This is a genomic window from Haloquadratum walsbyi J07HQW2, from assembly GCF_000415985.1.
Classification (GTDB): Archaea; Halobacteriota; Halobacteria; order Halobacteriales; family Haloferacaceae; genus Haloquadratum; species Haloquadratum walsbyi_B.
The window spans coordinates 2,729,411-2,776,386 of record NZ_KE356561.1 but is presented as its reverse complement, the minus strand read 5'-3'; the positions used below and the strand labels follow the sequence as shown (position 1 = coordinate 2,776,386).

Here is a 46,976-nt window from a genome sequence, read left to right as displayed (position 1 = left end):
GCGAGATGTCGCGCGGCGACAAGACCAGCAAGTCCAGCACCGACGACTACGACGGAGTCTGTGCTCATATTTGTGACTCGTGGATGGATACATAAAGAGAGTGTCGAGACTGGCTTTCCTCAGGGGGGTAAGCCGGTAAGCGTCTCTAATGCTGCGTGTTTTATGATATCGCTCCCTGGGGAAAAGATCGATTTTCAAACATTGAATCTGGGTACATCAGATGGTCCAAAATATGCGATATAATACGATATTGATTTGTTAATTAGAATAATGTAGTCTGCTATGAACACCTGTGAGTCATTTCGCAGATTATATAACACTGCGAGTGACGACCGACGTGACATCCTCGCCCGCCGTAAACGGCGTGGCTTCCCGCACTGCGGGAACCCCAACCCGAACCCGAACCCGTTGTCAGGTGAGGTGAGGTTTCAGGGCACTGCACTGCACTGCAGCGCTCAGAGTCTCGGACGGCAGGTTCCCTGCCTTGACCCTGAGCGCAGTGCCCTGTGGTTGTGGTGCTATCACCGGCACTCCCATCCACCAGCATGTCATTGCCGTCCGGTCCGGTTTCAGCGGTCGGCTCTCACCCCGGCGGTCGTCCGGCGGGGAGCCGAGCCGGACGAGCATAGTTCGCTAACGCAGGCACAGCCCACGTTACTAGTCAGTACGGCCTGAAACAGAAAAAATACCACGGTCAGGGGGTTCGTGTCAGCTCAGCTATCGCAGGCGGTTAGATAAGTCGCATGTCACATTCCTGCCCGCCGTGAACGGCGGGATTTCCTGCTTGGTGAAAGATGACCTGACAACAACAGGTCCAACCGATGTCGGTGGTCGATTGGAGCCAACGTATGATACAGACAGCGTCAAGTGGAAAATGAATACCGAGGCTCTTGGTCAAACATGTGATTCTACTGAACTCAATATCACGACATCCTCAATGTGGCGATATAATGAGTTCCTTCCATTTAGGAATCCAGTCACCGCCGGTGAAGCCGATGCGTGACTCGTCGCAGCATCATAAATTGCCGCACAAGTAGGTGTTGAAACACTCGCAATTAAAGATGAGAGCCGAAATCCAACTAGAACGATACTTGACCGCGGACTCTCATCGACTGTAACCGCTGCCCATGAGACGGAGGCTGAGTTGCTCGCGCTTATAACACCCGGAAATGCTGGACAGTTGGCGGCTGCATATGCCGGAATAGCTAGAATTCGGTCGTATGTCTTTGCTCCCTCGCGAACCCGTTTTCAAATAAAGCGACGGTGAATGTCCATCGAAGTGAGATGCGAGTTGCTAGTTGCTGGCGGACGATATCCAGATACGGAGAATGCACTTGCTGAGCAGGTTCAATCAGATTGGGATACGCTACAAGAGTTCGACAACCCATATCGACATGACGGCATCAAAGCGGTTGCATTTGAACTCGCAGAAGCGCATGGATGGGATATACCTGATGCCGTTGTTGTCCCGGCTGGGACTGGAGAAATTGTTGTGGGCATCCCAAAGGGATTTGGTGAACTTACCGATGCAGGTATACTCAGTGCAATGCCGAAATTGCACGCTGCACAGTCGTCTGGATGTGCACCAATTGCTAATGCTGCAGCCAAGGGCACTGAAGCAGTTGGGCCATGGGATAATCCAGATACGATCGTTGGTGAATTAGAAATCCCGAACCCAAACAGTGGAGCCACAGCGGTTGAAGCTATCGATGCGTGTAATGGAGAAGTTATTATTGTTGATGATGCAATTTTAGAAGTAGCAGTTGTCGCCGCTCAGCGCGCTGGGCTCGAGGTCGGAGCTGTTGGAGGCTGCTGTCGTTGCCGTCAATAAACTTGCTGCTCGCGATGTATTTGACCCATCGGATACCATTATTGCTGTCAACACTGAATCGGGGACAAGAACTGCCGATGTGTTGCGAAGTCATCCGACGGGTAAAGGTATATAAAATGTATATATCAGTATATCAATATTATTTAATTTATGTCAGTCACAACTATTGATTTTTGCCGTCACAGTTTTATTTTTGATCTGTCTAAATCACTTATGTTGAGTGATGCGATGGAAGATTACCTGAAGAGTATCTATCGGCTTCAGGCTCAGAGTGGCACACCAGTGTCGACATCAGCAGTTGCAACCACTCTTGAAAAAACACCAGCAACTGTGACGAGTATGTTTGAAACGCTCACAGATCGTGGGCTATTGGTTTATGAGAAATATAAGGGGGTAGAATTGACGACAGAAGGCGAAACTGTAGCATTAGCGGTTATCCGACGACATCGATTACTAGAATCATATCTTGCTGATCAACTTGGTTATGAGTGGAGTGAGGTACATGGAGAGGCAGATGCGTTAGAGCATCATATTAGTGAGATATTCGAACGCCGTGTCGCAGAGGCACTTGATGACCCACAGGTTGACCCACATGGTGATCCGATTCCGACCGCTGATCTGACACCGCTCAGTGATACGGCAAGTGGTCCATTATCTGCCTGCGAAGAGGGTGCGAATGTTGTCGTCGTTCGCGTCCGAGACCGTGATCCTGCAGAATTAGAGTATCTGGATCGCGCTGGCATCAGACCTGGAACCGAACTCACAGTTGTAGATGTGGCTCCATTTGGGATGATAACTGTCGCAATTGGCGGAGATAATGTGGGATCAGATGAAATAGACCGTGGAAACCCGTCAGTACAAGTCGTATCAGAGTCCAATGTGTCTACGGCTACTCACTCAGCAGGCACTGAAACATCGTCCACAGACCAACACACAGCATCGGATGGTGACGCTGATTCGTTGACATCAACTGTTGTTTCTCAGTCAGATTACAGAGCAAACAATACGACAGAATCATCGACACAGAGTCTCCCAGATGATGTCGCCGAGTCAGTTCGTATTCGTCCTCTTGACAGTACAGCGGAGACCACCACGATGCACCCACAGACAGAGACGCATGATCAAGGAGATAATATTGACGCTGATGAGGTGAGTGACGCATGAGCACGTATCTTGAGATTCTTGTCGTTGCCCTCATTGCACAGCTTGCTGTGCTTCCCGGTGAGAAGGTACAGTTCATCATCGCTGGGTTATCTACCAGATACGACCCGATTGTTGTTGTTGCCGCTGCTGGGTCGGCATTCGCGGGATGGACAGCGCTTGAGATCCTTTTTGGACGGGCATTGCAGGCGGTTCTTCCGCCGATTGCGCTGAATGCCGTCACCGCGTCATTATTCTTGATATTTGCGATATTGCTGTATCGATCAGCCCCATCAGGTGAAAGTAGTAAAGATACCCCGAACGCAGCGACAGCCGAGACAGACGGGGGACTTGCGGCACTTGAGATGGTTAGCCTGCCTGGACCGCTTGATCGTGTGAGTGGCTCATTCGGAGGGTTTTTTCCAATATTTATTTTGATGGTAACTGGTGAATTTGGGGATAAGACACAACTGGTGACAATTGGGTTAGCGGTTCAATACGGGGCGACATCTGCAATTTGGATTGGTGAGATGCTCGCGATCATTCCAATTAGTCTTGCGAACGCGTATTTGTTTCATTCATTCTCGGGACGTCTCAATATGCGAACAGCCTATCTTGGATCAGCACTGCTATTTGCCTTCTTTGGAATTGACTCTATGATGGCGATTCTGTTTGATTTCTCTGTTTGGGAGATAATAATCGGTGAGATAACAACAATTGTCACTGCAGCCATCTAGCGTTAATCGGCGTTCTGAGCATTTTATATATATATGACTCATACACTGGACACTACTGTATTATAATTAAGATTAATCGTATCCAATAAACTAAATCAGATATTGAGTATGTGGGTTCTTGTTCAGTCTTTGAATTGAGGTTATGTACTCATCCAATAGTTGATGTACTGATCTGTTATCTGAGGATTAGTTTTTCGCATTTCCACTCTAATAATATGATAATGGTTGCAGTTGGAATAACAGCGCTGGCTGGTGTTGTGTTTGGACTTGCGCTTGCGGCACCACCGGGACCCATGAATGCGATCATTGCCGAGGAAAGTGTTGTTCGTGGATGGACCGCAGGATTTCTTGCTGGATTGGGGGCAATGACAGCTGATATTATTTTTCTCGTGCTTGCAGCATTCGGTGTCATCAGTATCGTTGAGCGTGCACCGCTTCTACGTGCCGGAATGACTACTCTTGGCGGCGTCTTGATGCTATATTTCGCGTATGGGGCAGCCGCAGAGACCCATTCAATGTTCGGTGTTGATGATACGGATATAGCTGCTCATGTACAAGGAGATAGTGATGAACCCAAAAGCGAGAATGAACATAAGGATGAAGATGAAAACAAAAACAAAAACAAAGCAAAACATGGAACTAAAACTGGAGCTGCAAATACATCTGTTGGAACTGGATTCCGCAAGGCGTTCATTCTCGCACTCACGAATCCGTATCAAATCTTATTCTGGCTCACGATTGGGGTTGGACTTCTACAGTCAGGCACACTCGATATTCTTGCACAGACACCATACATTGGGTCATTGCTTACCGGCTTAGTTATTATCGAAACGGGATCTCCGGCACTTATTATCGGATTCTTTATTGGGATTACAGTGTGGATCACCGGATTCCCAGCCACGCTTATCAAGATAGGACAACGAATCAATACGTTGGTTCCTGTCGTTGCTGTTGGGAGTGCAATTGTCCTCGCAGGCTTTGGGGTCGTCTTTATTCTGAGAGGCGCGCGAAAGGCGTTCATTATATTATGATCTGTCACTCAAGCTAAGAGACCATGCTGAGCCCATTCAATTCGATTAATTACAATCATGTATCTCGTTCGTCAATTATTATCGACTCAGTTACGGAGGGTTCTATCATCAGTTTGTGTCTCCAACTTCGGTTGTATATGATCCACAATCCACACTTACTGCGTATTTTTCGGTAAGTAATCGGGAAAGTCTTTGAGGTGCCCCCTACAGGAATAAATATGTTCAAGAAGACGACGTGGATTAAACTTCCTCGAAATGTCCTCGTCGGTCATGATGTAATTAGTGACCTTGCCGCAGCAACTGAGGAGTTGTATCTTGATGGGCGCCCGCTTATTATCACAAGCCCGACTCCAAACCAACTCATTGGTGATCGTGTTCGCGCACAGTTTGCAGATCCACAGACAATATTAGTCGATCATGCGAGTTTTGACGCCGTTGAGGATGTTATTGAGACTGCTGAGGCTGCAGATGTCGGATATCTTATTGGACTTGGCGGGGGTAAGCCGATTGACATCGCCAAAATGGCTTCAGATAGACTTGGGTGTGCATTTGTCTCTGTACCGACAGCGGCAAGTCACGATGGAATTGTCTCTGGACGGTCATCAATTCCAGAGGGAGATACTCGCCATTCTGTCGCCGCAGATCCACCACTAGCAGTCATTGCTGATACCGCCGTTCTCGTCGAGGCACCATGGGAACTCACAACAGCTGGGTGTGCTGATATCATCTCAAATTATACCGCCGTTCAAGACTGGCAACTTGCACATCGACTTCAAGATGTTGAATATAGTGAGTATGCTGGTGCGTTGTCACAGATGACAGCAGAGATGCTCGTTGATAACTCGGATGCTATAAAACAAGGCTTTGAAGATCTGCATGGCTCGTTGCGAAGGCGCTTGTTTCCTCTGGCGTTGCTATGTCAATTGCCGGATCCTCACGGCCGGCATCCGGCGCTGAGCATCTTATTTCACATCAACTTGATCGGCTTGTCCCTGATGCAGCATTACATGGTCATCAAGTCGGAGTCGCATCCATCATTACAGCATATCTTCACACTGGTGAAGACGGTGAGTGGAAAGATATCCGCGATGCGCTCGCGGATGTCGGTGCACCAACAACAGCAGCAGAACTTGATATTGCTGCAGACGTATTTATTCAGGCAGTAACAAGCGCACACGCTATTCGAGACCGACATACGATCCTTGGAAACGGAATCAGTGAAGCAGCCGCTCACGAAGCAGCAATATTTACTGGGGTGTGTTAATTACGACATGGATGAAACACCACGCTTGATTATTTTTACTAACTGACATGATACACGAGATATCCTGTCGAGAACTGTTGAAATGGAAATCTATCATCACTGTAGTTAATAATTAATGACAATAGCGAATAGTGCCCACATTAGTTAACCGCGAATCCGAAGAGGGAATATCCCCCCAATGTAATAATTGATATGGCTACTGCGAGCGCTGATATATCACTGAAGCGCCACCCGCTTGCGGCCACTATTATCCTCTCAGTTGTTGGATATGCAGTCGTTATTGGTACATTTATTGGAATCGTCCCTGCACAGATTTATCCTGATCTCTCACTGCCAGAGGTGAATCTCATTTCTGATGCGATTGCAGTTGTGAATGCAGTGAATGTGCTCGTGATTCTCGCAGGCTGGCGGTGGATTCGTCGTAATGAGGTTAGAAAGCATGCAGCAGCGATGCTCACATCGTTTGGATTGATTCTTGTTTTTTTAGTCCTATATCTCACAAAAATCGGTGGTGGTGGTACGAAAGAATTTGTCGGACCGGCAATGGTATATTATCCGTACCTTGGAATGTTGGCGATTCATATCACACTCTCCATCATTTCTGTGCCCGTTGTGCTTTATGCAATTGTGCTTGGTATCACACATACACCACAAGAACTCCGTGAACAGACACCACATCGTCGTGTTGGGCGTATCGCCGCCAGTGCATGGGCGCTTTCGCTAACACTCGGTGTCGTTGCATATGTGCTTCTTAATCACGCATTCGGATGGGAATACATCGAATCAGGAGCTGCAATGTTAGTAAACGCTCTGTAGATGATGGAGAGCTATCGATGACGATCCGCTATTGGTGGTTTATTACTCTTCGATATCGTAATCGCCGCCGTATTTGAGAAAGAAAAATCCAAGTCCAAGAGTTGCAACCATTGCAAAAGTGGTAGCAACACCAAGTGTTTTTGCCGAATCTGGAACGGTTGGAACATTTGACGATACAGGTGTTGAGATACTCTCAACAACATCAATGCTTGCGCCCATCCCTGCGGTTTTGTGCGGTTGACAGAAGTATTCGTAGGTGCCAAGCGTTTCAAATGTATGTGTGTAACTGAATCCGGCGTTTTCGAGCGTGTCATGTCCTTCCCAGTTTTCTCCATCAGGCTGGCTCTCAACGACAATATTGTGATTATCAGAATCCCACACAAACTCAACGGTTGTCCCCGGGGTAATCTCTAATGCCTCATTCGTTCCTGGTTCAAACACGAATGAACCACCTGGACCGACGGTCACCGTTGTGCTGTTCCCACCCTCCTGAGCAGTTGCAGTCCCAATTGCCCCTCCAGCAGTCGCGCTACCAACCGCTGTTGTGAGCAGCGTCCGTCGGGATAGTTCCGTACTCTCTTCACTCATACTGCCCTCTTGGCAATCGGGTGTAGTGAATACTTTGATTCGTCTTGTTCAAACTCATCCGTTCATCATTTCGGAACCCTTTTTTCGATTGTCTCATACTTCTGGCTATGACAGAGACTGAGAGTGAACTTCGACAGCAGTTTCATGATGCATTCAGTGATGCTGAGTTTCCTGTCGACAGTCAAATGGACCTTGTCCCGGCGCTCCCGGATGGACCAAGAACGAAGTTCCATGCTGGTGAGGTAACGCTCACCGCAATTGAGATGGCAGCTAAACTTGGCACACATCAGGACTTTCCGTACACGAACGTCGATTCACTCGTTGATGATATTATTGAGGGACTCAAAACTGAAGAAATGATATAAATAACATGCGGTTCATATCTGAATATGTTCTTATCTCCTCCGATTTTCTATACACATACGATTTCTGACTGAGCTAGGAATCGGGAGTCACACGGTTAAATATCGCTGGTGACGAATAGTCATACATGCGAGTTCGATCAGCACTGAGTGCACTTGCTGCAGGTGTCGGAGGACTCTCTGGAATAAATGCTGTCCTCAATCGACGCGTTGATCAAATTGATCCAGCCTTGAGTGGTGATCACGACAGCATGACTTGGAATGAAATTGAAGTTTCATACACTGAAGCAGGTGACCCGACAGACCACACGCTTGTATTACTTCATGGGATCAATGCTGCGGGGTCAAGTGGTGAATTTCGAAAGATATTCACGGAACTTTCAGATTCATATCATGTTGTTGCCCCGGACCTCCCGGGATTTGGGACATCAGATCGTCCTTCACTCCGATACTCAGCCGCATTTTATGAAGAATTTATACAGGCGTTTCTCACTGAGGACCGTTTTGAGTCGGTATCAGTCATCGCGTCCTCACTTACAGGAGCATATCTCGCCAGTGTGGCTGATGATATGACGACTGATATCGAGAGCATGGTGTTTATTTGCCCGACTGAGCGCGGTGGTCCAAACCGTATCGTCGCACTTCGAGAGTTACTTCGAGCACCAGTTATTGGAACAGCGCTATTCAATCTGCTCACTTCGAAACCATCAATCCGTTATTTCAATGCTGATCATGGATACTACAATATTGAGAATATCTCCGAAACGTGGATGGAGTATGAATGGCAGACCGCTCATCAACCGAACGCTCGATACGCTCCAGCATCATTCATCAGCGGCTTTCTCAATAAGTCAGAAGAATTGGAGACAACCCTTTCAGACATTGATGTTCCAGTGACATTATTGTGGGGACGTGAAGCTGATATAACACCACTACAGCGAGGGCGCAAGCTTGCAAAGAATGCGGGCTGTCGGTTAGTTGTCGTTGATGATGCCAAGCTGCTACCACATGTCGAATTCCCGGATCAGTGCATTAAGACGATTCAGTCAGCCGTCAATCGAAGGTAAACTGAACTAGGGATCGATCATCCGTCTGTTCTTTATCATTAATATACGACAGAAATAAACAATGACACAGTATCAATCGGGCGGAATGACTCAACTGTGGTATTTTATACGCGTTATCCGGATGGAAATCGCTGATGTTACTACAGCGTGACTATACAATTGAATTCCATACGGGTTCAATGACAAAGAAAACGCTCTGATATGCTGCATAAAGAAACATAAACGCGGATGCGCCAACAGCCGCAATCGGGCGACCGAGCTGTTTACTCTTTGACCGGGCTTCGACAAGTCGAGATTCATACTCAAAGAAATCTGTGAAGAGAACCCCGAGTGCAAGCACCGACATTACCATTCCAGCGTGAGGATGTGGAATCATGTATAAGAATGACACAAGAACAAGTCCGAGTGTCGTTGCTGTATGTGGGAGCCATCGGTCAAGTCCTTCATCGTCATCACTTACTTTTGCTTGTTTGAGATGAAATCTGTGCTGGACAATTCGTGTCAAGAGATTAATAACAGCAAGCCCCAGTATAATATATGTAAGAACCGGGGCCACCGCTGCTAACGCATCAAGAGGGACGGCGAACTGGAGCAGATGCATATTGAGAGCGTATGTGGAGGGGGATTTAGAGTTTTTCTAATTGACACAGTCACGCCATCATTAAGCACTCATACATCAAATGCGACTTTCGTAGTCTCGTCATCTCTACTCGTCATGAAGTCAAAAGCTAGCAAAAGCACACGGTGAGAATTTGATTAAGATAAATCCAGGGTCAATCTGAGAGGATATATCCCAAATCAAACAGCGTTGATTGCCACGAGTATACAAATAATAATACTAGACTTTTTGTTCAAACGATGCTATTTCCATGTTTTTGAGAACATTACCTTCCATCTTCAATCACCTCACGTGTTTGTCTGATGACCGGGATAATCACCCAGAAAGCCAATGCACCGATAATTGTAAACCAAAAAAGTGTATCCATCAACAGCACGCCCATCGTATCAAACATTGTCGCTGAATCGCTAAGTGATACAGGTGCAACAAGTTGTTGGCTACTCTCAAAGCTCTCAGTTCGGTACCATCCTGCGAGTACCATCCAGCCGAGTCCACCCGCAGTGAATATTCCAAGCCCTTTGATGAACTCATCAGCCATTTGTATCCGAAAATTCGCTGGCGTCCTCTTGAGACTTTCCCATTCCCTGAGCGCGAAATCGAGTTCCAATTACATATACGCCTGCGCCCAATCCAATACTCGATAGCCCAATTACTGCAAAAAGACTACTGAGCAGGGACTCCGGGACAGATAAATTGAGCCCAGCAAGCACTAATCGGACGATGTCACCAACAAGACTGACGTTCAATGTTGCCGCGTCCAAGAATAAAAATCCAATAACAACGCTCACCACTGCAAGCAGTGTCGAAAACACTGTCACGGTCTTATATAGTCGCATTGGAACAACGATATCACGCCCTCCGGTGGCTGATTCTGTGGTAGTGTTATCGGAGTTATCAGGTTCTGTGCGTGCTGTCCCAGGGTCACTGTCTGTCATTGTATCCTCATCATTTTCATCAAAAAGACGCTTGATCCTGTCGCAGACAGCATAACTTCAGCATACCTATACTATCCAGAGTGGTTATCCTGCGAGGGATTCCGTGACTATCTGTGCAATTGTCAACGTGTCGCATTGAATTTATGTTGTGATATTGTTTCTTTTCCCACCGCGGGTCATCTATCATCACCTAATTGATTGGGTAGTGAGATAAATTATTTCGGCGGACGAAGGCGGTAGTAGCGTCGATTGAGGTCATATGAGTAGCCTTCGCGCATCGTCTTCAATACAGCCCATGTCACGAATCCAGCCACAACCGGAAGAAGGAACGTGAGGTCAAACAGTAGATGAACATTCATCGGAATAAGATTCTTTGCAGAATAAACGCTGATAGTGAATGCAAAAATAACGCCACCAACCCCAACAGCAGCCCAGAACGGCTGTTCAACAGGACGGCGAGCACTTCCCTTATTCAAGAAGGGAACAATTGCAACAACACCAACGACAACGACATTAGCTAATACGCCGTATGTTCGGTCGCTCATCAGCTTTTCCCCACCTAGAATTGCAAGATCAGGATTCAGTGGTCCGAGCTTAAGTAATCCAAATGACCAATAAAGGTACCAGTCAGGGAGAATAATTGCTGGGGTACTCGATGGATTTGCTGGAGATCCAATGTGAGGTGGGAGAGTCGCCGACAGGAATAGGATCATCCCAGTAAAGAAACTTGCTATGGCAAGGTTACGAATAATCTCATGGGGCCACGTTGGAAATGCGAGTACATCACGTTCGACATAGTCGGATTCCTGGCGTAGGTCTTGATCCTCGCGGCGAGCGCGTTCAAAGTATTCGTAAGTGAGTCGAGATAATCCTGTGCTACGCTTTTTTCGCTCACTCCATGTTGGTGTTTCATCATCCGGCGCAACAATGCCGGTTCCATCCGTTCGAATATCTTTCTGCGTTGCACTTGTATTTGTGTCTGTGTCTGTGTCTGTGCTTGTATTCGTGTCTGATGTGGTAGTGTTATCACTCATTATTTTAGTGTGGTTCCGCGATGCCTTGCACCCAGACAATACCAATATGAATAGCTATCAACGTGGTTACCACGAATGGGAGTAAGAATACGTGGATAATATACATCCGCTGGAGGGTCGCTTGACCTAGCGAAAATCCACCGAATAGTAACTGTGCGATCCACTCGCCCGCTAATGGGATTGACAATGACATTTCAACGCCAATTTGTCCTGCCCAGTATGCAAGTTGATCCCACGGAAGTAGATACCCAGTGTATCCAAACACCATTGTGAGACTGATTAGCACAATTCCAATGAGCCAATTTAGTTCACGGGGCTCTTTGTATGCACCAGTGAAATATACCCGCAGCATGTGGAGAAATACAGCCGCAACCATAACCTGCGCAGACCAGCGATGTATCGATCGGAGCATGAACCCGAACTGAAGATCCTGCATGATTATTGCGACACTCTGATACGCAACAGTTCCGGCTGCCTCACCACCAGCAGCCGCAGATGGGCTATAGTAGAACCCCAATAATGCACCCGAGATGGCAGCAACAACATATGCAAGTGTTGAAAAGAATCCTAACGTATACAGTGGGTACCAATACCAGAATTTGTTATCAAGATTATACTGCTCAGTATGGCTCTTTGGCATCTGGAGATTAACCCGGTAATAGAGTGTCTCCATCAGCTCAAGATAATCGACGATGCGAAGTCGTTTGTCAAGCCAGATGAGACTCATCAGAAAGACTGACTCAATTGGAGTCAGATCCTTCTTTTTCATCCAGCTTTTGTGGTCGTATTCGTCTTTTTTTTCTAAACTCATTGGTTATCGCTTATAATATGGGTAAATAGCGCGTTTGACTTGGTCCCACGCACCGTCGGCGAAGGCTGTTCCATCGACATCGTCTTCACGAATATAGAGGTCTTCCCATTTTCGACGTCGCTTTTTTACAATGACAACGTCCGGAAGGAATTCTTTTCGATATAATGCAAGGATGAATGCAAGATCAATAAATATGACAGCAAGAACCGTACCAAGGAACATATTTCCGGTATCTGTTAATCCCCATCCAGAGACGAGACCATATGTAAATAAGAATACGAAAATAACTTCAACAACAGTTAACAGAACAATTGCGATTGCTGATGCGGTACTCTCACGCGCTGGCTCATATCGGTGGATATCACCGTATGTACTCCCACTTGATGACATTGTTAATTCCTCCCAGTGCCCGTATGTGCGGACTCACCATACTTCAATACATAGAATGTAAAGATGACTGTTACGACAATTCCTAAGATCGTTGCTGCACCGACCCAGTGTGCTTGGATTGGAACACCAAGTGAGTGAAGCTCTTTTTCGCCACCGCCACCGCCACCGCCACCACCGCCAGCATTTGGATTTTCGACGACTTCGATACTGGCAACCATTCCCGTCGTCTGGTGAGGTTGACAAAAGTACTCATATTCGCCAAGAGTCTCGAATGTATGGCTGTAGGTAAATCCGGCATTTTCGAGAGTCTCATGCCCTTCCCAGTTTGCACCGTCAGGTTGGCTCTCAGGGATAATATTATGATTATTAGAGTCCCAGACAAACTCAACAGTCGTACCGGGTGCAATCTTCAATGCACTATTCGTCCCCGGTTCATAGACGAATGAACCGCCTGGACCAACGGTTACTGTCTTTGTTGGACCACCTTCTGCGGCGCTTTCATCTGTATTCTCAGTTCCTCAGTTCCCGTTCCCGTTCCCGTTCCCATATCTGTTCCAGTCCCTGACGTACTAGCAGTGCCTGTGCCTGTGCCTGTGCCGCTCGGTGTCTCGGTCGTTGTGCCCGTTTCTTGGGCTGACCCAACTCCAGCAGTTGCGGAGGCTGTCGCAGCAGCAGGGACACTCGCTGCTCGCATAAAATCCCGCCTCTTCATACATTCCGGGGGTCGGGGAGGGGTCCGCTTAAAACCACCGAATCGACGGTTTCCAGCGGTTATTCATTATAGTTCACGCACTCATGTTGAGTCCGTGCGTTCATCGCCATTACTTGAGTTTATCCCAATAGTGGCGTCAGTAGCGTCGGTCGTATCGGAACTCGTTGATGCATCTGTATCCTCATTACCCATCTCCATATTAGATTCAGCATAATTCGCATCTACTGCTGTAGTCTCATCTGATGGCATTTCAGGCTCAGGTGTTGTCTCAAGTGCTTGCAGCCGATTGCGATATTCCTCCACGCGGAATCGATCCGAAAGTCGGGCATTCGCGACAACGATAAACAAAAAAAAGCCAATCAGCACAAAGATAACCGCTGTGACTGGTGCTGCAATTGTTTCTAATGTCGAAACAAAAATCCACGCGCCAAGCAACCCGATGCCAACAAGCATCTGTGCAGCTGCAACAATCTGTAACATTAAATTACCGAACTCACCGCTTCCCTTGACTACCTCTCGAGGTTCCGGTAATGATGCATCTGCTGGTGGATTCATTGTTTCATAACTATCCATTGAACAGAGGGCGACTGTCGGTTCAACGTCACGACGAATTGTTCCGTCTCCCTCGACAGACCCATCAGCGTACACCGTTGCGTATCCCTGATCAGAATATGCAACAACACGATCTTGTCCACCCTCGTCAGTCCGCTCAATGATTCCAAATATTTCTCGGATCGCAACACGAGCTTTAAGTTCGGTCTCAACCCTATCTAGTAGTTCCTCACCAACAATCCATGTGCCTGGGTCAAATGCTGCTTCCCATTCGTCAAGTGACATTTCAGCCATATCTTCCGGACCAAAATTCTCAAAATCATATGTCTCCTCAACCTGTGCACGGAGTTCTGCAAGCGCTTCGTCATCGTCATCACCGTCACCATCGTCGCTATCGCTATTGTTTTTAGTCGTTTTTTGATTAGCAACGTCTGTCCGATCAGGATGGCTATTATCAGCATCAGCACCAGTGTCCTCGTCCCCTGTAGTTACCGTATCAACGCTCGAATCAGCCGATATATCGGTATCATCACCGGTTACTGTTTCATCGTTCGAGGACTCCGTCATTATTTCGTTGTAGAATAGCCCCCGTGGTTAGCGTGACGATTCACATACAATCTACGATGTGATATTACGAACAAATTCTCAATGTATCATCAGTCGTCGATAGCATATACCATGGATACGAGCAAAGTCGGTTATTTTAGGCACTCTGCGCTCATTGAATAGTGCATACAATGCTATCAGAGTCGACCATCGCACTCATTGCTGCATCGATGGTCACTGCAAGTCTTCCCTTTTATTTGTATGGGGCATGGATTATGATCGATGCTGAGACCGTTACCTGGAGTGTTCTCACATATCATCTGAAATTTATTATTCCAGGTCTTACACTCAACACAATCCCTGTTGTGACGTGGATGATTCCACGTTTGCTGCAACAGCTCGGGGGTGCTGTGGCACTTCATGCAGTGTTGGGACTGCAAGCATATGCATTATTAGCCTTTGCACTTACCGGGATTGTCCGTATTCTCCAAGTCAAACGAGAGGTTGGATTCTACGACGACCCTGATCAAGAAGTTGGGCTGAATGAACTCCATCCAAATATGAGTGCCTGGCGTGGACGCCTCCGAGTTGGAGTATTCGGCTACGTCGGATTATGGTTTATCGCATGGTCGCTTGGTGTTTATCTCTATTTGACAAAATATGTACTCTGAAGATTTCAGCGAGAGTTCCACGGGTCACCCGACCCGTGGTCGTTTACTCCTAAGTGATGTGGTTAATTATGATATCGTGAGTCTACTGGATTGCGTTTTTTCTAAATGAGATATCTAAGCTCACTCCCATGGTGTATTTGAGGCGAGATCAATATCGTGATCGCGTTTTGATGATGGGCAGATATCTTCAAGAGTGCAATCTGTACAGGTAGGGTTCTGCGCTGTACAGGTTTCTCGTCCATGGCTAATAAATAGATGTGTAAATTGCTGCCATTCAGACTCCGGAACGTATTCCATGAGGTCGGTTTCAATCTGTTTAGGCGTTTGTTCCTCAGTGAGTCCGAGTCGACGAGTGATCCGCTGGACGTGTGTGTCAACAACAATCCCTTCGACAACATCATGCCCATGCTGTAAGACTACATTTGCTGTCTTCCGTCCGACACCTGATAACTCGGTAAGTTCGTCCATGGTATCAGGAACATCACCATCATGCTCGGCGGCAAGCGTCTCACCAAGCGACTTGAGATAACCTGCTTTGTTATTATGAAATGTAATGCCATAGATATCCTCAGCAAGCTCATCAGTGTCAGCAGCAGCATAGTCAGCGGCTGTTTCGTATTTTTCAAAAAGATCAGAGGTAATACTATTAACGCGCTCGTCAGTACATTGCGCTGAAAGAACAACGGCAACAAGAAGTTCCAATCGATTTGAAAACTGAAGTGAGATGGTTGAATCAGGATATCTCTCTTCAAGTCGGTGAAGGACAATATCTGTCTGTTTCGTGCGATCAGTACGCGGAGTTCCCATTGATAATCCGGTTATTATGCAAAGGCGCGTGCAGTGTCGCCATCAGCATTTGATTCAGACTGGATTTTCTCCCACGCCTGAATGAAGTCACCCATTGCAATCTCTGTTCGATCCTCGCGGATTGCAAACATTCCGGCTTCCGTGCAGATTGCCTTGATGTCCGCTCCAGAAGCATTATCAGCCATTTCTGCTAATTGTTCGAACTCAACATCTTCGGCAACGCTCATATCGCGGGTGTGGATCTGGAAAATAAGTTTCCGACCCTCGGTACCAGGCTTTGGAACTTCAATAAGTCGATCAAATCGACCTGGACGGAGAATCGCCTCATCAAGCATATCAAATCGATTCGTCGCCGCAATAATACGAACATCACCTCGTTCGTCAAATCCGTCCATTTCCGAGAGTAACTGCATCATTGTCCGCTGAACTTCGGCGTCTCCGGAGGTTTTTGAGTCCGTTCGCTTTGATGCAATAGCGTCAATTTCATCGATAAAGATGACTGCTGGCTCACTTTCACGAGCCACTTCAAAGAGGTCACGGACGAGTTTCGCCCCTTCACCAATGAATTTATGAACTAACTCCGAACCAGCCATCTTGATGAAACTAGCATCTGTCTGGTTCGCAACAGCCTTTGCGAGCATTGTCTTTCCGGTTCCTGGTGGTCCGTGCAAGAGGACTCCGGATGGTGGCTGAATGCCAACCGTCTCAAACATTTCTGGTGATTTGAGCGGCATCTCGACAGTTTCACGAACTTCTTGCATTTGCGTTTCTAGTCCACCAATGTCATCATATCTGACAGATGGGCTATGTTGAACCTGCATTACACGTGCACGAACATCGGTTTCGTCATCAAGCCGTTTCACAACCGAAAGGGAGTTGTTCACCGCAACACGGGTATCCGGTTCTAATTCCGTTCGCATCTCATCGGTAACTTCGGTAAGAGCCTCTTGATTATTGCCGTGTTGTTTGATTACAACACCATTGCTGGTGATCTCTTGCACTGTTGCAACAAACAATGGTGATTGCTTGAGTTTCTTATTTTCGTGGGTCAACCGTTCCAGCTTCTGTTGATATTTATTATTCTCTGCATTTGCGTCCAGCAGTTTATCCCGCATCTCCTCATTTTGCGACTCGAGGATGTCGAGGCGCTCACGGAGCGCCTGGATCTTTTCCTGCTGCGACGCCGTCTCCTCATCATATGGGAGGTCGACGTCGTTCACAGTGTCACTCATTGTATTATATACGGTGGGACCTCATAAGAGGCTTCGGGTCGATGCTGATGCACCTGTTATCTATACCCCGGTTTTCAGACGTCTCAACCCTATTACCGATGGTCAATGAATATATGCCATCGCCTGCATATGGTTGCAGAGCACGTGCATTGAGTTGACCGATAATGAATACTGACGAGGGATATCCGTGGGTAGTGATTGATTCGGATAGGTCCAATTTGGTGTATGGCTCTGATCACTCGTTGTGAACGGACGTGGGAGTTTGATGCGAAATCAAAATATTGCATTTAGTATTCATACTGGAGAAGATGCGCTCAGGTAGAGTCTAAAGTCAACTACCCCACCCCACTTCGCTCACCCGTGAACGGGTTCGCTCGGTGAGGCTGGGGTGGGGCTTGTCAGTGGTCTCTCCCCCTGCCTCTAACCTGAGACAGGTGAGAGCTGTATGCTCTAGCTCGGTGTCTTTGACCTCGAGTCTGACTTCAGAGCATATTGACTGATGCTCCTCCTACGAGACGGCTGATGGCCCCGTAAGAGATACACTTCTGCGATATTCTTCGCTGCGTTGTAATCGGCATGATTCTGGTTCCCGCATCGTTGGCACTCAAACTCATCATGGTGACGATTAGCGTCTCGAACACTTCCACAGTTGTTACACCGCTTCGAAGTATTCTTCGGGTTTACAGTATTCACGAACACGTCTCTCTCTTCGGTCTTGTATTCGACACACTGCTTGAGTTTGCGAAACGCCCATTTTGAGTGCCAGTCAGCGTACTGGAGTCGGTCTCGAATCCCGTCGAGGTCTTCGAACACAATGCCGTCGCATTCATATGCAACGGCTTCTTCGACAATCCCGCTTGCCACCGAGTGTAACACGTGCTTCACGTACTCATCTTCTCGACCACCGACCTGTACCTGGTGGAGTGTTCGATGAGCTGATTGCGTTCCACGTTCTTGGAGGTCGCCACGAGTGTTCTCAAACTCTCTTCGAGCGTGGTTGAGTTGAGCTTGCCTGCACTGACAAAGCGTGCCGTGCTGGTGACAGCAATCTGGTTGACGCCGAGGTCAACACACAGAACCGTTCCGTTCTGCGTCGTTGCCTCTTCGTCGGACTTCTCCTTGCGATACCCAAGATGCAAGTACCACTCGCCGTCTCGGTAGTGCAGTGTGCTTTCCGTGTATTCCCACTCTTTGTCGTTCAAGTACTGGTATTGGTATCCGTCTTCATCACTTGGCAGTGCGAGGTCTGCTCGCACCCTTGAGTGGTCGCCAAGCACGGTGAGCGACACCTGCTCTTTGTTTGGGAACACGCTCAGTGTGCGCCTGTCGTATGTGATGGACTTCGAGGTGAAGTTTGGTTGTGTTGCTTTCTTGCCCTTCTGTCGCTTCTTGATACAGGATTGGATGCTGCCTGCAACTTCGTGGCAAGCGAGAATCGAGTGCTGACTCCCCAATTTTGTTCCTGCTTCTACCCCGTCCCGTCTTTGGCTATGTTTCTGACACCAGACTGAGTATGCTCATTCTCCCACGCAAGGTTGGATGCAATGTTGCACCCGTCGAGCCACTCTTCGACAGTCGCTTGGAGTAGCTCATGATCTTGCGTGGAAAGCCCGTCGAGCCGTGTGATAACAGTCCGACGGTAGTACTCGTCACCTGGTGCCATCGTAATTTCATAATACTATTGTTGCTCGTTAAATTGTGGTTTTTATTGAGTTGTCGGTTTCCTCCCCTCCCTACTCACTCGCTTCGCTCGTTCCTTGGGGAAGGGGACTCCACCTCAAATATGTTGAAGCTGATATTTGACTCAGCTTGTCGTTGCATTATTAAAGAAATGCCATGGTGAGATCGATTAGTTTGACATATTGAGCGTGGACAATTAGGGAGTCGATGACTCACTCGTTGAATGGCGTGATATGCGTCGCTCGACTAGGATTGACGAATAATATTGTCTCTGAAATAATTTTTGCTAGTAATATATTGATACAGTAAATATTATTACGCTACATCTTTAATCGAATATACGATGAGTACAACAGAGGCGCTCGCGGGTGAGGAGACATCAGGTGATCGCTGGGATCCCGTTCGTGAGATGCCCCCGAGTGCAAAGTTGGTTGCAAAGGTGCTTGATTATAACGAGCGGCTGACACAAAGTCAGCTAGCCGAAGAGACACTACTGCCACCGCGGACGGTTCGCTATGCATTATCGCGGCTTGAGGATGCAGATGTCGTTGAAGCACGGATCTCATTCACCGACGCCCGAAAGCGATTGTACACACTCGCAATCTAAAGAGTAACGCCATATAAGACGGCAGAACAACCACGTCGATCCTTCTTTTATGTTTGTGCATCAACTGTGAACAACAGCGATAGCTATTAATTGTAAAGTCGATAATAATGTGTATATTATGCAAGATTCATCATCGAATATATGGCGGACGGGTTTTCTCATGCTGGTTATTATTGTGTCAGCATTTGTTGCTGGTTCAGGCGGTGTCGCCGCCGAGCAGTACAATGATTTCTCCGAACCAGAGCTCACACCAACAATTCAGCAGCAGAATGTCGTTGCTGCAGGTGAAATGAAGACCTTCGATTTAACGATACAAAACCGACATACTGGCATCACTAGCATGGACCGCCAGATTGGCGATATTGCACAGGTTGTTCAAACACACCGGATTCAAGTCGGGTCTGCAACAGCGATCACAGCAAGTGTTGATGCCGGTGATGCACCGCTTGACATTCGAACAGCACAGCAAAGTCTCGGAACGATTGCTGCCGGTGACACTCGAGAAATGGGGTTAACAGTTGAAGTAGATCAGGATGCACAACCTGGGGTGTATCAAATACCAGTCGATATCAGTTATGGTTATATAAATAGTATTAATGTTGATAAAAATGATTATTTTATCAATCGGAATACACAGACAGTTAGAAAACACATCACTGTCCGTATTGAGAAGTCCGTTCGTCTTGATGTGCGTGATGTAACTGGGGCAGATTTATACAAAGATGCTGATGGGACAATGACCGTCAGCGTACAGAACACAGGGAGTGAGGTGGCTCAAAATGCTAAACTCTCCATTGTGCAATCAGAGTATTTTAGTGCAAAAAGTAACGCCATATCTGTTGGTCAATTGGAGCCCGATGAAACCACGACAGCAGAATTCCAAATTGGTGTAGAAAATATTGATGCTGCTGGGACATACAGCGTAGGATTCCAGTTAGCATACGAGAATGAAAATGGGAATCCCGAACAGTCGCTTATCCGAACCGGCAGTGTGGCGATCTCAAATGGACCACAATATGAACTTTCAACTGAGGCAACGGCGATGTATGTCGATTCAATCGGCTCTGTAGCTGTGACAGTAACAAATACCGGTGAACGAACAGCGCCAAACGCACGAGCCGAGTTAAGTCCAATCGAACCGTTCACTCTTGTGTCGACCAGTGCGAGTCTTGGGACACTTGCCCCCGGTGAGTCAGCAACTGCAGAATTCAAACTTGAGGTCTCAGATCGTGCGATTCCACAGGACTATCCATTGACGCTTACGGTCGTCCATGATGACTCGTATGGAAACGATGTGCGGAGTGATCCACTTTCAGTTGATGTGCCTGTTAGTCCCGAGAAATCTTTCACAGTCATGAACACCGCAGCAGTGACAGCAGGACAAACAGAAACGGTACAATTCACAATTAAAAATACTGGTGACGGACAGTTCCAGGATGCTGTTATTCGTCTTAATGCTAATTCACCATTTGAGACCGATGATGACACGGCATATGTCGGAACACTCGAATCTGGTGAAACAACAACCGTCATGTACACGATCAGTGCTGATGGGTCTGCCGCAGTCAAGACGTACTCGCTTGATGCTAGTATTAAATATGATAATACGTTCGGCGATACGGTTGTAAGTGATATCCAGTCTGCACCAATCACGATTGCTGCGGGTGATGGAGGGCTTCCAGTTCCGGGCGCAATCATTGCAGGCGTCGTTATCCCGATTGCGCTTGTTGCTGGCATAGTGTACCAAACTAAACCATTATCACGGTTCCGATAATCCCGATGAAAATAGGCTTTGGTGAACGGGTCCGCGATGGACTCGAAACGACAGGACGGTATGCCGCCAGAAATCAGCGACAAGTGTTTGCTATTGTTGCTGTTACTGCAATACTATCACTTGGCGTTGGACTCAGTGCCGTGCAGATGAGCATGGGGATGACCCTGTATATTAATGATGACTCTCAGACGGCAGATAACTGGGAGTCACTGAAAGATAGGTACAATACAGGAAACAATATCTTCGTGATTGTCAACTCAGATCAGCTATATGATCCTGAGACAATCAGGGCAATCGATAGACTTGATCGGCGATATGAATCAAATGTAGACTCGATTCAGAGCGTTACTTCGCTCGCAGATATTGTCAAACAAGGCGCTGAGGGTGAAATACCTGAAACAGAAGCGGGTGTTCGTGCTGCTATTGAGCGAGTTGAACAGCGCGGACCAACAGCCGATGACGTAGTCAGTCGAGTTATCCCGGAGTCAGGAACAACAGTTATTCTTGCGAGTTACGGTGACGTCGACCGATACGACCGTGGAGCGTTTTTACCGGAACGTGGTGCTGACGTCGTATACTCATCAGTCAAATCGGAGACAACATTTGCAGCGACCCCACCAGGTATGTCAACAACGATTACAGGGCAACCTGTCTTTGAGAATGCTGCGTTTGGATTGATGCTCCCAGAGATGATTGCGCTCTTTGCAGGTGCATTCACGCTTATATTCATTGTTGTATATCTCGTGATGCGTGAGACAATTGAAAAAGGATGGCATGTCATTCTTCCGCTTGGGACGGCGGTGACTGCGCTACTGTATATGATGGGGGCAATGGGCATATTAGGATATCAGTTTAACGCGATCATGCTCGGTGTGATGCCGATTGCACTTGGATTGGGGATTGATTACAGTCTCCAGATTCATTCGCGATATGTTGAGGAACGACGAGCAAATAATAGCCCACTTGACGCGGTTGGGACTGCGACACGGACGACTGGTCGAGCATTACTGATTGCAATGGGGACAACCGTAGTTGGGCTGGGGTCGCTTCTCGTCTCAGCAGTCCCACCAGTTCGGCAATTTGGTGTAACAAGTGCTGTGGCTGTATTTGCAGCAATGATTCTCGCGGTTACAATGCTTCCAGCATTACTTGTCCGATTTGATCGTAATGAACATGAACTGACCGAGACATCCACGACCAGTAACTCAAATAATGACTGGCTTCAAACAGCCCTGCATCAATTTACATCAACCATTACCGGTGGGCATCCACTCATTACGCTTGGAATTGCGGTATTACTCGTCTCTGGTGGTGTTTACGCATATCCACAAGTCGAACCAAAACAGGAGATGATGGACTTCTGGCCGCAAGACCTTGCTGAAAAAAATGATATGGAAGAACTCTCCGATACCGTTGAAAGTCCAAAGGTGGTGTATGTCATGATAGAGACAGACCGAGCATACACCCCAGAAACGTTCCGTGATGTTGCCACGTATCAACGACTGATGATTGCGGATGATCAGGTAAATTCGGTCCAATCGCCTGTGACAAGCGTGCAAATGGCAACAGACGGAACGATCCCGTCGACACAAGCAAAATTAACACAAACAATTGAAGATTTGCATACTACTGATGGGATAGCCACCGTTCGGGATCCAGATGAAACGCCGTCAACAATTGTACTCTCATTTTATATTGATGATATTGAGGGTGAAACTGTCCGATCACTTATCAGTACTTTTGAGAGTAATGCAGCATTATCATTAACAACCGCTGAAGATGTTAGGATTACAGGCAAACCGGTATTAAACCGAAACGTCATCGAAAATGTAACCGCTGGATTAACACCGATGACGCTCCTCTCATTTGGACTTGGACTATCATTCTTGACACTTGCATTTCTTTCAATTCGAATCGCTCTTGTGCTTGTGTTGAGCGTTGCTGCAAGCGCTGCTGTGCTCGTCACCGGTGCAATGTACGTTTTCGGGATTCCGTGGAATCCATTAACAATAACAATGTCATCGTTAACACTGGGTATCGGTGTTGATTATGGAATTCATCTCTTCGAGCGGTTTGAGTATGAAGTTGAAACGCAGGGTCAAACCCAACGTGGCGCCGCCGCAACTGCTGTTGCAAAGTTATCACGTCCAATTATTGGGTCGAGCTTTACAACGATATTTGGATTCGGTGTGTTGATGCTTTCACGGTTTCCGGTCCTTGCAAACTTTGGACGAACAACAGTCCTTGCGATTTCATTCGCCCTTCTGACAGCGTTTACAATCCTTCCTGCGGTGTTGACCGTGGCACCAATCCTTGGATCGCCGCCAAGCTCAACTCATCAAATTGATACAAATATGGGGCAGCATACAGATACTGACACATCGTCAACAGATGAACCAAGTATCAGCGATTAATTATCAATGATTGGGAAATAATACAGTGACGACAGTGAATAAGGGCTCTGCGTTGTATTAGTGCGTGTCAGGAGAAAACAGGTAAATGGTATCCATTCGCGAGCGGATGTATTATTAATAAAACCAGCTAATGTTGTGTTAGATGAGTAACGTAGTGCTTAATCGCCGCTGACTTTTGCCTCAATTTCGTCGACAATTTCTGGATTACGAAGCGTTGTTGTGTCGCCTAACTCCTCACCGTTTGCAATCTCTTCAAGTAGGCGTCGCATAATTTTGCCTGATCGTGTCTTCGGTAATTCTTCGGTGAATATAACCTGTTCTGGTCGGGCAATCGGACCGATTCCATCTTCAACACCCTCAACAATTGAATCTTTCAGTGCCTCATCCTCGGCATATCCATCTTCGGTGATAACGTATGCATAGACAGCTTCGCCTTTTATTTCATGATTCCCGCCAACGACTGCTGCTTCTGCAACGCCATTGACACCTACGATTGATGATTCAATCTCCATCGTCCCAAGTCGATGTCCTGATACATTGAGTACGTCATCAACTCGTCCCAGTACCGTTATATAGCCGTCATCATCGATTTTTGCACCATCTTCCGGGAAGTATACCCATTCATCTGTGTCTGGGTCAGAGTATTCCGCCCAGTACTCATCAATGAATCGTTCATCGTTCTGATACAGTGTTCGGAGCATACCTGGCCACGGTTTATTTATTGTCAGATATCCTGCACGACCTGCACTAACATCCTCGCCAGCGGTATCAACGATTGTTGCATCAATTCCTGGGAAGGGCGGACCGGCAGATCCTGGTTTCATCTCCCCGATACCTGGTAAAGTCGTAACCATCATACCGCCTGTTTCTGTCTGCCACCACGTATCGACAATCGGGCAGGATTCATCGCCGATATGAGTGTAATACCACTTCCATGCACGTGGATTAATTGGTTCACCAACAGTTGCAAGCAACCGAAGACTCGATAGATCATGTGAGTCTGGATACTCTGTACCCCACTTCATGAATGCCCGAATTGCCGTTGGGGCTGTATAAAATACATCAACAGCATATTTTTCGATAAGGTCCCAGAATCGGTCTCGCTCGGGGTAATCCGGGGTTCCCTCATACATGACCGTTGTTGTACCTAATGCAAGTGGACCATAGACAATATATGAGTGACCAGTAATCCAACCAAGGTCAGCCGAACACCAGTAGGTGTCACCGGGTTCAATATCTAGCACCGATTTCGATGTCCAAGCCGTATACGCAAGATAACCGCCGGTTGTGTGTTTGACACCTTTTGGCTCGCCAGTCGTGCCAGAAGTGTACATCAAAAACAGCATATCTTCAGCGCTACGCTCGACAGGTGCGACCCGGTCGCCACGATGTGCATCCATGAGTGAGTCCCAGTCGTGCTGTGTTTCACTCAGTTCATGACCAAATCCATCATTGCCAAGCCGATCGACAACGACGCTTGCAGCGACATCGTGTTCCACACCCTGAAGTCCTTCTTGCGCTTTCTGGAAATGATCCAGCGCATCACCGCGTCGATAATACCCATCAGCAGTAATAAGATATTCAGAGTCAGCAGAATTCATACGTGTTGCGAGGGCATCTGCAGAAAATCCTGCAAACACAACTGAGTGCGGAGCACCGATACGTGCACACGCAAGCATGGCAATAGGAAGTTCAGGAATCATGGGCATATACATCGTGACGACATCGTCTTCTTTCACTCCAAGTTCCTGCAATGTAGCGGCGAATTCATTCACCTCACGATACAGATCTTGATAGGTGTATGTGCGAGTATTGCCTTTTTCACCTTCCCACTTGATAGCAACTGTATTTTTATTTCCGTCTTCGACGTGACGGTCCACACAATTGTACGCAGCGTTTAATTCACCATCAGCAAACCACTCGTAGAAGGGCTCATTTGAGTCATCAAGAACGGTTGAATATTCTGTATCCCATGACAGAAGATCAGCTGCACGGGTCCAACAGTCAGGCCAGTTCTCAGCGAATTCATCATAGATAGCCTCATCTGTGATGTTTGCCTGCTCGACAAACGACGCCGGCGGCTCAAAACTTTCTTGTTCAGCAAGGCGTGCCTCGAGTTCAATTTCATCGTCTGTCATAATCTATTCTAACAATTTTATCCATCAGGTATAAATCTGAAGGAATTATTCTGATTATTTAATCTGTATTAATACATTACAATATGTAGATCAATGCTTCATCTAGTAATCATGCTCGTCAAAGTATAGATAATACTACAAAACTGTCTATTATTATATTGTATAACTAATGGTTATTTGATCGTGTAACCAACGCGAGCTTCACCTGCAGACGTTATATCATCCGAAGTTTTCAATTTTTGCTTCGTCAGGATTGACATCAGCGGTCTCAAGCGCATCAGTTGCTGCCGTGATGAAGTCTTCAAACCCATAAACAAACGGTTGTTCTGCTGGTTTTCCAGTGATGATATCAGCAACCGCGTCGTTGAATTCAGGTGGGACAACACCTGATTGGCTGTCAGATGCGGTAGTAAAGATCGTGATATCATTCCCTGAATCCGCAAGTGCATTTAATCGCGTTCGATGTGCTGGGGTGGCTGTCTCAGAGACATAAATAATCGCAACCTCCTGTCCAGCTGCATCCGCTGCATCACCAATCCCAACCGCGGGACCAATTCCAGGTCCACCAGCAAGCACAACAGCACGATTTGAATTTTCATAATAATGCTGTCCAAATGGTCCAGCAATGGATAGCTCCGACCCAGATTCAATATCACCGAGATACTGACTAAATGGTCCTGAATCTGATGGGTCGATACCAACAGTAATTTCGATAGTATCGTCAACATCAGGTGATGAGATAGTGTAAAATCGTGAGTACTCTTCGTCATCAATGGTTGCTGTAACCCGAAGAAATTGTCCCGGTTCCGCAGTGAGCGCCGATGGCGACTGCATAGTGATTGCAACTGTCTGTGGACCAACAGACTGAGTCTCTTCAACAATGACTGTTTCTTCCATGATAGCTTATCGGTCCCTAAGAGAAAGGGTCTTACTTTCTCGATTGGCGACATTGCTAGTCAGTGAGATATCGTTTAAGATATACTATTAATTAATAATCCTAATATTTTCTCAAGAATAATTTCTTTTGGTAAGATAATATTGAACTACTGTTTGAAATAATTTTAGGGATACGTGATTTGATAACCGATGTTTATTGAATTATTCATGGGTTTTTCAGAAGGTTTTTCTCTCGGTCTAAACTATATTACATATATATGCCCGCGGACTTTAACTGGGCCATTGGCGGCGAAGCCGGTGATGGCATCGACTCGACGGGGAAGATCTTCGCTCAGGCACTCTCGCGTGCGGGGCGACACGTGTTCACCTCGAAGGACTTCGCCTCCCGCATCCGTGGGGGCTATACAGCCTACAAGGTACGGACTGCTGTCGATTCAGTGCAGAGTGTTGTAGATAGACTTGATGTATTGATTGCATTGACGCCACGCACAATCGATGAAAATCAGGATGAACTCCATGAAGGGTCCGTCATTATCTATGATGGTGAGCGAACAACAATGGAAAACGTTGAGATTCCGGATGGAATGGTTGGTCTCGACGTCCCGTTAAAACGGTTAGCTGAGGAAGCCGGCGGTGCGATTATGCGTAATGTTGTTGCGTTGGGTGCTGCGTGTGAAGTTGCAGACTTCCCGATTGAAAATCTTGATAGCGCACTTGAGAAACGCTTTGGATCAAAAGGGCAGTCACTCGTTGAGAATAATAAAGAAGCTGCACGAAGCGGGCGCGACTACGTCGGCACAGAGTATAATAAAGCGTTTAATTATAATCTTGAAACAACAGATGCCGATTATATCCTACTAAATGGCGATGAAGCCATCGGAATGGGAGCCATCGCTGCAGGGTGTAAATTTTACGCTGGATATCCAATCACGCCGGCAACGCATGTGATGGAATATCTAACAGGTCGAATTGAACAATTTGGTGGACACGTTCTTCAGGCAGAAGATGAACTTTCAGCTATCAATATTGCATTAGGTGCTGCACGTGCTGGTGCACGAGCAATGACAGCCACATCAGGTCCCGGAATTGATCTGATGACAGAAACATTTGGACTTATCGGAACCTCTGAAACCCCGCTTGTCATCGCCGATGTGATGCGGTCAGGTCCATCAACTGGGATGCCAACTAAGCAAGAACAAGGCGATCTGAACATGCTATTGTATGGGGGACATGGTGAGATCCCTCGATTTGTCCTTGCACCGACCACAATTGCTGAATGCTTCTGGAAAACAGTTGAAGCATTCAATCTTGCTGAAAAGTATCAAACGCCAGTATATCTCGCGGCTGACCTCGCAATGGCAGTGACAGAGCGGACATTCCCACCAGAAGCCTTCGATATGGATGCTGTTGAGATCGAACGTGGGAAAGTCGTTGATGAATCTACAGTTGACCAGTGGCAGAATGAAAAATCACAGTTCCAACCACATGCACTCACCGATGATGGAATTTCACCACGAGCGTTCCCTGGAACAACCGGCGGCGCGCACATGTCAACAGGGCTTGAACATGATGAACTCGGTCGTCGAACTGAGGACACAAATATGCGGGTTGAGCAGGTGGACAAACGGACGCGGAAAGTTCAAACAGCACGTCGCGAAGAGGATCTGGCACCTCGATCGTTCGGTGATGAAGATGCTGCAAATCTTGTGATATCATGGGGGTCAAATGAGGGAGCAATGATTGAAGCAATAGATATCCTTGATGATCGGGATATTGATATTCACTTCCTGTCGGTGCCATATCTGTTCCCACGGTATGATCTCACAGAAGCTATTGAGACAGCTGAGATTGTTATGGCAGTAGAGTGCAATGCAACCGGACAGTTCGCTAATGTGATTGAACACGATACACTCTCACGCGTCAATCGTGTCAATAAATACGATGGCGTGCGATTCAAGGCAGACGAACTTGCAAATAAGATTGAACAGACGATTGATACCGCGAGCAGAGCAGAAGCAACCGAAGAAACAGAGACAACGGAGATAACTCAATGAGCTCAGACGTTCGTTTCACTGATTTTAAATCGGATAAACAACCGACATGGTGTCCTGGCTGCGGTGACTTTGGGACTATGAACGGGATGATGAAAGCATTAGCGAACACCGGTAATAACCCAGATAACACCTTTATCGTGGCTGGGATTGGATGTTCAGGAAAGATTGGGACGTACATGCATTCATACGCCCTTCATGGTGTTCATGGTCGAGCACTTCCTGTCGGAACAGGTGTCAAACTCGCAAACCCTGAGTTAGAAGTGATGGTCGCCGGTGGTGATGGTGATGGATACTCAATTGGTGCTGGTCATTTTGTCCATGCTGTTCGACGAAACGTCGATATGTCCTACATTGTCATGGATAATCGAATCTATGGACTGACAAAGGGTCAAGCATCGCCTACATCACGTGAAGATTTTGAAACATCAACAACACCAGAAGGTCCACAACAACCGCCGGTCAATCCGCTTGCTCTCGCGCTTGCCTCAGGGGGAACATTCATCGCTCAGTCCTTCTCAACGGATGCTCAGCGGCATGCAGAAATTGTTCAAAAAGCAATTGAACATGATGGATTCGGGTTTGTCAATGTGTTTAGCCCATGTGTTACGTTCAATGATGTTGATACGTATGATTACTTCCGCGACAGTCTCGTCGACGTTGCAGAATCAGGGCATGACCCGACCGATTATGATGCTGCAAAAAGCAAGATCTTGGATGCCGAAAAAGAATATCAAGGCGTGCTCTGGCAGAACGAGTCAGCGGTTGCATACGATAAGAAACATAATGTAAACCAGGATATGTCAACGGTTGATTCGGGTGCACCTGACGGTGCAATGGATCTTGTTCGCGAGTTCTATTGAGAATCGCATAATCACAGCTACTGTTTCCGATTGCTTTTAACATCCAGGAAGCACATTTTTCTGTATGCCAACTGAAGCCTACGATATTGTCGTCGTCGGTGGGGGAACCGCAGGGACATTCGCTGCGGCGACGGCAGCGTCGGAAGGGCTTGACGTCATCATACTTGAACGAAAATCTGCCGACGAAGCGGGTCATATCGCGTGTGGAGATGCGATTAAGGGGACCAGCACATTCCCAGATGTTATTGATCGAAACTATCTCAAATCAGAGTCATTTACCAACCAACGTATCCAGCGAGCTGTATTTGAGAACCCCCGTGGAGGGAGTGTTGATATCGACTTCGCCGATAACGGGGCTGTTCTTGATCGAAAACGATACGGAGAAGTGCTTATCGAAGAGGCTGAACGAAGCGGTGCAGATATTCAGTATAACACTGTTGTACAAGACATTTCTCAGGCTGATGATGGAACCGTTACGGGGGTCCATGCGACACGGAACGGAACAACATATACATATAAAGCGGATATCACCATCGACGCCGCCGGTGCGTTATCTATTCTTCAGGATAAAACTGATTTTACCGGAACATACTTTGACACAAATGTCTCATACTCGCAGTTTTGTTCAGCATATAGAGAGGTGCTTGAGGTCCCGGATCCAGTGGAATATGATGACGCAATTGTATTCAAACCCACAGACGAACTTGGGTATCTTTGGTACTTCCCTCGAACAGCAACAGAAATAACGTTGGATTAGGGTTTCAGATGACAGAAGACCCTATGCAACTTGTTGAAACGCTTAAACGAGATATCATGACACGACCAGAGTTTAAAAATGCAACTGTCAAAAGCAAACTTGGCGCCTCACTCCCAACTCGACGCCCGTATGACTCTGCAGTTGCCGATGGGTTTCTTGCAGTCGGTGATGCTGCTGGACATGTGAACCCAACAACCGGTGGCGGGATTCCGGGTGCTGCGAAATCTGCGCACTGTGCGGCGTCACATGCTGTCGATGCAATCAGTGAGGGAGATGTTTCTGAATCACAGTTGTGGGAGTACAATACTGACGTGATGACAAGCTTTGGAAAACGGTTTGCAGCGGTTGATTTGTATAATCTCTGGGGAACCGCGCGTAATGTTGATGAGATTGTTGAGATTGTTTCTGCTGTCCCTGGTCAACAACTCGCTGATGCACTCAGTAAAGGAACATCAAGTATGAGTCTGAAACTGAAATTAAAGACCCTTGTCGATACATTCGGTCATTGGGATGCACTGTATGAACTATATAAAGTAAGTCGCCGTGCAACAGAGATCACCCAAGTTTATAATGAATATCCGGAATCACCATCAGAATTCAAACACTGGCAGACCAACCGTGATGAACTAATGGAAGAATTCTATGATTTCACTGGCGCAACGCAAAAATATTGACTCATAGAAGACCTACAATCAGTCTCTGCAGTGGTCGCCTGACATGAGACACATTTGATTTTTTACGCTAATCAATTTCATCGATCAACTCATAGAGAATGTGAGATAACCAGCAACCCACCTGAAGTACCTCGGGGGCAAGCCCCAAGCCGAAACTTCGCTGTGTCGAGCCCACTACCCCAACAAGGGAATGTCAGTCAATTCCTCCCGACCTCTCCTTTCTCTGTAAGGAATCGGCTGGAAGTTACACCCGAACACACCGCACTGCACCGCGAAGCGTCCGTGTGGGAGTGGGAGTCAGTTACTGTCACTCCGCCATGGCCCGTCGAAACCCCCGTCCCCGTCGCACCGCCAGTGGCGGATGGTGAGAGGGGCCACAGTTCCGGACTACCGCAGCAGTAGATGTCGGTAATCCGTCTGTGAGTTTTTTTGACTGTGCTTTCGTGAGTTATGTAGCGTCATCACTGTGTATATCGGCTTCACCCTCTCGGTCTCGGGGTCATATCAGTACAGTATCAAAGCCCCGACCCCGACCCCGAGTCACTCGCCTTGTTTATCTGTAGAATAGCGAGAGAGCTAATATAACAGGTCCTTCAGATATCACAATAGCTTTTGCATACACCTCCCACTGGTTCGATACGATGGCACAGCAGTCACCGACAAGCTCACTTGCTCCGACAGCCGATGAAATGCCCCTTCTCGGGCTTGGGACATGGGAAAATGATAATCCATCAGAATGTGCGGATGCTGTCAAGACAGCACTTGAGATGGGATATCGACATATAGATACTGCACAGGCATACGGTAACGAGGCAGATGTTGGTCGAGGGATCGCTGCTGCTGACGTTTCTCGAGAGGAGATATTTATTGCAACGAAAGTTTGGATTAACAAACTTGGATACGACGATGTCCTGAAGTCAACGCAAAGAAGTCTTGAAAAACTTGGAATTGATACTGTTGATTTGCTGTATGTACACTGGCCAAGTGATACATATGATCCGGTAGAAACGTTTCGGGCGCTTGATCAACTTGTCGCAGATCAGAAAGTCGACCGTGTCGGGATTAGTAATTTTGAACCGGATCAGGTCGATACGGCGATCGAGCAGGCGAACACATCAATATTTGCAAATCAGATTGAAATTCATCCCCTTTTACCACAAGAAGAGTTACGAGATCACTGCAGAGAGCGCGATATTGAACTTGTCGCATACTCACCGTTAGCTCGCGGTGCGGTATTCGATGTCCCAGAGATTACTGCGGTCGCCGGTACTCACGATGTGAGTGAGGCACAGATTGCGCTAGCGTGGCTTCGTGAAAAGGGAATCACAGCGATTCCAAAAGCCGTTGGACACGATCATATTCATGATAACTGGGCATCACTTGATCTGAAACTTACGACATCAGAAATCGAACAAATTGATTCAATCGAACGAACCGACCGACGTGTTGACCCACGCTTTGCACCATGGTAATAGAGCTTGTCTAATAACATAGTAAAGAAATGTGAGATAATATATTGTCCTGTTTTTTTGAATGTGATAATCAGAAACCGATTTGTTGTCTCAGGTGCGATGTTAATATATGAAATTTAACCGTGGTATAACAGGTGGTGCTTTGATTGGAATTGTTGGACTTGGGACAGCAGCATTAATTCTAACTGAGATGATGCCGGCACAGATTATATTGATGATGGTGACTCCTTCGATGCTCGTGTTTGGGCTTCTTTGTCTGGTAATCGGTGTGAAACACGGTGAATATCGAACAGCCACCAGATGAGATGATTACCAGAATATGTGGGAGAATGCCCCTTCCTCTATGGAGTAACGCAACAGAGTGAGTAACGCAGTAGGGAGGGGATGAATCCCACTAACATAAACCAAAATATAAACCAAAAACACGGAAAACAAACACGACAACCGTCATAAAATAGTAGTCCTAAATTCAGCATATAACGATGGAATATGCATATCGCTTCCAAGCTTATCCTGATCGAACAGGAGTCACCTCGGAGATCGAACAGCATCTCGACATCCATCGCCAAGCCTATAATCACACCCGATACGAATATAACAACAAACAGAATCAATCCAACATCGGGAGTGCATACAAACATCAAAAACGACTCACTGACTGGAAAAGAGAGTTCTCAGTATTTAGCAAGGTTCACTCCAAAGCCCTTCAGAAAACCGTCGAACGATTCTATGACAACCTTTCTAATCTCAGCAAAAGAAAGGATAAAGACTACAAGGTTGGTGAGTTGAAATGGAAGTCGCCAAGAGATTATCAGAGTATCACGTATTCGCAGTCTGGCTTCGAACTCAAAAACACGAGTGGTCAAAAAACGAATACTGCAACACTCTGGCTCTCCAAGATAGGCGATATTCCAATCCGCTATCATCGACCTGTTCCAGACCACGCTACCATCAAAGAAGTAACCCTGAAAAAAGAGACAACAGATGAATGGTATGTCTCGCTTTCTGTTGAAGTGGAAGACGAGCGAGTTCCGAACAAAACACCTGCTAAGGAGCTTGAATCCGATGATTGCATCGGAATAGACCTTGGAGTTCTCAACTATATCCACACGAGTGACGGAGTTTCCGTGGATGGACTCGACTCAGAAGACCAGTACGAGCGGCTTGAAAGAGAACAACAGAAACTCTCCCGAAAGCAGAACGGTTCGAACAACTGGGAGAAACAGCGAAAGCGAGTTGCCAAGATTAAGCGTCATATCCGACGTAAGGTACTGGATTTCCAGCACAAGATCACCTCTTGGCTAACGACAGAGTACGAGGCTGTGTTTGTCGAGGACTTGGACGTGAAACCTATGATGGAACAGTCGCATAATGCTCGGAATAAGCAGGATGCTGCGTGGAGTCAGTTTATCGACCTACTCGAATACAAGGCTGATTTAAATGGGTGTTATATCGAGAAGGTCAAACCCGAAGGCACATCGAAGGTGTGTTCTGAGTGTGGTGCAGAGTCCGACAAGCCTGTCTGGGTTAGGGAGCATTCCTGCCCAGCGTGTGGTTTTGAATTGGATAGGGATTGGAATGCTTCTATTAATGTGTTAGAGCGTGGTTTGGAGTTGCTTGGCGATAGGTTAGGGCTGGGACAGTCCGAAGTAGAACGCCTGATGGAGACTGGTCTCCCTGTGGGGAAGATTCGCAGTGAATCAGTACCTGCAAAGACCGTCGTTGAAACAGGAAGCCCGTGTGAGAACAAGGGAAGCCCCATCCTCAAGTCAGGAACCGAGACAGCTGTCTCGGTGAGTGACTAGGGTGGGGTAGTTCACTCGATAGCGAACGGTGAGATTCCCCCGTCGGTCAAATGTCAACAACACGTCTGAGTAAAGTTTCATACAGTGCGACTTCAGGCTCGTTCTCAAATGGAATCTCCCACTCGGTGATACGTTTTCATAAGTTGAGACTGATCTCACTTTGAAACGACTCACCATCTATCGATATTCAAGATGGATCCTCCTGATTAAGTAAGTCGGTGACTACATATATGGCTACACTTGAGCGTTAGTGTTGTGTGAGGTCATCATCCGTCTGATTATTAACACTCGCTGCGATGCGCACACCGATAATACTGATAATGATGCCAACAATAATGAATGTCGCCAGCCGTTGCTGTGGCGTTATGATATAATCAAATATCTTCGGAGTGGCAAGAATAGCTTCGCGTTGAAGAAACCATCCAGCAAACCCACGAACGACGAATCCGAGCGCAACAACTCCAAATGGAAGATTCAAATACGGCGTGGTAATACGATCACTCTCAATAAATTCATCAAGCAAGCGACCGGCACTGACAGTGAGCGCCGCAAGGGCAAGCCACGGAATCGCACTGTAGACAAACTGCACCGATTGGACAATGACAGAATCAGCATTGACTGTGGTTGGAATGGCAAGCGCACCAAGAAAAATGCCCACAAGTGCAAGTCCAACGCCAACCGCATACGTCACAACTGAGACACGACCGGAGTAAAGCGCTGTTTGGACCTGTTCTGGCGCTTCCTCAAGATACTGGTCGATTGCAAGCCCCTTATATAATAATACAGCACCAAGAAGTGCAGTCAATCCGGCAAATGCAATTGCTGGGGGAAACTGTGTCAGAAGAATAGGTAGAAATAGTAGTGTTGTACCAAGCGGAACAAGCACTGTTGTGCGGAGTTCTTCATCAGCGAGGAACTGTTTGAGCAGATAATATGTTGATTGGATATCATGAGCCTGTCTGACTACGACACGATCAACTGAATCAACACGGATTCGACTCTCAATTACTGGTATAACTTGTTCATCGTTCGCAGAGTCAATGACCACAATTGCTGAGTCTGCACTATATCTATCAACAAGGGTATCTAACTGCGCCGCAAGCGAACGATCAGCACCGACGAGAGAACCGCTCCCTCCAGAGACAACCGCTACTGTTGAGTCTGTATTGCTACCCTGGAGACCCTGAGTCACGCGGAGTGCCTCAAGAATGCAATTAACACTTGAATCCTCCGGGTCAACGAGCCCTAGTTCTGTTACTAACGACTGAACAGCCTCCCATCCAACAATAGGAGTCTCAAGATCTGCAACACGACCGACGTCATCTGACCGGTCGACACAGAGAACCAGCGTGCTCACATATTCGTTATTGGTATAGAATGGTATCTATCTTTCCTCGAAACATGACTATATCCTCAGTTATACTCAGTAATAATGATTTTTTGATGATTGCAGATTAATGGATTTTATTGGTATTTTTGTTTATAAATATCAAGTGGGTTCAACAGATATCTCGTATGTTACACATTAGATGATCAGCTATGTATATTTAATCTGAGTATTCGAGCACACATAAACAGCAAGTCCACACAAATGAAGAATGAATGGTATTACTTATGCAGTGAAATAAAAAGGTAGTTTATGATGAGAGCGGTAGAGTACCGAGCCCAGTTATTTGTGCTCGCTGTGATGTGTTATCAGCATTACTCAGTGCTACATCTCATTCGCATATCAAGATGTGTTATCTCTAAATTGTGGTTTAAAAACGTATCCCTACTGAATATAATAACGTTTAGAGTAGACCCGTCTTCTGTAATTTCATCAGATCCTCAGTGTCGAGAGTTTCGCCTTCTTTGAATTTCTGATAGATTTCTTCGGCTTCTTCTTTCGCGGCTTCGCGCTCTTCAGTACGCTCATCCTCGCGTTCTTGCTCTTCTTGCTTATCAAGTTCACGAAGGCGTTTCTGTACGCGAACGAATTCCTCATGATGTTCATCGGCTGTCTCCTGTGCCTCGACAAAAAGCTCATGCATAGCATCAGCTTCATCACGAATGTCGTCAGCCTCGCGATACGCCTCAATCATTTGATTATGATGTTCTTGTGCTTTATCAGCGAGTTCAGTCACCTTCTGGTGATGCTGAGAGGCTTCTGAACGGACTTCCTCAGCCTGTTCTTTTAGTTCGTCAAGTTCACCGCTATCCTCGACTTTTTCTTTTTTCTGTTGAAGTTGTTCACGCTTATCTTCAATCTTTTCGATGAGTTCACGTTCATCCTCTGAAGAGAGCACCTCAGTCTGTTGGCGGAACTCAAGATCCTCAATTTCGCCTTCAAGCTCCTCGATGTTTTTACCATCATCAAGTTCAAGATCAGATTTCATCTCCTCAACTTGATCGAATAGCTCATTCGCCTCTGCGTTGAACTCGTTTCGCTTGTCCTTATGTTCTTGAACTTGTTCGTTCAGTTCATCGCGCTGTTCGCGATGTTCTTGGGCTTCATCAACTTTTTCACGCGTTTTCGCATTTAGCTCATCGCGCAGTGAAGCTCGTTCTGAAGCCATTTGATTAAGATCATTTCGTCGGTCGCGGAGTTGCCCAGCGACCTTTATGAGTTGCCCTTTTGATCCATTATCCAGCTTGCTATCAGTGAGAGAGATGTTATCTGATTCTCTTAGTGGCTCTACATCGTGTGTTTCAAGAACGCCGTCTTTCGTTACCATGCGTAATTAAACCTCGATACCATCACCGCTCCGGACCGTGGCGACCGAGTATTGAATATGACTGTCAGTACTGAGAGTGTAATTACTGAACTGTGCAGCCCTAATTGAGTAATAAAAAATGGTCGACCTTCTGTCGGTCTGCAAACACTACTGTAAGAATTTCCGATCATTCTGCGTACTGTGCCGCCGGAACGCCGGAGACGTTCTGGTAATTCATGATATAATCCATTGATATTTAATTGCTTTGGTAACGTAGGCTTGCGAATACGTCCGTCTCAGGGCTTCAAAAGCGTGGTACAATCTAACACGGAATAGTGTGACACATATAAACAAAAGTACCCTAAAATTCAGTCATGTGAGCTAAATATACCGAGTCATACAATTTGTTCAATGCCAACCGAATCAGAATCAGAATCAGAAATAGTTCACTCAACTGAGACAAAGGAACTCTCAGAGGTTATTCACGCACAAGGTCATGCAAACGTTTCTGCGGAGCACGCAAGCACACTTGAGATAACAAGTGATGATTGGCTCACGCCCGCCGGTGACTGCATTCTCGGCGTTGAGGCAGATCGGGTTCCGACTGATTTCGACACTGAATTCATTCGAGCTTGTCAGAGTCCGGATGCGAAAATAACAGCAACAATTACAGTTGAGTCTGAGACAACTGGAACATACACTGAGAGAATAATTGGATCCGGAAGTCCAGGGTTAACGTTCGATAATGAGCGGAGCCACGTCGCCCGTACAAGCACATATACTGATGATCGAACGGTACTCATTGGGGGCGATCTCGCTGCTGCAGATATTGATCGAAATATGATTGATGCACTGACTACGGGTGCTGATCTCACATTACGACTATCAGTCACCGTCCAAGCAGATTAGTTGATTCTCATAATCACGAAGTGAAAGCCAAACCTGATATCCAGACCTTACACCCTCTCAACTTTTTTAGATATTTATACGGAACACTGACACTCTTCACCGGTTCATGTTTGAGGGTACGCTTTCCAACGCGGGGACTCTGCAAATCGAGTGTTACTCAGTGTATATGTTAGAAGATATGAATAACACAGTTACCGAAGAAGAGTTAGGGCTGGGACAGTCCGAGTACAGTGGTAATACAATGTCTGTGGAGGCTGGTATCCCTGAGGGTAGTCATCACCGTGATGGACTGCTTTCAGATACTGCCCTGCCGTAGAAGCAGAAAGTCGAATGCGAGAGCAGAGAAGAGAAGCCAAGCCCTGTCCTCAAGGAAGCCGTCGCAGACGGCTAAGTAGGTCAGGGTAGTTCACTTGATAGACTGCTGTGATTCGAATCAATTGAACTACGACGGTGAGTATAATGAAGATCTCCGGTGTGAATCCAATATAAATTTGATAGCTGAGAAGTGAACAAAGACATGACAATGTGATGACTCCACAGCATAATCTTAACCATGATAGAACTGGCGGCGGGAACTCATAATATCAACAGCAGTTGAATATCGGAGGCGTCACAGCACTACCAACTGGCATATACACAAACAGGATTAAAAGAGATTTTAGATTACTCTATTATCTGTAAACGACCACGGGTCGGGTGACCCGTGGAACTCTCGCTGAAATATTTAGACCACTTCATATGTGTGGGTACAGACGCTTCGTAGACTGTCTGGATGGTTAAATCAGACAGTATCATCAGCCTCAGATTCAATATCAAAGCTAGCCTCATCTGTCTGCTCAAGTTCGGTTGCGCCAGTGAGGACAGCACAGAGTTCATCAAGAACAGCGTCTGCACTCGCAAGATTTGTCGCAAGCGGGACATCATGGACATCACATAATCGAAGGAGGGCAGTGATATCTGGTTCATGAGGCTGTGCAGTCAATGGATCTCTAAGGAAGATGACGCCACTGCAGGTACCGCTTGCAATTTCAGATCCAATCTGCATATCACCACCAATCGGACCTGACTGTTTTCGCTCGATTGCAAGCCCAGTGGCTTCTTTGATTCGTTTCCCAGTTGTCCCAGTTGCCATCAGCTCAAACTGCTCAAGATCATCTCGACGGTCGCGAGCAAACTCGATAATGTCAGGTTTCTTTTCATCATGAGCAATTAATGCAAGACGCATACTCATAATGTACTCTGTAATATTAAGAATGTTAGCAGCTCAAAGTAATAGTATCTACCAGAAAGTCAAAACTAAACACGCTAATTCATATTTTTCCGTGCACAAATATATTGAGAGTATGAACAAAGCCACTGAGTAGAAAAGATATGTTGCTTTATTTTAACCTATTACTAAGCCGGTGGTTTTCGGCGTTAAGTCCCGGTCTAGCCGCAGATGAGCAGCAAAGAGGAAAGGTGATTTATGATGAAGAACGAATTTCAGCATCAACAAGCTCTGCAGCCTGATTGAGAGCACCAACGGAAGTGAGATGACCTGCGCCGACGGATGCTTTCATCGCTTTTGCTGCAGAGCCGGTAAGGACTTCGGGACCGAGTTGTGCAATAGTATCATCACCAACGGTTACGATCCATCCCGGCACCTCAAACCGATATGGATCTAGACGCGGTTCAAATCCATTTCCACCGCTGGTGTCATACTCAACGAGTCGAGAAATATTATCCGCAGCAGTGCGAGCCTCTCGGAGAGCTGCCGCGGCTGAAGCTGGTATTGGTTCACCGTCAGCGTCGACTCCACGACCAGCATCACCAATAATAAACGTTCGCGACCCAGCGCGAAGATCGCTTTTGACCGGTGGACGATCCTTATCCATTGCATCAGTTCCACGAATGCCACCGGTCCAGACAAATACATCAGCTGCGAACGCACCAATGTCGGTTTCGACGACATCTTCACGCGCACGCTCAACTGTCGTTTTCGTTGAAATGTTCACATTATTGTCGGTGAGTGCGTCACTGACAGCATGCTGAAAATTCTCTGGAAAGTTGGATGCGATAGTTGGTTGTTGTTCGATAAGTGTAATATCCGCTTGAATACCAGTTTCACGTGTTAGTGCCGCGATTTCACCAGCAACCTGTACACCTGATAATCCTGCCCCACCAACAACAATATCGACAGGGCTAGAGCTGTCTTCATCTGCTATATTGGATTGAGCTGAATGGGTATCAGAGCTCGATTGTTGCTGAGAGTCTGGTACGTCTCTCAGTGAAGCCTCGGTCGTGACACCTGCAGCGTCAAACAATGCTTTACGAATTGTTAGTGCGTCTGTAATTGTGCTCAGTGGGAGTCCATGCTCTGCAACGCCAGGAATAGCATAGTCAGCAGTGACAGACCCAAGACAAACTGCAGCACAATCATACTCGTATCTCATACCGGTGTGGAGATGTGCTGTTTGTGTATCAATATCGATATCTTGGACATGAGCTGTCTGGACAGTCGCACGGTCAAAGAGATCGATAAGTGGAACTTCAATAATATCTGCGACATGAGGTCGGCGGATGACACGATGAACCTCATGTTTGAGGAGATGTGTTTCGGAATTATCGATGACAACTAATTCAATATCTGAACTAAGTGATGATTCAAGCTGTTGAGCGAGTGTCACGCCAGCATATCCAGCACCAAAGACAGTGACGTTCATATTGACATAACGGGTTCAAGTGTCATAGACCGACCGATGATTTAGATCTCAGTCAGACTGTGTAGAAATCCAATTTTTGTATTGCTGGGATTCATACCCATCTGGTCGCGAACCGATTGACCACGTGAGACTACACTGACCAAAGTAATTAGAATAATGAATCCTTCGCAGGGAGGACTTCCGCTGGTCCACCAACACTCCAAACGTCGGTTTCAACACCGATATCGGCAATTGCAGATTCAACAGTATCTGCGTGTGTAGCGGTTGTGTTCACATAGACACTTGCACCAGTGTCAGTTGAAAAGTAAACTGGGATTGAGTCGCGCTCACGAAGTTCACGAACAGTGTTGAACACTGCAATTGTTTGTGGCTGCCAATAGACCCATCCAGCAGGACCGGTCATTGTCGTTGCTGTAAGTGAGAGTGAGTCGTGTTCAGCCAACTCAAATATCCGATCAAAATCACCATCATACAGTGCATCACGCATCGCGTCGATTTGATGATGAACATGTGCCAAACGCGCATCGAACATATGACTCTGTGCAGCTTCACGATGTGCTTCCTCAGTCTCTTTATACGCTGGAACGTGTGCTGCGACTGTTCGAACTGTTGAATCAAGGTTAGTTTCAATACGTTCAGCATGACAATCGGTATCATTCATACCAGAGTATAACTGTGAGAATGCACCGGTCACAGCACGAGCAGCGGATGATGACCCTCGTCGAGCGATTGCTGAGATTTCTGGACGGGTGAGTTCCTCTCCAGCAGCGGTCACAAGTGCCATCGCCGCCGCTGCAAATCCAGATGAAGAAGATCCGAACCCAATATTTGAGGGAAACGAATTCTCGGAGACTAACCGAACAGGGTCACGGATTCCAGTTCGCTCACGAACATGATCTACAACGGCATCAATCCGTTCTACTGCTCGCCCCTCAACGCGTTCATTATCGACTATATACACGTCCGTAGAAGCATCAGATTGGAATTCAACGGTCGTTGTTGTTGCACTTGGTGCTGTACAAACACTGATGCTGTCATGATATGGATAACGGTTATTATTATCTCGCATTCCATGATATTTAATCAGTCCCTGTATTGGGTGGGCACGTGCAGTTGCTTTCATACCAACAGGGCGGAGAGACGCGAGGTTAAATATCCCGATACCAATGAACAGAAGCAAGTACGACTCGATTACAGATATATTGCGTGTACATCGGTCAGACGGCACAAGCATGCTGTTTGTGTGATGACCCCGATACGACCGCGCGGATTGACATCCCGCTACGTTCGATTCTACTGATCAAAGATTCTGGGTCCGTTGCCTGGCGTGATATCGTTGGAGCCGTATCAGTGCATTTCTGTGCGGGTGATTGGAAACTGGTCGGTGAACTTGTCACTGAAATAAACACGAACCCGATTGGTCAGTACAACGTTGCTCGTGCTTCATTTAGTATTCGAGAGTATTTCGAGGCACTGCTCGCTGAGACGAGAGATGAGCCAAATCAAACAGTAGTTGAATCGCGCCTGATCACGTATGCTATCTTACTAGCGGATTCGGAAGTCATCAATTCCTTCAGGGTCTGTATATGATACAGAGACGTCAGAAACGTTCGCATTAGGGCTTCCAGTATGACACCATTCAATGAGCGAATCAACCGCAGATTCAGCCCCCTCAAAAACTGCTTCTACACGGCCATCATCGAGATTCCGTACCCATCCTTTGACACCACGCTCGCGAGCTGCATCACGGGTTGATGCACGGTAGTAGACCCCTTGAACGGTTCCAGAAATAAACACATGCGCTCGTGTTCGAGTTTCACTCATTATATTGATACACCACTAGCAGTCAGATTATTCTGTCGCTCAATTGGACTATTACCTGTCGAGATGGATATATGAGCAAGACACTCATCATCGGAAGCGTGGGTTGAATAACTGATAGGCTAATGAGTAAATAATATGGGTCTATTCGGAACCGCTGGGATTCGTGGTGATGTAACAACAACGGTTACACCATCGCTGGCACTGGCAATTGGGCGTGCACTTGGAGCCGATGCGGTAGCAGACGACGCTGATGTTGTTATTGGACGTGATGGACGGACGAGTGGACCGGGTCTTGCTGCTGCCGTTGAGTCCGGAGTGCTCGCAGCTGGTGCTGATGTTACCCGTGTGGGCGTTGTCCCAACACCAGCGTTGGCATACGCCTCAGAAGGGCAATACGGGGCAATGCTCACCGCATCACACAATCCACCAACTGATAATGGAATAAAACTCTTTGTGGGAGGGACTGAGTACACTCAAGAGCGTGAGGAGGTAATCGAATCGCGGATAACTGCTGAGAGTTCCCCAGTTTCCTGGCAGGGATGGGGAACAACCACCCACAAAGATATTATACCGGCATACCGGGATGCAGTGCAAACATACGCAAGTAAATATGGAACAATACCATCAGAACTTACTGTGGCTATAGACTGTGGGAACGGTGTTGGAGCACTCGCAACACCATCGATTCTTGACCGAATGGGGGCAGAAGTAGTGACACTCAATGGTAATATCGATGGACACTTTCCGGGACGAGAATCGAAACCAACGGCAGCATCATTGACAGACCTACGGGCGAGTGTAAAAAATGGACAGTATGATTTTGGAATCGGACATGACGGTGATGCTGATCGTCTTGTCATAGTCGACCACGAAGGGGCAGTGGTACACGAAGATACTATCCTCGCCATTCTCGCAGCACATTTTGTCGATGTAAGTGATGTGGTTGATCCAGTGATCATAACAACGCCAAATGCTTCATCTCGGATTGATGAACTCGTTCACGCAGCAGGTGGACGGGTTGAACGCGTTCAATTGGGGTCATTGCACGAAGGTATCATGACTGCCGAAACAGCAGGTGGAGATGTTGTTTTCGCAGGCGAACCATGGAAGCACTCACACCCGGCACTTGGTGGGTGGATAGACGCTATCGCTTCCGCAGCGGTGTTGACACGGCTTATTTCTGAGGAAGGACTTCCAGCACTTCGAAATCCGATTCGCGAACGTCCATATCGGAAAGAAAGCGTCGAATGTCCTGATGAACAAAAAACAGCGGCGATAGAGCATATTAGACAGACAGCAGCCGATACATTCCCTGATGCAGAGATCAAGACAGAACATGGTGTCCGCGCAACGTTTCCAGACAACGCATGGGCTCTCATTCGGCCATCAGGAACAGAGCCATATATTCGAGTGTACGCTGAGGCAACATCAGAAACAATTGACTCTCTCATTGAAGATGCAATAACAACTGTATCAACTGCGATTGATGCTGTTGACGATTAGGATAAATAACTGGATAAAACCGATGAGGCACGGTGTGGTCGGGTTTATAATATCAATGTTATTATTATTTTATGAACATTTCTTCGTGCTCTCTATCAGTATAAGTGATAAACAATAGTAATTGATACAATGAATATCAATAGACGGTCGATAAAAACGTAATGGTATTTTTAATAACAGTTATCCAATACAAGGAGGATACCCGCGTCTGCAGGCGCGGGAGGATGTCAATAGTGATGTCGAGGATCCAGTTGATCAAGATGATAGTCAGATGATTAAGGAATTGACTGAAAAGATATCATAGTTGATGTTAGTAGTTAATTCTATATCGGGCATCTGATGGCAACAACAAAGAGTTTTGACTGCGGGCATGAGACAAATAGCCATGAGCACTTCCCACGAACATGACATTGTCATCGTTGGAGCAGGGACGGTCGGATGCTATGCTGCAGCAACGGCTGCCGATGCCGGACTTGATGTGATTATTCTTGAGCGAAAGACCGCCTCAGAGGCAGGTCATATCGCCTGTGGTGACGCATTGAAAGGGGCAAATAAGTTTCCTGAAGCAATTCCAAAATCACAACTTGATTCAGCGTTCACCAACACAGGTGTTGATCACGGGCGATTCGAAATCCCCCAAGAGGACACCGTAGTTGAAATCCCTGTTCCGGGTGAACTTGCTGTCATTGATCGTCTTGAGTATGGTGATCGATTAATCGAAGCCGCAGAAACAGCAGGGACAACCTTCCAGTATGATACCGTTGTACAGGATGTGATTCAGAATGACAGTGGGACTGTAACCGGCGTGAAAGCAACAAACGGGAATGGTGTAACTGAGTACAATGCTGATATTGTGATTGATGGAGCAGGTGCACTGTCAATTCTACAGGATAAGGCTGATTTCAGCAACGCAACATTCGATACAAATGTTTCTTACTCCCAGTTCTCATCAGCATATAGAGAGATTATTGAAGTTGATGAGCCCGTCGAGTGGGATGATGCATTAGTATTTAAACCGACTGAACGAGCGGCTGGTTATCTATGGTATTTCCCGCGAACGAAGACAACGATTAACGCTGGACTTGGATTCCAAATGAGTGAGGAACCAATGAATCTTGTTGATGACCTTGCACGGGATCTTAGACAACGATCGGAATTTAAGAACGCGACTGTCAAAGATAAACTCGGGGCATCTCTCCCAACGCGACGACCATATGATTCCGCGGTTGCTCCTGGATTCCTTGCTGCTGGCGACGCCGCCGGACACGTAAATCCGACCACAGGTGGTGGAATTGCTGGGGCAGCATTTGCTGGAATGTACGCTGGAGAGCAGGCGGTTACCGCTATTTCTGAGGGCGATGTAAGCGAAGCATCGTTATGGGAGTACAACGAACGTGTTATGGGGGACTTCGGGACCCGATTTGCTGGATTAGATGTATATAATGTGCTTTCGACCGCAATTGACGTTGATGAGCTTATGGGGCTTATTGCATCACTTCCTGGTGAGAAATTAGCTGAAGCTCTATATTCAGGAACAACGTCGTTCAGCCCTCTATTGATCCTCAAAACGATCAAAAACTCATATGGGCATTGGAGACAGATTTTGAATTTCTATCGAACGAAGAATCTTGCAGATGATCTCATGGGGCAGTATGAGCGATATCCAAATCGTCCAGAGGCACTTGATGGCTGGAAGTCCACACGTGATGAGATAATGGATCAGATATATGATGTAACAGGGGCAGAAGTTAAATACTGAATTATTGTATTTATATATTAGTTGAAATTAATCCACAAAGTGTAGGCGTGAAGTTATTTTGTGTTGTATAAGAACCGGTGGCTGACGCTAGTTCATCTGACCAGGATTAAAGTATATTTTGAGAAAATATTATCCTTCGACCTCAGCCGCCTCCTCGATTTTCATTTCATCGAGCTTGCCAACAATATCGTTAAGTTTCTCATCAAGTTCATCAACGAACTCATGGGTTTGTTCAGTCGTGATTGCACCTTGACTAGACGGTTCTATGAGGTTTTCTTCTTCAAGAACACGGAGAGAATATCGAACCTTATGATGTGGATAGCCAGTTTCATTCGACATCTTGACGATACCGATAGGCTCACTGTCAATGACCATTCTGAGAACCTGCAAATGGCGTTCCAGCATATCTACTTCTTTTTCAAGTCTATCTATCATGTCACCTGTTAACTCGTCTGGATGAGATTTAAGTGTTGTCCTCCAGGTGTCTATATGAGCAATATACCCCATATACACGGTGTATATTTTAAATGTGTGGGTTTCTCCCCGACAAGAAACAGCAACCTTATGATTACACTGTGAATAACTGTCAAATCTGTAAAATTATTTGTGCGGCTGAACGTAGCATGGGCATATATCGCTACGGCTCATTATACTAGCGATACAGCGCGCTTGTTATTAAATAAACATAACGCGATCATTATGATGACGAGTATCATATAATTAATTGTGTGCACGCTGACGTTCGCATGGCGCTTATTCACAGACGTACCGTTAATTGTTGCTGCGAATCGTGATGAATCATATAACCGACCATCAGAGCCGCCATCAATTATGAACGACACCTATCATCCAGCAGTATTAGCACCCCGAGACTGCCGTGCTGGTGGAACGTGGATGGGGTATAATGCTGCTGGTCGTTTTGTCGGGCTTACAAACCGATGGGTGTCAGTAACATCAGACGCTGATGCTAATGATGAAACGACCAGTGATGAGCGCCGCTCCAGAGGGCAACTAGTCACTGATTTGCTCACTGAGCGTGGACCAATCGATCCGAAAGCAGCTGTTAGGACTGCAGTCACTGAGCATACATACAATGGATTCAATCTCCTCATTGCTGATGTTGGATGGAGCACCGACCGTGATCCAACGGCGGTCATGTTTGAATGGGACGGAGCATTACATACAACTCAAATTAACCCTGGAGCCCATGTTATCGTCAATGTCGGAATGGACGATACACACATTGACCCTGAAGACACAAAGCGCGATTCAACTATCGTGACAGCACAGGCAGAAAATGCATTACGGA

Annotated in this window: 45 protein-coding genes and 4 pseudogenes (1 of these 49 cut by a window edge); 25 read left to right on the top strand and 24 right to left on the bottom strand. The window is 46.7% G+C overall.

Annotated elements, in window-relative coordinates; all coding sequences use genetic code 11:
- Window positions 1–787: 787 nt before the first annotated feature.
- The 7 genes and pseudogenes from J07HQW2_RS18825 (at window position 788) to J07HQW2_RS13055 (ending at window position 6,819) form a co-directional block, all read left to right on the top strand.
- Complete coding sequence (locus J07HQW2_RS18825; protein ID WP_303704137.1) at window positions 788–1,003, top strand: hypothetical protein; 216 nt, start codon at window positions 788–790, stop codon at window positions 1,001–1,003.
- Window positions 1,004–1,021: 18 nt separating this feature from the next.
- Window positions 1,022–1,831 (top strand): annotated as a pseudogene (locus tag J07HQW2_RS13080) (pyridoxal-phosphate dependent enzyme).
- 213 nt (window positions 1,832–2,044) lie between these two features.
- A pseudogene (locus J07HQW2_RS18820) lies at window positions 2,045–2,641 on the top strand (metal-dependent transcriptional regulator); the annotation flags it as partial.
- 350 nt (window positions 2,642–2,991) lie between these two features.
- On the top strand, window positions 2,992–3,708 hold the full coding sequence (locus J07HQW2_RS13070) for a TMEM165/GDT1 family protein (protein WP_021056029.1): 717 nt from the start codon (window positions 2,992–2,994) through the stop codon (window positions 3,706–3,708).
- A gap of 221 nt (window positions 3,709–3,929) precedes the next feature.
- Window positions 3,930–4,739, top strand: coding sequence for a LysE family translocator (locus J07HQW2_RS13065; protein ID WP_021056028.1), 810 nt, complete (start codon window positions 3,930–3,932; stop codon window positions 4,737–4,739).
- Window positions 4,740–4,957: 218 nt separating this feature from the next.
- Window positions 4,958–6,003 (top strand): annotated as a pseudogene (locus J07HQW2_RS13060) (NAD(P)-dependent glycerol-1-phosphate dehydrogenase).
- A 192-nt stretch (window positions 6,004–6,195) separates the two neighbouring features.
- On the top strand, window positions 6,196–6,819 hold the full coding sequence (locus J07HQW2_RS13055; RefSeq protein WP_021056026.1) for a DUF420 domain-containing protein: 624 nt from the start codon (window positions 6,196–6,198) through the stop codon (window positions 6,817–6,819).
- 42 nt (window positions 6,820–6,861) lie between these two features.
- Here J07HQW2_RS13055 and J07HQW2_RS13050 read toward each other — a convergent pair whose 3' ends face one another.
- Entirely contained in the window at window positions 6,862–7,407 is a 546-nt protein-coding gene (locus J07HQW2_RS13050) for a plastocyanin/azurin family copper-binding protein (RefSeq protein ID WP_021056025.1), read from the bottom strand.
- Between the two features lie 107 nt (window positions 7,408–7,514).
- Between J07HQW2_RS13050 and J07HQW2_RS13045 the strand changes: the two genes are divergently transcribed.
- Entirely contained in the window at window positions 7,515–7,772 is a 258-nt protein-coding gene (locus J07HQW2_RS13045; RefSeq protein WP_021056024.1) for an MTH865 family protein, read from the top strand.
- Between the two features lie 125 nt (window positions 7,773–7,897).
- Entirely contained in the window at window positions 7,898–8,836 is a 939-nt protein-coding gene (locus tag J07HQW2_RS13040) for an alpha/beta fold hydrolase (RefSeq protein ID WP_021056023.1), read from the top strand.
- A 151-nt stretch (window positions 8,837–8,987) separates the two neighbouring features.
- On the opposite strand, the gene J07HQW2_RS13035 is transcribed toward J07HQW2_RS13040, so the two are convergent.
- From J07HQW2_RS13035 to J07HQW2_RS12995, 9 genes are all read right to left on the bottom strand, one after another.
- The gene (locus J07HQW2_RS13035) at window positions 8,988–9,437 is read right to left on the bottom strand and encodes a DUF7313 family protein (RefSeq protein ID WP_021056021.1); all 450 of its coding nucleotides are present in this window, start codon (window positions 9,435–9,437) and stop codon (window positions 8,988–8,990) included.
- A gap of 283 nt (window positions 9,438–9,720) precedes the next feature.
- Window positions 9,721–9,993, bottom strand: coding sequence for a DUF7314 family protein (locus J07HQW2_RS13030; RefSeq protein ID WP_021056020.1), 273 nt, complete (start codon window positions 9,991–9,993; stop codon window positions 9,721–9,723).
- Entirely contained in the window at window positions 9,986–10,390 is a 405-nt protein-coding gene (locus tag J07HQW2_RS13025) for a DUF7315 family membrane protein (RefSeq protein ID WP_021056019.1), read from the bottom strand. Before J07HQW2_RS13025 ends, J07HQW2_RS13030 begins: the two co-directional genes overlap by 8 nt.
- A gap of 215 nt (window positions 10,391–10,605) precedes the next feature.
- Window positions 10,606–11,424, bottom strand: a complete 819-nt coding sequence (locus tag J07HQW2_RS13020) for a cytochrome b family protein (protein WP_021056018.1) — start codon at window positions 11,422–11,424, stop codon at window positions 10,606–10,608.
- 4 nt (window positions 11,425–11,428) lie between these two features.
- Window positions 11,429–12,235 (bottom strand): cytochrome b, encoded by an 807-nt coding sequence (locus tag J07HQW2_RS13015; protein ID WP_021056017.1) that lies wholly within the window; start codon window positions 12,233–12,235, stop codon window positions 11,429–11,431.
- 3 nt (window positions 12,236–12,238) lie between these two features.
- Window positions 12,239–12,625 (bottom strand): DUF7318 family protein, encoded by a 387-nt coding sequence (locus J07HQW2_RS13010; RefSeq protein WP_021056016.1) that lies wholly within the window; start codon window positions 12,623–12,625, stop codon window positions 12,239–12,241.
- Window positions 12,626–12,627: 2 nt separating this feature from the next.
- Window positions 12,628–13,038, bottom strand: a complete 411-nt coding sequence (locus J07HQW2_RS13005; RefSeq protein ID WP_021056015.1) for a plastocyanin/azurin family copper-binding protein — start codon at window positions 13,036–13,038, stop codon at window positions 12,628–12,630.
- A 50-nt stretch (window positions 13,039–13,088) separates the two neighbouring features.
- Entirely contained in the window at window positions 13,089–13,337 is a 249-nt protein-coding gene (locus tag J07HQW2_RS13000; protein WP_021056014.1) for a hypothetical protein, read from the bottom strand.
- A gap of 81 nt (window positions 13,338–13,418) precedes the next feature.
- Window positions 13,419–14,456 carry a DUF7319 domain-containing protein gene (locus tag J07HQW2_RS12995; RefSeq protein ID WP_021056013.1) on the bottom strand — a complete coding sequence of 346 codons (1,038 nt, stop codon included), beginning with the start codon at window positions 14,454–14,456 and terminating at the stop codon, window positions 13,419–13,421.
- A gap of 170 nt (window positions 14,457–14,626) precedes the next feature.
- Here J07HQW2_RS12995 and J07HQW2_RS12990 point away from each other — a divergent pair, with 170 nt between their 5' ends.
- On the top strand, window positions 14,627–15,106 hold the full coding sequence (locus J07HQW2_RS12990; RefSeq protein WP_021056012.1) for a DUF7321 family protein: 480 nt from the start codon (window positions 14,627–14,629) through the stop codon (window positions 15,104–15,106).
- 120 nt (window positions 15,107–15,226) lie between these two features.
- Here the strand turns inward: J07HQW2_RS12990 and nth are convergent, their stop codons facing one another.
- The 5 genes from nth to J07HQW2_RS18805 all read right to left on the bottom strand — a co-directional run bounded on the left by nth (window position 15,227) and on the right by J07HQW2_RS18805 (window position 18,808).
- Window positions 15,227–15,913 carry an endonuclease III gene (gene nth / locus J07HQW2_RS12985; RefSeq protein WP_021056011.1) on the bottom strand — a complete coding sequence of 229 codons (687 nt, stop codon included), beginning with the start codon at window positions 15,911–15,913 and terminating at the stop codon, window positions 15,227–15,229.
- 14 nt (window positions 15,914–15,927) lie between these two features.
- A complete protein-coding gene (locus J07HQW2_RS12980; protein WP_021056010.1) occupies window positions 15,928–17,145 on the bottom strand; it encodes a proteasome-activating nucleotidase Pan1 in 1,218 nt (405 codons plus the stop codon).
- A 450-nt stretch (window positions 17,146–17,595) separates the two neighbouring features.
- Window positions 17,596–18,030 carry a transposase gene (locus J07HQW2_RS18815; protein WP_303704136.1) on the bottom strand — a complete coding sequence of 145 codons (435 nt, stop codon included), beginning with the start codon at window positions 18,028–18,030 and terminating at the stop codon, window positions 17,596–17,598.
- Window positions 18,027–18,599: a hypothetical protein gene (locus J07HQW2_RS18810; protein WP_303704135.1), complete on the bottom strand. Its 573-nt coding sequence runs from the start codon at window positions 18,597–18,599 to the stop codon at window positions 18,027–18,029. The genes J07HQW2_RS18815 and J07HQW2_RS18810 overlap by 4 nt, the downstream gene beginning before the upstream one ends.
- A 14-nt stretch (window positions 18,600–18,613) precedes the next feature.
- Complete coding sequence (locus J07HQW2_RS18805; protein WP_021056007.1) at window positions 18,614–18,808, bottom strand: hypothetical protein; 195 nt, start codon at window positions 18,806–18,808, stop codon at window positions 18,614–18,616.
- Between the two features lie 360 nt (window positions 18,809–19,168).
- Here J07HQW2_RS18805 and J07HQW2_RS12970 point away from each other — a divergent pair, with 360 nt between their 5' ends.
- The 3 genes from J07HQW2_RS12970 to J07HQW2_RS12960 all read left to right on the top strand — a co-directional run bounded on the left by J07HQW2_RS12970 (window position 19,169) and on the right by J07HQW2_RS12960 (window position 23,620).
- A complete protein-coding gene (locus J07HQW2_RS12970; protein WP_021050342.1) occupies window positions 19,169–19,432 on the top strand; it encodes a winged helix-turn-helix domain-containing protein in 264 nt (87 codons plus the stop codon).
- A gap of 118 nt (window positions 19,433–19,550) precedes the next feature.
- A complete protein-coding gene (locus tag J07HQW2_RS12965; RefSeq protein WP_021056006.1) occupies window positions 19,551–21,206 on the top strand; it encodes a COG1361 S-layer family protein in 1,656 nt (551 codons plus the stop codon).
- A gap of 5 nt (window positions 21,207–21,211) precedes the next feature.
- Window positions 21,212–23,620, top strand: a complete 2,409-nt coding sequence (locus J07HQW2_RS12960) for an efflux RND transporter permease subunit (RefSeq protein ID WP_021056005.1) — start codon at window positions 21,212–21,214, stop codon at window positions 23,618–23,620.
- Window positions 23,621–23,778: 158 nt separating this feature from the next.
- Here the strand turns inward: J07HQW2_RS12960 and acs are convergent, their stop codons facing one another.
- Window positions 23,779–25,758 carry an acetate--CoA ligase gene (gene acs / locus J07HQW2_RS12955; protein ID WP_021056004.1) on the bottom strand — a complete coding sequence of 660 codons (1,980 nt, stop codon included), beginning with the start codon at window positions 25,756–25,758 and terminating at the stop codon, window positions 23,779–23,781.
- Window positions 25,759–25,977: 219 nt separating this feature from the next.
- Window positions 25,978–26,655, bottom strand: a complete 678-nt coding sequence (locus J07HQW2_RS12950; protein ID WP_021056003.1) for an FAD-dependent oxidoreductase — start codon at window positions 26,653–26,655, stop codon at window positions 25,978–25,980.
- Window positions 26,656–26,912: 257 nt separating this feature from the next.
- On the opposite strand from J07HQW2_RS12950, the gene J07HQW2_RS12945 reads away from it, so the two are divergent.
- The 6 genes and pseudogenes from J07HQW2_RS12945 to J07HQW2_RS12920 all read left to right on the top strand — a co-directional run bounded on the left by J07HQW2_RS12945 (window position 26,913) and on the right by J07HQW2_RS12920 (window position 34,277).
- Window positions 26,913–28,709 (top strand): 2-oxoacid:acceptor oxidoreductase subunit alpha, encoded by a 1,797-nt coding sequence (locus tag J07HQW2_RS12945; RefSeq protein WP_021056002.1) that lies wholly within the window; start codon window positions 26,913–26,915, stop codon window positions 28,707–28,709.
- Window positions 28,706–29,569: a 2-oxoacid:ferredoxin oxidoreductase subunit beta gene (locus J07HQW2_RS12940; RefSeq protein WP_021056001.1), complete on the top strand. Its 864-nt coding sequence runs from the start codon at window positions 28,706–28,708 to the stop codon at window positions 29,567–29,569. Before J07HQW2_RS12945 ends, J07HQW2_RS12940 begins: the two co-directional genes overlap by 4 nt.
- 64 nt (window positions 29,570–29,633) lie before the next feature.
- Window positions 29,634–31,000: pseudogene (locus tag J07HQW2_RS12935) on the top strand (geranylgeranyl reductase family protein).
- A gap of 641 nt (window positions 31,001–31,641) precedes the next feature.
- A complete protein-coding gene (locus J07HQW2_RS12930) occupies window positions 31,642–32,472 on the top strand; it encodes an aldo/keto reductase (RefSeq protein ID WP_021055998.1) in 831 nt (276 codons plus the stop codon).
- 109 nt (window positions 32,473–32,581) lie between these two features.
- Entirely contained in the window at window positions 32,582–32,776 is a 195-nt protein-coding gene (locus tag J07HQW2_RS12925; protein WP_021055997.1) for a DUF7333 family protein, read from the top strand.
- A 178-nt stretch (window positions 32,777–32,954) separates the two neighbouring features.
- Complete coding sequence (locus J07HQW2_RS12920) at window positions 32,955–34,277, top strand: RNA-guided endonuclease InsQ/TnpB family protein (RefSeq protein ID WP_021055996.1); 1,323 nt, start codon at window positions 32,955–32,957, stop codon at window positions 34,275–34,277.
- Between the two features lie 247 nt (window positions 34,278–34,524).
- Here the strand turns inward: J07HQW2_RS12920 and J07HQW2_RS12915 are convergent, their stop codons facing one another.
- Window positions 34,525–35,634: a DUF373 family protein gene (locus J07HQW2_RS12915; protein WP_021055995.1), complete on the bottom strand. Its 1,110-nt coding sequence runs from the start codon at window positions 35,632–35,634 to the stop codon at window positions 34,525–34,527.
- 433 nt (window positions 35,635–36,067) lie between these two features.
- Window positions 36,068–36,991 (bottom strand): coiled-coil protein, encoded by a 924-nt coding sequence (locus tag J07HQW2_RS12910; protein ID WP_021055994.1) that lies wholly within the window; start codon window positions 36,989–36,991, stop codon window positions 36,068–36,070.
- A 390-nt stretch (window positions 36,992–37,381) separates the two neighbouring features.
- Here J07HQW2_RS12910 and J07HQW2_RS12905 point away from each other — a divergent pair, with 390 nt between their 5' ends.
- Together J07HQW2_RS12905 and J07HQW2_RS12900 are read left to right on the top strand one after the other, a co-directional pair.
- A complete protein-coding gene (locus tag J07HQW2_RS12905; protein ID WP_021055993.1) occupies window positions 37,382–37,879 on the top strand; it encodes a DUF371 domain-containing protein in 498 nt (165 codons plus the stop codon).
- Window positions 37,880–38,057: 178 nt separating this feature from the next.
- Complete coding sequence (locus J07HQW2_RS12900; protein WP_303704133.1) at window positions 38,058–38,195, top strand: hypothetical protein; 138 nt, start codon at window positions 38,058–38,060, stop codon at window positions 38,193–38,195.
- A gap of 465 nt (window positions 38,196–38,660) precedes the next feature.
- Here the strand turns inward: J07HQW2_RS12900 and J07HQW2_RS12895 are convergent, their stop codons facing one another.
- The 3 genes from J07HQW2_RS12895 to mvaD all read right to left on the bottom strand — a co-directional run bounded on the left by J07HQW2_RS12895 (window position 38,661) and on the right by mvaD (window position 41,704).
- Window positions 38,661–39,104, bottom strand: coding sequence for a methylglyoxal synthase (locus tag J07HQW2_RS12895; protein ID WP_021055991.1), 444 nt, complete (start codon window positions 39,102–39,104; stop codon window positions 38,661–38,663).
- A gap of 238 nt (window positions 39,105–39,342) precedes the next feature.
- Window positions 39,343–40,581 carry an NAD(P)/FAD-dependent oxidoreductase gene (locus J07HQW2_RS12890; protein ID WP_021055989.1) on the bottom strand — a complete coding sequence of 413 codons (1,239 nt, stop codon included), beginning with the start codon at window positions 40,579–40,581 and terminating at the stop codon, window positions 39,343–39,345.
- 148 nt (window positions 40,582–40,729) lie between these two features.
- Window positions 40,730–41,704 (bottom strand): phosphomevalonate decarboxylase MvaD, encoded by a 975-nt coding sequence (gene mvaD, locus J07HQW2_RS12885; RefSeq protein WP_021055988.1) that lies wholly within the window; start codon window positions 41,702–41,704, stop codon window positions 40,730–40,732.
- A gap of 83 nt (window positions 41,705–41,787) precedes the next feature.
- Here mvaD and J07HQW2_RS12880 point away from each other — a divergent pair, with 83 nt between their 5' ends.
- Complete coding sequence (locus J07HQW2_RS12880) at window positions 41,788–42,171, top strand: DUF7960 family protein (protein ID WP_021055987.1); 384 nt, start codon at window positions 41,788–41,790, stop codon at window positions 42,169–42,171.
- Here the strand turns inward: J07HQW2_RS12880 and J07HQW2_RS12875 are convergent.
- On the bottom strand, window positions 42,127–42,405 hold the full coding sequence (locus tag J07HQW2_RS12875; RefSeq protein WP_021055986.1) for an acylphosphatase: 279 nt from the start codon (window positions 42,403–42,405) through the stop codon (window positions 42,127–42,129). The genes J07HQW2_RS12880 and J07HQW2_RS12875 overlap by 45 nt on opposite strands.
- A 135-nt stretch (window positions 42,406–42,540) precedes the next feature.
- Here J07HQW2_RS12875 and J07HQW2_RS12870 point away from each other — a divergent pair, with 135 nt between their 5' ends.
- Both J07HQW2_RS12870 and J07HQW2_RS12865 read left to right on the top strand, forming a co-directional pair.
- The gene (locus J07HQW2_RS12870) at window positions 42,541–43,908 is read left to right on the top strand and encodes a phosphohexomutase domain-containing protein (protein ID WP_021055985.1); all 1,368 of its coding nucleotides are present in this window, start codon (window positions 42,541–42,543) and stop codon (window positions 43,906–43,908) included.
- Window positions 43,909–44,293: 385 nt separating this feature from the next.
- A complete protein-coding gene (locus tag J07HQW2_RS12865) occupies window positions 44,294–45,667 on the top strand; it encodes a geranylgeranyl reductase family protein (RefSeq protein ID WP_021055984.1) in 1,374 nt (457 codons plus the stop codon).
- A gap of 129 nt (window positions 45,668–45,796) precedes the next feature.
- Here the strand turns inward: J07HQW2_RS12865 and J07HQW2_RS12860 are convergent, their stop codons facing one another.
- Window positions 45,797–46,102 (bottom strand): hypothetical protein, encoded by a 306-nt coding sequence (locus J07HQW2_RS12860; RefSeq protein WP_048075679.1) that lies wholly within the window; start codon window positions 46,100–46,102, stop codon window positions 45,797–45,799.
- A 291-nt stretch (window positions 46,103–46,393) separates the two neighbouring features.
- Here J07HQW2_RS12860 and J07HQW2_RS12855 point away from each other — a divergent pair, with 291 nt between their 5' ends.
- Window positions 46,394–46,976, top strand: partial view of an NRDE family protein gene (locus J07HQW2_RS12855; RefSeq protein WP_021055982.1) — the 5' portion only. 266 nt of this gene lie beyond the right edge of the window; only the first 583 of its 849 coding nucleotides appear in the window; the start codon lies at window positions 46,394–46,396; its stop codon lies beyond the right edge, outside the window.

Coding starts and splice junctions, on each gene's coding strand:
- mvaD (WP_021055988.1), bottom strand. CDS start 41,704: ATGAAAGCAACTGCACGTGCCCACCCAATACAGGGACTGATTAAATAT.
- J07HQW2_RS12910 (WP_021055994.1), bottom strand. CDS start 36,991: ATGGTAACGAAAGACGGCGTTCTTGAAACACACGATGTAGAGCCACTA.
- J07HQW2_RS13070 (WP_021056029.1), top strand. CDS start 2,992: ATGAGCACGTATCTTGAGATTCTTGTCGTTGCCCTCATTGCACAGCTT.
- J07HQW2_RS12925 (WP_021055997.1), top strand. CDS start 32,582: ATGAAATTTAACCGTGGTATAACAGGTGGTGCTTTGATTGGAATTGTT.
- J07HQW2_RS13000 (WP_021056014.1), bottom strand. CDS start 13,337: ATGAAGAGGCGGGATTTTATGCGAGCAGCGAGTGTCCCTGCTGCTGCG.
- J07HQW2_RS13015 (WP_021056017.1), bottom strand. CDS start 12,235: ATGAGTTTAGAAAAAAAAGACGAATACGACCACAAAAGCTGGATGAAA.
- J07HQW2_RS13050 (WP_021056025.1), bottom strand. CDS start 7,407: ATGAGTGAAGAGAGTACGGAACTATCCCGACGGACGCTGCTCACAACA.
- J07HQW2_RS12940 (WP_021056001.1), top strand. CDS start 28,706: ATGAGCTCAGACGTTCGTTTCACTGATTTTAAATCGGATAAACAACCG.
- nth (WP_021056011.1), bottom strand. CDS start 15,913: ATGGGAACTCCGCGTACTGATCGCACGAAACAGACAGATATTGTCCTT.
- J07HQW2_RS12945 (WP_021056002.1), top strand. CDS start 26,913: ATGCCCGCGGACTTTAACTGGGCCATTGGCGGCGAAGCCGGTGATGGC.
- J07HQW2_RS12875 (WP_021055986.1), bottom strand. CDS start 42,405: ATGAGTGAAACTCGAACACGAGCGCATGTGTTTATTTCTGGAACCGTT.
- acs (WP_021056004.1), bottom strand. CDS start 25,758: ATGACAGACGATGAAATTGAACTCGAGGCACGCCTTGCTGAACAAGAA.
- J07HQW2_RS12990 (WP_021056012.1), top strand. CDS start 14,627: ATGCTATCAGAGTCGACCATCGCACTCATTGCTGCATCGATGGTCACT.
- J07HQW2_RS13045 (WP_021056024.1), top strand. CDS start 7,515: ATGACAGAGACTGAGAGTGAACTTCGACAGCAGTTTCATGATGCATTC.
- J07HQW2_RS12890 (WP_021055989.1), bottom strand. CDS start 40,581: ATGAACGTCACTGTCTTTGGTGCTGGATATGCTGGCGTGACACTCGCT.
- J07HQW2_RS12965 (WP_021056006.1), top strand. CDS start 19,551: ATGCAAGATTCATCATCGAATATATGGCGGACGGGTTTTCTCATGCTG.
- J07HQW2_RS13035 (WP_021056021.1), bottom strand. CDS start 9,437: ATGCATCTGCTCCAGTTCGCCGTCCCTCTTGATGCGTTAGCAGCGGTG.
- J07HQW2_RS13030 (WP_021056020.1), bottom strand. CDS start 9,993: ATGGCTGATGAGTTCATCAAAGGGCTTGGAATATTCACTGCGGGTGGA.
- J07HQW2_RS12870 (WP_021055985.1), top strand. CDS start 42,541: ATGGGTCTATTCGGAACCGCTGGGATTCGTGGTGATGTAACAACAACG.
- J07HQW2_RS12905 (WP_021055993.1), top strand. CDS start 37,382: ATGCCAACCGAATCAGAATCAGAATCAGAAATAGTTCACTCAACTGAG.
- J07HQW2_RS12930 (WP_021055998.1), top strand. CDS start 31,642: ATGGCACAGCAGTCACCGACAAGCTCACTTGCTCCGACAGCCGATGAA.
- J07HQW2_RS12865 (WP_021055984.1), top strand. CDS start 44,294: ATGAGCACTTCCCACGAACATGACATTGTCATCGTTGGAGCAGGGACG.
- J07HQW2_RS13065 (WP_021056028.1), top strand. CDS start 3,930: ATGGTTGCAGTTGGAATAACAGCGCTGGCTGGTGTTGTGTTTGGACTT.
- J07HQW2_RS12895 (WP_021055991.1), bottom strand. CDS start 39,104: ATGCGTCTTGCATTAATTGCTCATGATGAAAAGAAACCTGACATTATC.
- J07HQW2_RS12900 (WP_303704133.1), top strand. CDS start 38,058: ATGAATAACACAGTTACCGAAGAAGAGTTAGGGCTGGGACAGTCCGAG.
- J07HQW2_RS13020 (WP_021056018.1), bottom strand. CDS start 11,424: ATGAGTGATAACACTACCACATCAGACACGAATACAAGCACAGACACA.
- J07HQW2_RS13040 (WP_021056023.1), top strand. CDS start 7,898: ATGCGAGTTCGATCAGCACTGAGTGCACTTGCTGCAGGTGTCGGAGGA.
- J07HQW2_RS12995 (WP_021056013.1), bottom strand. CDS start 14,456: ATGACGGAGTCCTCGAACGATGAAACAGTAACCGGTGATGATACCGAT.
- J07HQW2_RS13055 (WP_021056026.1), top strand. CDS start 6,196: ATGGCTACTGCGAGCGCTGATATATCACTGAAGCGCCACCCGCTTGCG.
- J07HQW2_RS12970 (WP_021050342.1), top strand. CDS start 19,169: ATGAGTACAACAGAGGCGCTCGCGGGTGAGGAGACATCAGGTGATCGC.
- J07HQW2_RS12980 (WP_021056010.1), bottom strand. CDS start 17,145: ATGAGTGACACTGTGAACGACGTCGACCTCCCATATGATGAGGAGACG.
- J07HQW2_RS18805 (WP_021056007.1), bottom strand. CDS start 18,808: ATGGCACCAGGTGACGAGTACTACCGTCGGACTGTTATCACACGGCTC.
- J07HQW2_RS12960 (WP_021056005.1), top strand. CDS start 21,212: ATGAAAATAGGCTTTGGTGAACGGGTCCGCGATGGACTCGAAACGACA.
- J07HQW2_RS12920 (WP_021055996.1), top strand. CDS start 32,955: ATGGAATATGCATATCGCTTCCAAGCTTATCCTGATCGAACAGGAGTC.
- J07HQW2_RS12860 (WP_048075679.1), bottom strand. CDS start 46,102: ATGATAGATAGACTTGAAAAAGAAGTAGATATGCTGGAACGCCATTTG.
- J07HQW2_RS13010 (WP_021056016.1), bottom strand. CDS start 12,625: ATGTCATCAAGTGGGAGTACATACGGTGATATCCACCGATATGAGCCA.
- J07HQW2_RS12950 (WP_021056003.1), bottom strand. CDS start 26,655: ATGGAAGAAACAGTCATTGTTGAAGAGACTCAGTCTGTTGGTCCACAG.
- J07HQW2_RS13025 (WP_021056019.1), bottom strand. CDS start 10,390: ATGACAGACAGTGACCCTGGGACAGCACGCACAGAACCTGATAACTCC.